48 protein-coding genes and 6 tRNA genes (1 of these 54 cut by a window edge) are annotated in these 54,894 nt (G+C 19.3%); 14 read left to right on the forward strand and 40 right to left on the reverse strand.

Annotation, left to right across the window (positions count from 1 at the left end; genetic code table 11):
- The 3 genes from hisS to V9D86_RS01105 all read right to left on the reverse strand — a co-directional run.
- On the reverse strand, positions 1-876 hold the 5' portion of the coding sequence (hisS, locus tag V9D86_RS01095; protein WP_437439147.1) for a histidine--tRNA ligase. The gene continues 393 nt to the left of window position 1, outside the view; 876 of the gene's 1,269 nt are visible here — the first part of the coding sequence; it begins with the start codon at positions 874-876; the stop codon falls past the left edge of the window.
- A gap of 438 nt (positions 877-1,314) precedes the next feature.
- On the reverse strand, positions 1,315-1,530 hold the full coding sequence (gene rpsO / locus V9D86_RS01100; RefSeq protein ID WP_334330960.1) for a 30S ribosomal protein S15: 216 nt from the start codon (positions 1,528-1,530) through the stop codon (positions 1,315-1,317).
- 45 nt (positions 1,531-1,575) lie between these two features.
- Positions 1,576-1,911: a cyclic-di-AMP receptor gene (locus tag V9D86_RS01105; RefSeq protein ID WP_334330961.1), complete on the reverse strand. Its 336-nt coding sequence runs from the start codon at positions 1,909-1,911 to the stop codon at positions 1,576-1,578.
- Positions 1,912-2,720: 809 nt separating this feature from the next.
- Between V9D86_RS01105 and V9D86_RS01110 the strand changes: the two genes are divergently transcribed.
- Positions 2,721-3,143 (forward strand): hypothetical protein, encoded by a 423-nt coding sequence (locus V9D86_RS01110; protein ID WP_334330962.1) that lies wholly within the window; start codon positions 2,721-2,723, stop codon positions 3,141-3,143.
- A 102-nt stretch (positions 3,144-3,245) separates the two neighbouring features.
- Here the strand turns inward: V9D86_RS01110 and V9D86_RS01115 are convergent, their stop codons facing one another.
- From V9D86_RS01115 to V9D86_RS01125, 3 genes are all read right to left on the reverse strand, one after another.
- Positions 3,246-3,689 (reverse strand): hypothetical protein, encoded by a 444-nt coding sequence (locus V9D86_RS01115; protein WP_334330963.1) that lies wholly within the window; start codon positions 3,687-3,689, stop codon positions 3,246-3,248.
- A gap of 85 nt (positions 3,690-3,774) precedes the next feature.
- Complete coding sequence (locus V9D86_RS01120) at positions 3,775-5,769, reverse strand: S1 family peptidase (protein WP_334330964.1); 1,995 nt, start codon at positions 5,767-5,769, stop codon at positions 3,775-3,777.
- Entirely contained in the window at positions 5,709-6,557 is an 849-nt protein-coding gene (locus V9D86_RS01125; protein WP_334330965.1) for a hypothetical protein, read from the reverse strand. The genes V9D86_RS01120 and V9D86_RS01125 overlap by 61 nt, the downstream gene beginning before the upstream one ends.
- Positions 6,558-8,948: 2,391 nt before the next feature.
- Here V9D86_RS01125 and V9D86_RS01130 point away from each other — a divergent pair.
- On the forward strand, positions 8,949-10,649 hold the full coding sequence (locus V9D86_RS01130) for a DpnII family type II restriction endonuclease (RefSeq protein ID WP_334330966.1): 1,701 nt from the start codon (positions 8,949-8,951) through the stop codon (positions 10,647-10,649).
- A gap of 1,314 nt (positions 10,650-11,963) precedes the next feature.
- Here V9D86_RS01130 and V9D86_RS01135 read toward each other — a convergent pair.
- On the reverse strand, positions 11,964-12,536 hold the full coding sequence (locus tag V9D86_RS01135; RefSeq protein WP_334330967.1) for a lambda-exonuclease family protein: 573 nt from the start codon (positions 12,534-12,536) through the stop codon (positions 11,964-11,966).
- A 209-nt stretch (positions 12,537-12,745) separates the two neighbouring features.
- On the opposite strand from V9D86_RS01135, the gene alaS reads away from it, so the two are divergent.
- The 9 genes from alaS (at position 12,746) to V9D86_RS01180 (ending at position 19,164) form a co-directional block, all read left to right on the forward strand.
- Positions 12,746-15,340, forward strand: a complete 2,595-nt coding sequence (gene alaS / locus V9D86_RS01140) for an alanine--tRNA ligase (protein ID WP_334330968.1) — start codon at positions 12,746-12,748, stop codon at positions 15,338-15,340.
- Positions 15,337-15,777, forward strand: coding sequence for a Holliday junction resolvase RuvX (gene ruvX / locus V9D86_RS01145; protein WP_334330969.1), 441 nt, complete (start codon positions 15,337-15,339; stop codon positions 15,775-15,777). Before alaS ends, ruvX begins: the two co-directional genes overlap by 4 nt.
- A gap of 85 nt (positions 15,778-15,862) precedes the next feature.
- A complete protein-coding gene (gene greA / locus V9D86_RS01150) occupies positions 15,863-16,348 on the forward strand; it encodes a transcription elongation factor GreA (protein WP_334330970.1) in 486 nt (161 codons plus the stop codon).
- Entirely contained in the window at positions 16,338-16,895 is a 558-nt protein-coding gene (locus V9D86_RS01155; protein WP_334330971.1) for a YqeG family HAD IIIA-type phosphatase, read from the forward strand. Before greA ends, V9D86_RS01155 begins: the two co-directional genes overlap by 11 nt.
- A gap of 30 nt (positions 16,896-16,925) precedes the next feature.
- A complete protein-coding gene (gene yqeK / locus V9D86_RS01160; RefSeq protein WP_334330972.1) occupies positions 16,926-17,495 on the forward strand; it encodes a bis(5'-nucleosyl)-tetraphosphatase (symmetrical) YqeK in 570 nt (189 codons plus the stop codon).
- A 17-nt stretch (positions 17,496-17,512) separates the two neighbouring features.
- Entirely contained in the window at positions 17,513-18,073 is a 561-nt protein-coding gene (rsmD, locus tag V9D86_RS01165) for a 16S rRNA (guanine(966)-N(2))-methyltransferase RsmD (RefSeq protein WP_334330973.1), read from the forward strand.
- 35 nt (positions 18,074-18,108) lie between these two features.
- Entirely contained in the window at positions 18,109-18,306 is a 198-nt protein-coding gene (locus V9D86_RS01170; protein WP_334330974.1) for a YneF family protein, read from the forward strand.
- A gap of 22 nt (positions 18,307-18,328) precedes the next feature.
- The gene (locus V9D86_RS01175; protein WP_334330975.1) at positions 18,329-18,694 is read left to right on the forward strand and encodes a hypothetical protein; all 366 of its coding nucleotides are present in this window, start codon (positions 18,329-18,331) and stop codon (positions 18,692-18,694) included.
- A gap of 47 nt (positions 18,695-18,741) precedes the next feature.
- Positions 18,742-19,164 (forward strand): OsmC family protein, encoded by a 423-nt coding sequence (locus V9D86_RS01180; protein ID WP_334330976.1) that lies wholly within the window; start codon positions 18,742-18,744, stop codon positions 19,162-19,164.
- A 94-nt stretch (positions 19,165-19,258) separates the two neighbouring features.
- Here the strand turns inward: V9D86_RS01180 and V9D86_RS01185 are convergent, their stop codons facing one another.
- Together V9D86_RS01185 and V9D86_RS01190 are read right to left on the reverse strand one after the other, a co-directional pair.
- Complete coding sequence (locus V9D86_RS01185; protein WP_334330977.1) at positions 19,259-20,176, reverse strand: CMP-binding protein; 918 nt, start codon at positions 20,174-20,176, stop codon at positions 19,259-19,261.
- The gene (locus V9D86_RS01190; protein WP_334330978.1) at positions 20,169-21,344 is read right to left on the reverse strand and encodes a tRNA nucleotidyltransferase/poly(A) polymerase-related protein; all 1,176 of its coding nucleotides are present in this window, start codon (positions 21,342-21,344) and stop codon (positions 20,169-20,171) included. The genes V9D86_RS01185 and V9D86_RS01190 overlap by 8 nt, the downstream gene beginning before the upstream one ends.
- A gap of 211 nt (positions 21,345-21,555) precedes the next feature.
- Between V9D86_RS01190 and V9D86_RS01195 the strand changes: the two genes are divergently transcribed.
- Positions 21,556-22,068 carry a DJ-1/PfpI family protein gene (locus tag V9D86_RS01195; protein ID WP_334330979.1) on the forward strand — a complete coding sequence of 171 codons (513 nt, stop codon included), beginning with the start codon at positions 21,556-21,558 and terminating at the stop codon, positions 22,066-22,068.
- A 74-nt stretch (positions 22,069-22,142) separates the two neighbouring features.
- On the opposite strand, the gene V9D86_RS01200 is transcribed toward V9D86_RS01195, so the two are convergent.
- The 15 genes from V9D86_RS01200 to V9D86_RS01270 all read right to left on the reverse strand — a co-directional run bounded on the left by V9D86_RS01200 (position 22,143) and on the right by V9D86_RS01270 (position 37,603).
- Positions 22,143-23,051, reverse strand: a complete 909-nt coding sequence (locus V9D86_RS01200) for a phosphatidate cytidylyltransferase (protein ID WP_334330980.1) — start codon at positions 23,049-23,051, stop codon at positions 22,143-22,145.
- 40 nt (positions 23,052-23,091) lie between these two features.
- On the reverse strand, positions 23,092-23,670 hold the full coding sequence (locus V9D86_RS01205; protein ID WP_334330981.1) for a ribosome-recycling factor: 579 nt from the start codon (positions 23,668-23,670) through the stop codon (positions 23,092-23,094).
- A gap of 1 nt (position 23,671) precedes the next feature.
- Entirely contained in the window at positions 23,672-24,400 is a 729-nt protein-coding gene (gene pyrH, locus V9D86_RS01210) for a UMP kinase (RefSeq protein ID WP_334330982.1), read from the reverse strand.
- Positions 24,401-24,461: 61 nt separating this feature from the next.
- Positions 24,462-25,325: a translation elongation factor Ts gene (tsf, locus tag V9D86_RS01215; RefSeq protein WP_334330983.1), complete on the reverse strand. Its 864-nt coding sequence runs from the start codon at positions 25,323-25,325 to the stop codon at positions 24,462-24,464.
- Positions 25,326-25,384: 59 nt separating this feature from the next.
- Complete coding sequence (rpsB, locus tag V9D86_RS01220) at positions 25,385-26,110, reverse strand: 30S ribosomal protein S2 (RefSeq protein WP_334330984.1); 726 nt, start codon at positions 26,108-26,110, stop codon at positions 25,385-25,387.
- A 182-nt stretch (positions 26,111-26,292) separates the two neighbouring features.
- A complete protein-coding gene (gene dut / locus V9D86_RS01225; protein ID WP_334330985.1) occupies positions 26,293-26,754 on the reverse strand; it encodes a dUTP diphosphatase in 462 nt (153 codons plus the stop codon).
- A gap of 109 nt (positions 26,755-26,863) precedes the next feature.
- A complete protein-coding gene (locus tag V9D86_RS01230) occupies positions 26,864-27,505 on the reverse strand; it encodes a uracil-DNA glycosylase (RefSeq protein ID WP_334330986.1) in 642 nt (213 codons plus the stop codon).
- A 37-nt stretch (positions 27,506-27,542) separates the two neighbouring features.
- The gene (locus V9D86_RS01235) at positions 27,543-28,103 is read right to left on the reverse strand and encodes a S26 family signal peptidase (protein WP_334330987.1); all 561 of its coding nucleotides are present in this window, start codon (positions 28,101-28,103) and stop codon (positions 27,543-27,545) included.
- A gap of 137 nt (positions 28,104-28,240) precedes the next feature.
- Positions 28,241-30,259: a heavy metal translocating P-type ATPase gene (locus tag V9D86_RS01240; protein WP_334330988.1), complete on the reverse strand. Its 2,019-nt coding sequence runs from the start codon at positions 30,257-30,259 to the stop codon at positions 28,241-28,243.
- A 51-nt stretch (positions 30,260-30,310) separates the two neighbouring features.
- The gene (locus V9D86_RS01245) at positions 30,311-30,610 is read right to left on the reverse strand and encodes a SpoVG family protein (RefSeq protein ID WP_334330989.1); all 300 of its coding nucleotides are present in this window, start codon (positions 30,608-30,610) and stop codon (positions 30,311-30,313) included.
- Between the two features lie 110 nt (positions 30,611-30,720).
- Positions 30,721-31,530 (reverse strand): 16S rRNA (adenine(1518)-N(6)/adenine(1519)-N(6))-dimethyltransferase RsmA, encoded by an 810-nt coding sequence (gene rsmA / locus V9D86_RS01250; protein WP_334330990.1) that lies wholly within the window; start codon positions 31,528-31,530, stop codon positions 30,721-30,723.
- Between the two features lie 4 nt (positions 31,531-31,534).
- Positions 31,535-32,782 carry an HD domain-containing protein gene (locus V9D86_RS01255; RefSeq protein WP_334330991.1) on the reverse strand — a complete coding sequence of 416 codons (1,248 nt, stop codon included), beginning with the start codon at positions 32,780-32,782 and terminating at the stop codon, positions 31,535-31,537.
- A gap of 101 nt (positions 32,783-32,883) precedes the next feature.
- Complete coding sequence (gene pduL, locus V9D86_RS01260; protein WP_334330992.1) at positions 32,884-33,462, reverse strand: phosphate propanoyltransferase; 579 nt, start codon at positions 33,460-33,462, stop codon at positions 32,884-32,886.
- Positions 33,463-34,262: 800 nt separating this feature from the next.
- Positions 34,263-34,793 (reverse strand): aminoacyl-tRNA hydrolase, encoded by a 531-nt coding sequence (pth, locus tag V9D86_RS01265; RefSeq protein WP_334330993.1) that lies wholly within the window; start codon positions 34,791-34,793, stop codon positions 34,263-34,265.
- 59 nt (positions 34,794-34,852) lie between these two features.
- Positions 34,853-37,603 carry a cation-translocating P-type ATPase gene (locus V9D86_RS01270; RefSeq protein ID WP_334330994.1) on the reverse strand — a complete coding sequence of 917 codons (2,751 nt, stop codon included), beginning with the start codon at positions 37,601-37,603 and terminating at the stop codon, positions 34,853-34,855.
- Between the two features lie 513 nt (positions 37,604-38,116).
- Here V9D86_RS01270 and V9D86_RS01275 point away from each other — a divergent pair.
- Positions 38,117-40,849, forward strand: coding sequence for a cation-translocating P-type ATPase (locus tag V9D86_RS01275; protein WP_334330995.1), 2,733 nt, complete (start codon positions 38,117-38,119; stop codon positions 40,847-40,849).
- A 660-nt stretch (positions 40,850-41,509) separates the two neighbouring features.
- Here the strand turns inward: V9D86_RS01275 and V9D86_RS01280 are convergent.
- The 3 genes from V9D86_RS01280 to V9D86_RS01290 form a co-directional block, all read right to left on the reverse strand.
- Complete coding sequence (locus V9D86_RS01280; protein WP_334330996.1) at positions 41,510-42,226, reverse strand: TrmH family RNA methyltransferase; 717 nt, start codon at positions 42,224-42,226, stop codon at positions 41,510-41,512.
- A gap of 78 nt (positions 42,227-42,304) precedes the next feature.
- On the reverse strand, positions 42,305-43,999 hold the full coding sequence (locus V9D86_RS01285; RefSeq protein ID WP_334330997.1) for a ribonuclease J: 1,695 nt from the start codon (positions 43,997-43,999) through the stop codon (positions 42,305-42,307).
- A gap of 66 nt (positions 44,000-44,065) precedes the next feature.
- Positions 44,066-45,748 (reverse strand): ribonuclease J, encoded by a 1,683-nt coding sequence (locus V9D86_RS01290; protein WP_334330998.1) that lies wholly within the window; start codon positions 45,746-45,748, stop codon positions 44,066-44,068.
- Positions 45,749-45,848: 100 nt separating this feature from the next.
- Between V9D86_RS01290 and recU the strand changes: the two genes are divergently transcribed.
- The gene (gene recU, locus V9D86_RS01295; protein ID WP_334330999.1) at positions 45,849-46,412 is read left to right on the forward strand and encodes a Holliday junction resolvase RecU; all 564 of its coding nucleotides are present in this window, start codon (positions 45,849-45,851) and stop codon (positions 46,410-46,412) included.
- Between the two features lie 10 nt (positions 46,413-46,422).
- Here recU and V9D86_RS01300 read toward each other — a convergent pair whose 3' ends face one another.
- The 13 genes from V9D86_RS01300 to V9D86_RS01360 form a co-directional block, all read right to left on the reverse strand.
- Positions 46,423-47,070, reverse strand: coding sequence for a hypothetical protein (locus V9D86_RS01300; protein ID WP_334331000.1), 648 nt, complete (start codon positions 47,068-47,070; stop codon positions 46,423-46,425).
- Positions 47,071-47,302: 232 nt separating this feature from the next.
- On the reverse strand, positions 47,303-48,322 hold the full coding sequence (gene lplA, locus V9D86_RS01305) for a lipoate--protein ligase (RefSeq protein ID WP_334331001.1): 1,020 nt from the start codon (positions 48,320-48,322) through the stop codon (positions 47,303-47,305).
- Between the two features lie 102 nt (positions 48,323-48,424).
- Positions 48,425-49,531 (reverse strand): molecular chaperone DnaJ, encoded by a 1,107-nt coding sequence (gene dnaJ, locus V9D86_RS01310; protein WP_334331002.1) that lies wholly within the window; start codon positions 49,529-49,531, stop codon positions 48,425-48,427.
- 109 nt (positions 49,532-49,640) lie between these two features.
- Positions 49,641-51,491: a molecular chaperone DnaK gene (dnaK, locus tag V9D86_RS01315; protein ID WP_334331003.1), complete on the reverse strand. Its 1,851-nt coding sequence runs from the start codon at positions 51,489-51,491 to the stop codon at positions 49,641-49,643.
- Positions 51,475-52,200 carry a nucleotide exchange factor GrpE gene (locus tag V9D86_RS01320; protein ID WP_334331004.1) on the reverse strand — a complete coding sequence of 242 codons (726 nt, stop codon included), beginning with the start codon at positions 52,198-52,200 and terminating at the stop codon, positions 51,475-51,477. The genes dnaK and V9D86_RS01320 overlap by 17 nt, the downstream gene beginning before the upstream one ends.
- Positions 52,201-52,228: 28 nt before the next feature.
- The gene (gene hrcA / locus V9D86_RS01325; RefSeq protein WP_334331005.1) at positions 52,229-53,251 is read right to left on the reverse strand and encodes a heat-inducible transcriptional repressor HrcA; all 1,023 of its coding nucleotides are present in this window, start codon (positions 53,249-53,251) and stop codon (positions 52,229-52,231) included.
- Between the two features lie 92 nt (positions 53,252-53,343).
- Positions 53,344-54,036 (reverse strand): YitT family protein, encoded by a 693-nt coding sequence (locus V9D86_RS01330; protein WP_334331006.1) that lies wholly within the window; start codon positions 54,034-54,036, stop codon positions 53,344-53,346.
- Between the two features lie 227 nt (positions 54,037-54,263).
- A tRNA-Phe gene (locus V9D86_RS01335) sits at positions 54,264-54,339 on the reverse strand.
- A gap of 29 nt (positions 54,340-54,368) precedes the next feature.
- Positions 54,369-54,444, reverse strand: a tRNA-Asp gene (locus V9D86_RS01340).
- A 5-nt stretch (positions 54,445-54,449) separates the two neighbouring features.
- Positions 54,450-54,526, reverse strand: a tRNA-Met gene (locus V9D86_RS01345).
- Positions 54,527-54,584: 58 nt separating this feature from the next.
- Positions 54,585-54,675: transfer RNA gene (locus V9D86_RS01350), tRNA-Ser, on the reverse strand.
- A gap of 12 nt (positions 54,676-54,687) precedes the next feature.
- Positions 54,688-54,764, reverse strand: a tRNA-Ile gene (locus V9D86_RS01355).
- Between the two features lie 5 nt (positions 54,765-54,769).
- Positions 54,770-54,846 (reverse strand) — tRNA-Met (locus tag V9D86_RS01360).
- Positions 54,847-54,894 lie beyond the last annotated feature (48 nt).

The raw sequence follows: 54,894 nt of genomic DNA on the forward strand, positions 1-54,894 counted from the left end.
AATTTCAACTAATTGATCATAACAACCGCCTCCGCCTAAACTATTTTGTCTTTCGATAGAATCTGAATTTAAAATAATTTCAAAAACAGTATGGTTATAATAATCCAATCCTCTTACTAAATTAGGACATATTTCAAAATTAATTTTCATAAATTTTAAACCTTTAATTACAATATCAAAACGTTGTTGGGAAAAATCATTTAAATAATCCGTAATTAATGGTGCTGATTTTAAAAAATTTTTTTGCGAACAATTTTTACATTCTAAAATTCTCAAAGAATTTTTTTTTAATCTTTCTTTACATAAAGAACATAAAAAATTATATTGATTTTTTATATAATTATTAAAAACTTGAATATAGCTTTTATAAGAACTTTCATCGCCTAAAGTATTAATAATAATTTTAAAATCCTTTAATCCTAAAAAAAATAACATTTCTGAAATCATTACAATAACTTCTAAATCTAAAAAAGGCGTGTTTTCACCTAAAACTTCCACTCCTATTTGATGAAATTGACGATAACGACCTTTTTGTGGCCTTTCATAACGAAAAAAAGAACCTAAATAATAAAATTTATTTAAATTTTTATTAAAGTCTAATTTATTTTCAATATAACTGCGAACAACACCTGCTGTACCTTCCGGTCTTAAAGCAATAAATCTACCTTTTTTATCATAAAAATTATAAATTTCTTTATTAACCATATCAGAATAAGTTGCTGTTCGATGAAAAATTTCGTTATATTCTATTATTGGAGTTCTTATTTCTCGATAATTATAATTTTCAAAAAAAAATTTAACTTTTTTTTCTAATTCTTGCCATTGCGACATTTCATCAAATAATAAATCATATGTGCCTTTAGGTTTTTTTATAATCATAAATTCATTAAAGTCCTTTGAATGCATTAAATAATAAATTTTAATTATATTTAAAATTGTATAATTTTATCTTACTTTTGAAATTTTTAATCGAAATATAAACTCTCTTTAAATAAATAATTTAATTATTAAAAAATTATATAAAATTATAATATTTAAAATAATAAAAAATTATAGTATTTAATACTATAATATATATGATTAAAATTATTTTTAATTATAATATAAAAAATATAATTTTATTTAAGTATGTTTGTATTTAAAAAATAATTAATTTAATTTGATTTTAAAATAAAAAATTTTTAAGTTAAATAAATAATAAAAAAACAAATAAATCAAAATTTAATCTTTTTATTAAATATAAATATTTTAAATTTTAATTATTTGTTTTTTAAATTATTTTTTTAATAATAATGATTATAAAAAATTTTATTTTTATGATTTCAAATATTTTAATAATTTTTGTTTTTTTCTACTTTTTATAAACAAACCTCTTTTGGAATGATAATCATGCGGGTGTTCTTTTAAATGATTACTATTTTTAATATCCTCATCTAAAAGAGCTATTTGTACTTCAGTTGAACCAGTATCTCCTTTAAAACGTTGGTTTTTTTCTATAATTATTTTTTTTTGTTCTTTACTTAATGCCATTCGATAAAATCCTTTCATTTTTAAAAAATTAATTTTAAAATATATTTATAATTTAACAAATTGTTCAATATCTAAAACAAAAGTAATCGAACCACCTGTGGTAATCTCATTAGATAAATTATAATAAGCACCAAATTGATTTATAATATTATTAGGGATCATTTGAGTTTTCTTTTTAGAATAATCCTTTATTATTTTTAATATTTGTTCTACTTGACTTTCTTTTGCTCCTATAACAAAAGTAGAATTATTTTCTTTTAAAAAACCTCCCTTAGTGGATAATCTAGTAATAAAAAAATTTTTTTTAATTAAATTATTTTGAATTTCACTAGCGTTTTCATAAGAAACAATTGATAAAATTAATTTCATTTTCTCTTGCATATGAATATTATACCTTAAATATAAATTTATTCATAATACTTATAAATATTAAAAATAATAAATTTTAATTATATTTAAAAAAAGGAGATATAAAAATTTTAAAATATTATTTTATTACTTTTTATTTAATTTTTTGTTTTTTTATTGAATATTTTTATAATAAAAAAGATAATAATCATAAAAATTTTTTAAATGATAAAAACAACAAAGAAAAAATAATCATTTTAAATAATAAAAAAAAATTATCTAATTATTATTTTAATAACAATAAAATATGGCAAAAAATTCAAAAAGAAATCCAATATTTAAAAAATAAATTACAATTATTTTTATCAAAATACGAAAAAAATGTTAATATTTTTCCCAATAAGTTAAAAAACGAAATAGATCAAATATTTCTTCAAAACTGGCATAAAATAGAAAAAATACATGTATTTTTAAATACTGAAGAATTATATACATTAAAAAATATAATAATAAAATTAAATTTTGAATTAAAAGAACTATTAGAAAAACAATATAAAGAAGGTAATTTAATAGAATTAAAATTTAATTTTATAAATTTTAATAATATTTATGAAAAAATTTTAGAAAACAAAATAGAAAAGACAAAAAAAGAAGCATGGGAAATAATTAATAAAATTGAAAAAAAAATAAAAATAAAAAATAATGAAATCACTAAAGATGAAAAACAAAAAGCTAATATTTTAATTCAAAATTTAAAAAACATATTAGAAACATCAAATATTCATAAAATTAAACTTAAAATTAATCATTTATGGATTTTTGAAGAAGAAATATTGATATTATTGCAAGAAATTGAAGAAGCCAAAAATACGGCTATTTTAACTATTAAAAATAGTAATAAATATTTAAAATTATTTGAAAATGAATTTTCTTCATATCAAAAAAATTTAATTAAAAATCAAATAAAAGAATTAGAATATATCATAAAACAAAAAAGAATAAAACCACTAACAATAGATCAAAAAACACTTAAATTAGTTCAAATATTAGAACAAGCAATCAATAATCAAAATATTAATATATTAAAAAAAAATAAAAAAACATTAAACATAAAAAAACAATATTTTTACAAAAATAATAAAAAAATAGATAAAAAATCAAAGAAAAATTATTTTTATTTTTTTACTATTTTGGTTATTATTAATATTATCTTAATTATTATAATTAAAAAAATGGGCATCATTAAATTTATAAAAAAAACATAATAAATGGCTACTCAAAATGTAGCCATTTGTTATGTTTAATATAATTATTATATAATTAAAAAAAATTACAAAATCTAAATATTTATTATTTTATATTTATAACTATAATAATTTTATTATAATATTATTAATTATAGATAAAATAATAGGTTTAAATAGTTTAATAACATAACCAAATATAAAAGATTTATTTTCTACAAATTCTATTAATTTATCTGACAAATCATTAATGAAATTAATTATTGATTGTTTAACTGTTACATCGAAATCAATCACTTGTGGTGTTAATTTTGAAGTTGATTTTGATGATTTATTTACTTCTTCAAATTCAATAAATTTATTTATATCTTCTTTTTGATATTTAAAATTATTATTATTATATTGTTTATTAACAAATGGAACTATAATTTTTAAATTTTCTTTATCTTTAAAACAACTTTTAGCTTTAATATAAACTTGAGATATAGAAAAACAAATTAAAATAAATATAAATAAAATTTTAAATAAATTAATTATTAAAAAATTTTTTTTGGATGAAACATTCATCATATATTTCACCTCCTTCTTTACTAATCACCATAATTATAACATTTATTATATACAAAAAAAAATATTTTTTAAAATTATTTTATTAAATCTTAAAAACAAAAAAAGTACATAAATAATTCTTTTGTAAATAAAAAATTAAAAAATTTAAAAACAAATATAGCAATAAAAATAAATTTTGTTTTAATATTTTATTTTGTTCAAATTTCAAAATTATATTTTTAAATGAAAAATTAACTTTTGTAAAAAAAGGTAATTTATCAGACAAAAAATTTAAATCATTATTAATACTAATTAATCTTCCTTTATGATCAAAAAAAAACAAAAAATTATTTAATTTAGTTTCAAAAAAATGTTTCATTTTAGGTTGTTCAAAAGGCAAATCTATAACAAAAATATTATTTTGTTCAACTTTATCATTTAAATTATAAAAAGATAAATTACTTTTTATTAAATATGAAGAAAGATTTTTATTATCAAAATTATTAACTAAATATATATTTTCACCTAACATTAATTCATTTTCATTAATAGAAACATGAGGATAGTTATTTTTAGAATTAAATTTAATTAAACCTAAAAAAATATTATTATTTTGGTTAAAAAAATAACTATCGAGATAACTTGATTCTTCAAAAAAATCATTATTAATTTTTAATTTTAATTTTAATTTAGAAGATAAAAAATATTTAATTTTTTGTAAATTTTTTTCAAATTCAGAATAAATATTTTTTTTAATTAAAACAGAATAAACAAAATAAGTTTCTTTAGTCAATGTATTTATTTTCTTTTTATCAATAATAATACCTACACTATCATCATAATTTTCAATTAAAACTAAACTATTAATAATATTTTGACTGATTTTTTTTTGCGAAACTTCTTGTAAATGCTTATTATCAACAATATCATTTTTAATATTTGTAGATAAATTTAAATTATTTTTATTAAATTTATTTTCTAAAATAAAAAATACTTTATCTTCGGCATTATCATTTGATAAAAAAATATGTGTGTTTCTAGAAATAAATGAATTTTTAAAATTAGTTTTTTCTGTGATAATTTTATATTTCAATTCTTCTTTATTTTTACTATCGAAAAAAATAGCTAATTCTTCTATTTTCGGATCATATTCAATAAAATTAGACGATTCATTAAAACCTTGAATAGTAAATTTAACTAAATTATTATCATAATTCAAAATATTATTACTTCGAGGTAAAACAAACTCTTTTATATTAGCTGCAACAATATTTTCTAAAGAAATCAATAATTTATCTTCAATGTTGTTTGATATATTATTTTTAAAATTCATAATTTTTTTTTTAGTATCTAAAATTATATCAGGATCTCTAGGATTTAAAAATGATATTTTATCATTATTATGAGATTTTAAATCCATAATATTTTTAATTTGTGATTTAACATAATTTATATTAATAGCTTGCGATAAATTATTTGGTTTACTAGAAGATTTATTAATGCCAATCAAAGAACCTTTATAATCAAAAAGAGGACTTCCACTATTTCCAGGTTCTATAGTTATATCAAAAATAATCTCCTTTTCAAAAAAAGAAGAAATAACTCCTTTTTTTAATAAGTTAAAAAAAATTCTATATTCATCATAATTAATTTCTTTCATTTGTGAACAAAGAACATAAACAGGACTACCTATAATAAAATCATTGGATAAATTTTTATCAAAATCAAGATTATCAATAATTTTATTAATATCTGTTAATGTTTTTACAAAATTATTTCGATATCTAAACTTTAAAACTGCTAAATCATCATATTCATGATTATTATCAATATAAAAATGTATATTAGCTTCTATTTCGGGAGAAAAAAATTCATTTTTTATATGAAAGATTTTATTTTTAACATTTTGTTCATTTTCATTATTCATATCAATAACAACATGTCGATTTGTTAAAACATAATATTCATATTCTGTATCTTTTATTTTTCGATATTTAAAAATAATACCAGTTCCTAATACGCTAATTTGATCATCATTCAAAATATTTGTATAATTAACAGAAACAGTAATCTTAGATAAATCAGATTCTTTAGACAAAAAAAAATCTTTTTTTTTATAAAAAAATTATTTGAATTATTGTTTGTGTCGTTAATTTTAATATCTGAAGATTTATCAATATTTAAAAGTATTTCCTGAGGTAAAAAAAGCAAAATGAAATCTACATTAAAAACTAAATTTAAAAATTTAAAATTTTTGTTATCTCTTTCTAAAAGTGTTTGTTTTTTATTAAAACCAACAAATTCACCTTTTTCATTAAAAAAAAATTTATTTTCTTTACCTTTTGTATAAACATAAAAACCAATTTGTTCCATCAAACAACTAATTATTCCTTCTTTATATAAAATATTTTTCGAAAAATTATCTTTCGAAAAAGAATACAATATGTCACCTTTTTCATAAGTATTTTTTTTAAAATAAAAACAATTATATTTTTCTTGAGAAACAAAAGAATAAAAATAAATTCCAAAGTGATTTAACTTAGATGTTATTTCTTTAAAATTTTCATCATTAATTATATTCAATGAAATTAAATAATATTCAAATTTATCTATTTTATTTTTAGATTCTAATTTTTTTTTACCAAAAATTAAACTTAAAGGATATTTATCAATACTTAATAAATCTTTTTTTATATTTTCTAATTTATCAGATTTTTGTTTATTAAAATTTAAATAATTTTGATCTATATAATTTTTTTTTTCATCATTTTCTTTTATTACTGAAAAAACATAATATTTCGCAATAATAACATAAAAAAATAATAAAAATAATAAATTAATAAAAAATAAATAATTTAAATTAATTTTTTTATAATTTTGTTTCATCTGAAAAACTTTCTATTTTAAATTTATAAACAATAATATTATCAAAAATATTAAAAATCTAACTTATTTAAAATTAATTTTTAAAATAAAATTATAAAATTAAATAATTAAAAATATTTTTATTAACAAAATATAATAAATTATAATCAAAAAAATATTTTTATTATAACATTATTATAGCATTAAATATTTATTAAAAATATTTTTTAAAAATTTCTAATAAATAATAAAAAATAATATCAAAAATAATTTAAAAAACTTAATTTATAATAATTATATCAATAAAAAATTTCAAAAATATTAAAAAATAAAGAAATTTTATTTAAATATTATAAAATTAAAAAAATATAAATAAAAAAATAATCAACTACAAACAAAAAATAAATAAAAAATAAAAAATTTAATTTTAATAATTAACTTTATTTAATTAATTACTAATAAAAATTAAATAAAATATATTTAAAATAGTAATTATTATATATAAAAAAAATAAGTATAATAATGATAACTCTAATTTCTGTTTTTTTTCTTGAATCCAATTACCCTGTATAATTTTTTTTGTAGTGGGCCAGAAAAATGAAACCGTTAAAAACAAAAATAAAATAAAAATCGTTTATTAAATTTAATTGAATAATAACTAAAAAAAATATTTTGTAAAATTTTTATTAAAACTAAATTAATTATTTTTTTTAGAAAGTTATTTTTCTTTGCTGGAATTTTTAAATTTAATTTCTTATGGATTAATAAACCAGAAAAAAATCAAAGTCAAATTAATTGATTTTTTAAAAAATTAAAAAAAAATATAATTTTTAAAACACTTAAAATTGACATAGGTAAAATTTTATTAAAGAATTTTTAAAGTTTAAAAATTAGCGATAATAAAGTTGAAGTTGTTTAAAAAAAATGACTCTCAGTTTACGAGTTATTTAATATTTTTTATTAATCCTTTTTAATTGATTGTGGTTTTTGAGTTTTTTCTTTTGATTTTTCAGAATACCTTATACTAATCGGAAAATATTTATGAGAATTAATAGTTTTATTAAAATCATTTTCTAAAAAACGAAAAATTCCTAATAATTGAAATAATTTTACATAGTAACACTAAAAACAGCCAAAAATTTCACAAAAAATATATATTATCGCTAAACATAACCATAATAACTGCAAAATGAATTAATATATAATTAATTTTATTATAAATCGGGTTTTGATTTATAGAGGGATGAAAAATTGAAATTAATAACTTTATAATTATAGCTAAAACAGTAAACCCAAATAAATTAAAAAATTTTCTTAAAAAATAATTTTTTTTTTAATTCTAGTAAAACAATAAAAAAAATAAAACTTAAAATAAAAAAAGCGATTGTATTTTTAATTATTTGTTTGTATTGAATAATAATCGCCTCCTTTCTTGATATTTTTTTATAATTTAAAAATATTTTTTTAAAATAAGCAACAGGAAAGTTTAAAAATAGTGTCTTTAGTACCGTAACCAATATATTTAACTGTATTAAATGTTGCTTTACCAATACTTTCAAAAGTTAATGCGGTACCTTTACCAATATTTTCAGCTACATCGAAAGGATTTTCTACTTCTTTATAATTATTTTGATTAAAAACATTTTTACCTAATTCATTAAAAACATTAACAGGATAACTAGTTGTTTTTCCGAAAGTTTCTCAAACTTCTAAACCTCCTCTTGCTAAATCACGAACTACTGAAATATCATCAACTATATCAGTAATAACAATAATTTTATTTTCTACCCAGTTAATTACTTGACTGGCTTCCTCTAAGGCATCCAGTTTTTTGTTCTAAAATATCAACTACTACATCCACTAATTTTTCAGTTGCAACCCCAGCAACACCAGTAATTACAAAAATAAATTTCTTGACAGTTTGTTTAAAACTTTTTAACTTTTTTCACCTAAATATATAGTAATAAGACTCAAATATTTAAAAAAATATCTTTCGAAACTAAAGAATTATCATAAAAAGTTTAGACACTTATTAGTACGAAAAAAATATTTTCTGAGTTTGAAAAGATAGAAAATTATTAATTTAATTTTGAGTTTTAAAGAATAATTTTAACATGAAAGTTGTATTAAAAAACAGAAAATCCCAAAAAAATACTTAGAACTTTTAACAAAATTCAAAGAATAATTAGAAAAAAACACTTATTTAAAAAAATTAAGTAAAATCAAATAATTGATTTATAGACATTTAAAACAAATATTTTTTTAATAAAAATAACAAAAATAGAAAAATAAAATATCAATATTAATCCAAAAATACCAAAATTATCAATATATTTTAACTATTTATGATATAAAATATTTATGATATCATTTAATGAATAATCAAAACTATGATAGTAGGAATTAAATAAAATGAAAAAAACAGCGAGCATCAAACCTTTTGTTAAATGGGCAGGAGGAAAAAAACAATTATTACCGTTTTTAAATATTATTATGAATATCGAATATGAAACATATTTTGAACCATTTTTAGGTGGTGGCAGTGTTTTTTTAAATTTATTACCTCAAAAAGCTATGATATCGGATATTAATGAAGAATTAATCACCGCTTGGAAAACTTTAAAAGATCAATCGGTCCAGGTGATTAAGTTATTGAAAAAATATGTTAAAGCTTTAAATACCGAAAAAAAAGCTTTTTATTATCATTTACGTCAACAAGATATTAATTTATTCGATGATATTAATAAAACCGCGCGGTTTATTTTCCTTAATAAAACTTGTTTTAATGGACTTTATCGCGTTAATTCTAAAAATCAATTCAATACGCCTTTCAATGGCCAAGATCAGATCACCTTGGGGAATATTATTAATGCTACTAATCTTCAAGCCCTGATTGCTTTTTTAAAAAATAATGACATTGAAATTTTAAAGCAAGATTATCAAAAGATCATTTCGCAAACTCAAAAAAATGATTTGCTTTTTTGTGATCCGCCTTATGATTCCGATACTAAAACCTTTAATAGTTATAACGCCGAAGGTTTTAATAAAACCCAGCAAGTAGAATTAGCTAAATGTTTACAAGAAGCCCATTTAAAGGGGGTTAAATGGGTTTTAACTAATCATGATACCCAATTAATTAATCAATTATATCAAGCTTTTTATTTTGTAAAAATACCGGTTAATAGATTTATTAATTCTCAAAGTGACAATCGGAAAAATAATACTGATGAATTAATTATCACCAATTATGAATTAAGCCATAATCAAAAAAAACAAATCGATCATTTATTATTTTTTAAAGAATTAAAAAATACTTCTTATGATTTAAAAGATTATGTCCCTTGGGAAAAAGTTAATAATTTTATAGTTAAAAATCAAGAAATTATTAAAAAATGGAATAACCTTAAATCTTTAACAGAACAAGAATTTTTTAATAAATTAAATTTATGTTGGGAGAAAAACCCAGCCACTTTCGAGTTTTTACCTATATTAATCGCTAATAATTGTTTTTGGAGAAAAGAAAAGTTTATTTATTTTAATAATCGAAATCAAGAAATTGTTTTCGATCACCAAAATAAAAATATTGTTATAAATTTTATAAAAGAATCAAATCTTTTATCTAAAATTTTTTTGAATTCTCAATATCAACAAAATATTGAAAGTTATATTTTAGGCATTTTAATCGGATTAAGTTCCAACTCAAGAAAAAACAAATCTGGATTATTTTTACCTAAATTAATTGAAGATATTTTAAAAAAAAATAAAATTGAATTTAAAAAAGAAATAAATTTAAAAGATATCTTAAAAGAAGCAGAATTAACCGAAACTAAAAGAATAGATTTTATTTTCAAAAAAAATGAAACTATTTATTTTTTGGAATGTAGTTTTTTCAATGTTTCAGGTTCTAAAATTAATAGTGAATTAAATCGTATGTTAGAATTTAGCAGAACTATTAATAAATTTAAAAAATATAAATTTATTTATATTATTGATGGTCCAGGACTAAAAAAAACAAATATTTTAGTTAATCAAATATTAAATGAAACTAATAATTTTTTTAATATTCATCGTTTTCAAAAATTTTTAAAAAATAATTCAAATTTTGTTTTATAAATAATTTATAAAAATAAAGTTTACTCTTAAATTATTCAATTTAAAGATTTTTTTATTTTTAAAAAAAACAAAAATTAACCCAAAAAATTAATTTTAATCAAAACATTCAAGACTCTTATTTCAAGATTCTTTTTTTTATCCCAAAAGGAAGTTCAAAAGAATACCGAAATTAATTATAAAATAACCATTTACAATTGTATTGATAATGAGAATACATCAAATATTCTCGGTCTTAAAAATGAAAAGCTTTAAGATTACAACAGAGATTTAAAGCGGATTGAGGAGAAACTATTGAATCAAGATGATTTCGCAAAATGAAAATATTAAGGCATATAAAAATTCGAAAATGAACTTAAGACCTAAAAATCAGATAATATCTTAACTTAAAGATACAATAGGAAAAATCTTTAATCAGAAGTATTTAAATATTTTTTTTAGAATATTTAAAATTATCAATTTAATTAACAATTAAGTTACCAATTTTTTCTGATTTCACCAAGCTAAACTGTATTTACCTAAGCCAGGAATCAGATCGCTTAAAAATATTAGGTAGTAATTTTGAGTAACTTTGATTTTTATAAAAATCACTGCCTTTCGGTAGTTAAAACATTATTACAGTAATAGATTCAAGGAGAAAGAAGAATCATAGTAATCGTAGGAATAAAAATTAATTTGGAATAATTAAGTTAATATTCCCACCCAGGAAATAAGGGTAACTACTTTTACAGGGTGAAAGAGGAACTAAATTTAGCGTTTTAAATTTCAGATGATGAAAGAAAGCGGATGTGATATCTGCAATTGAATTAAATAACTATTCTTAAACTTTCATCGAAATTAAAACAACTTAATAAAATAGAAATTTAAAATCGCCGTATGATTAGAAACTTGCTTATACGGAAGTATCTAGAACTCATAGTAAATAGGGATAAAATCCAAAAAATCTTAATCTATCACAATTTTTTTAAAGTTTTATTTCAAATGAAATAAACTTATTGGAATAAATATGCAAATTCGAACATTCTAGGTATTTTAAATTTTTTAGTAATAATAAGCAATTAGTTTTTCACAAAATATCAAAATTTCATGATATAAATTTTTATTTTTTGGATTTAATAAAAATGCTGGAACTTTAATTTCAATTTTATTATTTAATTCATTTAACATTTTTATTTTTTTGTTTTTTTTAAAAAGTTTAAAGTTTTGAAACAATACAAGTTTAAAATAATATGAACAAATTAAGATAAATAATATAAAAAAATATTTTAAAAAAATAATTAATTTAAAAATGAAAAAAACTCATTAAATTTATTTTTTTTAAAATTTATTTTGATATTTATTCAACAATTGTTTAAATTTTTGTCCTTCTTGAATAATATTTTTTATAAATTTTACATCTGGTTTAATAGTTATAAATTGAAATTTTTCAGAATTAATAAATGCTAAAAAATAACCTAAGTTACTTTCTGAAATATATAATTGACATTGTATTTGAGCCCAGTAGTAAGGTTGAATTATTTTTTTTTTAAAAAAATTTTCCCATTCTAAATTTTCTGGTCTAAACGGACATTTAATGCCTAATAAATTTTTTTTTGATTCATCATAACCATCTAAAGTTGTGAAAAAAATATCCTTAACTAAAGTTATTGGTTTATAATTTGTTTTCATTTTGATACTAAAAAATAAATTTGCTTTAGGTTTCATTTTTCGACCGTGTTCGATTGCTTCATTTTGAATAAATTTAGAAGTCAATAATCTTTTTTTAATTAATTCTTCTTTAGTTTCATATGGATTTAAACCCATAATAGTTGATATTTCTGAAGCATTAATATAATTTTTGCGATAATGATAAAATTCTTTAGTATTTTTTTGAATTTCTTTTTTATCCATCTTTTTTACCTTTTTTTATTTTATATTCTTTATTAATAATTCTAACATTAATTTTAAAATAAAAATCAATTATAAATAAAAATATATAATACAAAATATAATTATTAAAAATATTTAAAGTTGATAACATAAATAAAAAATGATAAAATTAAATTCTAATAGATATATAAAATATAAATAAAATTAAAAAAAATAAGGCAAAAAATTAAATGAAAAAAATGACTTCTTTAGAAATTAAAAATATGTGGTTAAAATTTTTTATCAATAAAGGACATTATCCAGAAAATTCTTTTTCATTGATACCAGAAAACGATCCAACTTTATTATGGGTTAATGCAGGAGTTACTCCTTTAAAAAAATATTTTAATGGTTCTTTACCTATTATTAATTCTCGTATCGTCAATATTCAAAAATGTTTAAGAACAAACGATATTGAAAATGTTGGAAAAACGTCTACACATCATACATTTTTCGAAATGTTGGGTAATTTTTCAATCGGTGATTATTTTAAAAAAGAAGTTATCGATTTTGCTTATGAACTTTTAATGTCAAAACAATGGTTTGCGTTGGATTCTAATAAAATTTATATTACTTATTATCATAAAGATACGGAAACATTAGATTTATGGTTAAAAAAAAATATTAAACCCGAAAATTTGATTTCTTTAGAAAGCAATTTTTGGAATATAGGTGAAGGCCCTTGTGGTCCTTGTACAGAAATATTTTTTGATCGAGGTCCAAAATATCACTCAAAAGGTAAAGAATTAATAGAAAAAGATATAAAAAATAATCGTTTTGTTGAAATTTGGAATATTGTTTTTTCACAATATAATTTTAACCCTAAGAACAAAAAAAATATTTATCAAGAATTACCAAGTAAAAATATTGATACTGGTGCAGGTTTAGAAAGATTAACTTGTATATCTCAAGATGTTGAAAATAATTTTGAAACAGATATTTTTTTACCAATTATTCAAAAAATATCATCTTTAAGTTCTATTAAATATCAAAATCAAGAAAATTTTAAAATTATCTCCGATCATATCCGAACTTTAGTTTTTGCTATTGGAGATGGAGTTATTTTCGCCAATGATGGAAGAGGATATGTGTTAAAAAAAATTTTAAGAAGAGCAATTCAAAAAGGAAAAAATCTAAATTTTAAAGAACCTTTTTTATATAAATTAATATCTACAGTTATAAAACAAAATCATTTTTTTTATCCTAAATTAAAAGAATATCAAAGTATTTTAGAAAAAATAATTTATAAAGAAGAAAAAAAATTTTTCGATATGCTTGAAAATTCTGAAGAAAAAATTTTCAATTTAATAAAAAATAATTTTTTAAGCGGAGATAAATATTTTAAATTATACGATACTTATGGAATTCCAAAAGAAATTATTTTAAATTATTGTAACAAAAAAGGTTTTATTGTAGATAATGATGGTTTTATTAAAAAACTAGAATCACATAAAAACTTATCAAAATTAAATCAAAATTTTAAATTAAATATTAAAAAACAAAATGATAAATTCTTAAATTTTACAGATAAAAGCGATTTTATTGGTTATAATATTACAGAAATTAAAACTAAAGTTATTAAAATTTTTGAAGAAGGTATTATTTTAGAACAAACACCTTTTTATCCTAATATGGGAGGTCAGATTAATGATATAGGTTTTATTAACAATATACCAGTAAAAAAAATCATTCGTTTACATCATGGACAATTATTACATCAAATCCAAAGTAACTTATTTTATGAAGGTCAAAAGGTAATTGCTAAAATTGATGTTAATATAAGAAAACAAATATCTTTGCATCATACTGCCACTCATTTATTACATGATGCTATTATATTAATTTTAGGCAAGCATGTTGAACAAAAAGGTTCTTTCATAGGAAATAATTTATTAAGATGGGATTTTAATCATTATGAAAAAATTAAACCCAAAGACATTATTAAATTAGAAACTCAAGTTAATAAATGGATTAAAAAAAAAACAAATATTATAATTAAAGAGATATTATTTTCTGATGCTAAAAAAATACCCAATATAAAGTATTTTAAATATAAAAAATATCCTAAAATAGTAAGAGTTGTTCAAATGGATGATTATTCTATAACATTATGCGCCGGTACACATGCAAAAAATACTCAAGATTTAAAAAAAATAATTATTTTATCTTGTAATTTAATAAGTTCAGGAATTTATAGAATAGAAGCTTCTGTAGGTTTGAATGCAATAAATATTTTAAATAAAAAAATTAATTATTACTTAGATGAAAAAAAAAATATTATTAAAAAAGCAAAAAAAATGTCTGTACCTAATTTTAAATTGTTAATACCGAAAGATATCATTATAACAGAAAGTTTTCAAGATATTTTAAATTATAAATTATATTTAAAAAATCTACAACAAAATTTTATTTTTTTTAAAAAAGAATTATTAGAACATCAAAAAAAATATGTTTTATCTAATATAAAAAAATTTATTCCATTAAAAATTACTTCTAAAATGTTTTTAAAAATAAAAGATAAGATGGAAATGGAAGTAATTAAATATTTATTAGAACATCTATTTATTAAATTTAAAATGGAAATATTATTAATTTGTTATTTACAAGATGATAAAATTTTTTTTCTTTGCAAAAGTAAAACTTTAAACGCCGAGCAAATAATAAAAAAAATATCTCAAATAACAGAAGGTTTTGGTGGTGGTAATAATAAATTTGCTCAAGGAAGTACTAAACATACAAATAAATTAAACTCAGTTTTAAAATATTGGAATAATAATTTATCATGATTTATTTTCCTCCTTTTTTAGGTCTTGATTTAGGTCAAAAAACTTTAGGTATTTCTATTTCTGAAAAAGGCATTTTTTCTATTAATTTTAAAACTTTAAATTTCCCTAATCACCAATATAATTATTTATTAAAACCTTTAAAAATATTGATTATTCAAAAAAATATCAAAACAATTATTCTAGGATTTCCTAAGCATATGAATAACGATTTAGGAGTTAAGGGATTAATAAGCATTAATTTTAAAAAAAGATTAGAAGATTATTTAAAATTTGATATAAAAATAATTTTATGGGATGAACGTTTATCTACAAAACAATCTTTAATATTTTTAAAAAATAATAACAAAAATAAAAAAAAAATAAAACAACTAAAAGATGAAATTGCCGCTATGTTTATTTTGCAAAATTTTTTAGATTATCAAAATAATAATATTTAAAATAATAATAAATATTAAAATAAATATAATTTGTTATATAAAAAATCATATTTATAATTTAGAATTTAAAAAAAGGATTTAAAAAATGGAAGATAAAAAAATTTATGAATTAACACAATCTGGAGCATTAAAATTAAAAGAAAAATTAAAATATTTAAAAGAAATTAAAAGAATTGAAAATTTAAAAGCCTTAAAAGAAGCTAGAGAACAAGGTGATTTATCTGAAAATGCCGATTATGATGCTGCTAGAAACGAACAAGCTTTAATTGAAAATAATATTTTAGAAATTCAAACTATTTTAAAAAATGTTAAAATTATTAAAAGTTTAAAAAATAAAGAAGTTAATATTGGTAAAATAGTAGAATTAAATTTTTTAGAAAACAATATAAAAAAAAGTTTTCACCTAGTTGGTATTTTAGAAACAGATCCTTCTTTGAATAAAATTTCTATTGACTGTCCTTTAGGTAAAGGTATCAGAGGACATCAAGTTGGAGAAAAAATTACAATTCAATCAGAAACTGGTAAAAATTTTCAAGTAGAAATTTTGAAAGTAGAACAGAATGAATTGTAAATTATCTCAATATATTCCTGATTTTTACTTTGATAATATATTTAAAATTCCTTATGATTTATTTTTAAGTCAAGGTTTTAAAGGTATATTTTTTGATTTGGATAACACTTTAATGTCTTATTCAGATAATAATTTAAACAACTTTACTAAAAAATTTTTAAAAAAAATTAAAAAAAATTTTCAAATTGTTATTCTTTCTAATGCTTCTAAAAAAAAATTAAAAAAAATTTGTAATAATGATTTTTTGTATGTTTATTTAAATTTTTTTTATAAAAAACCTTCTGTATTTGGATTTAAACGTGCACTAGAATTAATTAATTTACCATTTAATAAAGTTTTAATGGTTGGAGATCAATTAGTAACTGATGTTTTGGGTGCTAGCAAAATGAAAATTAAAACAATTTTGGTTAAGCCTATAAATAGAGAAAAAGAATTTTTATTCACAAAATTTAAACGTTTTTGGATAGAAAGAATAATTTTAAAAAAAATAAAAAAAAAAAAAAATGAAATATATGAAAATAAATTGAAAAAATTTGCCAATTATTGAAAATTTTAAAAGTAAGGTAAATGTTTTTTTATGTTAATAGAAAAAATTATTAAAAAAGTTAAGATAAAATTTCAAAATGATCAAAAAAGATTAAACCATATTTTAGGTGTTCATCGCATTTCTATTAAATTATCACGTTTTTATAAAGAAAATATGTTTCAAACTCAAGTGGCCGCTTTATGGCATGATTATACTAAAAACGAACCTTTAGAATTTCATATATCTCACTTAACGCCTAAAATAATTAAAAAATATCAATTTACTCCACATATATACCACGCCTTTAGTACAGCAGTTATTTTACAAGAAGAATTTAAAATAGATGATATTAAAATTTTAAATGCTTTAAGAAAACATGTTTGGGGACATAAAATTATGAACAAATTAGATAAAATAATTTTATTAAGTGATAAAATAGAACCTCAGAGAAATTATACACAAGTTGATTATTTTAGAAAGTTAGCTTTTATTGATTTAAATCAAGCAGTTTATGAACTTTTAGATTTTAATTATAATTTTCATAAAAAAAAAGGGAAAATTATACATAAAGAACAACAAGAAATTTTATCAACTTTAAAAAATAAAATTAGAAAAAAATAAAATTATGAAATACTATTATGTATATTATTAGCGGAAAATATAAAGGTTTTAAATTAAAATTAGTTCCTTCTGTAAAAACTAAGTCAACTACTCATTTAATTAGAAAAGTTATTTTTGATACTTTAGGATCTTGGTTAAAAAATAAATATGTTTTAGATTTATTTTCTGGTAGTGGAGCATGTGGTTTCGAAGCTTTAAGCAGAAATGCTAAAAAAATTTATTTAGTTGATAATTCTGTTTCCGCTATAAAAACTATTTATAAAAATAAAATTAAACTTAATTTAACATCTTCCAATTTTAAATTATTTTTTGGTGATTATTCCAGAATTTTAAAAATTTTTTTAAAAAATAAAAAAATTTTTGATTTAATTATAATTGATCCTCCATATAATTTTAAATTTTATTTATCTTTACTAAAAAATTTAAATTTAATTATAAAAGATAATGGTTTTATTGTTTGTGAAATTGATAAAAGAATTATTTTGCCTGATAAAATTGATCAAATAAATTTAATTAAAGATAAAAAACAAGGTAATAAAAAAATAAAATTTTATCAAAAAAAAAAAATTAAAGTATAATTAAGCTATTAAAAATAGAAAGGTGAAATAAAAAAATGTGGACTGAAATTACATGTTTATCTTTAGGCATTATAATTGGAGCTGCTTTGATGTTTTTTGGATTCAAAAAATATTTAATAAAAAATCCTCTTGTTAATGAAAAACAAATTAGAGAAATGTTTAAACAAATGGGAAGAACACCTTCAGAAAAACAAATTAAACAAATTGTCGAAAGTATGAAAAAAACAAAATGATTAATTTGTATTTAATAATATAATGGAATTTACATCATTTTTAATTTTATTTTTTTTAGTTATATTAATCATAATATTAATGGATTTTTGTGATAAAAAAATATGGTTTTATAAGTTAAAAAAATATTTATTAACATGTTCTTCACTAGAAAAAGAAATTTTAAAAACTTTATGTAAAGAACCAAATATAATCCATAAATTAAATGATAATCATAAAATTACTCATATTTTAAGTAATTTATTTATTGTCATTAAATATAATAATAATAATGATGATGATAAAAACATTAATAATAAATCAAAACAAAGTTTTTATTATATAAATCCTAAAGTATATAAATTAATTAAAAAATATCGAGAATTTAAAAAAATTTATTTTATTGATTAATATATTTTTATTATTTTGAAAATAACTTCCCGGGGAAATATAAATATATGGCTTTTCAAGTAACTGTTTTTTATGAAAAAAAATTAAATGATTTTATTTTTATTAAAGATAATATTAAAAATAAATTAACTTCTGCTTTAACACCAAATAATCAAAACCAAAGCGATCCTCAAGAATTATTTTGTTTATCTTGGATAATTTGTTTTTATAAAACATCTAAAAAAATTCTTTTACAAAAAGGATTTAATGATTTAGATATAAAAATTAATTTAGTTTCCAATGTACACAAAGATAAACAAGGTTTTTATTTTGAATTAATTTTGAAAATAGGAATAGAAAGTTTTTCTTTAAAAGATAGTAAAGTTATTTTAGAAGCAACACATCAAAAATGCCCAATTTCTAGAATAATTAATAATTATAATCATTTAAAAATTTTTCCTGTTGATTATAAAGATATTTCAATTAATTAGCAATATTTTTTTAATTTAATTTTATAAACACAAAAAAACCATTAAAAAATGGTTTTTTAATTTAAATATTTAAATTAAAATCATATCAATTATTTTATATATTAGGTTTATAAAAAAAATTTTTATTTAAAACTGATATTGACTCTGTAAAATTACCCTTTTCAATTTTTTTTAAATTTTCTCCCAAAACAGAAAACTGACTGTCTATGGTATCCAAATACCAAATTAAAAGAGCCTCTCCTATTTTAGGTTTTTGTAAAGCACCAAAATTTAATAATCCATGATGAGAAATTATAATGTGTTTTAAAATCAAAACTTCTTCTTTATTTTGATAATTTAACAAAAGAGCTTCTTCTGTAATATCATTATTCATCATTACTAAATGACCTAATAATACACCTTCTTTAGTGTATGTTCTACTTAAATCATTTAATTCTCTAATTTTTGCCATATCATGCAAAATAATACCGGCATATATCAAATCTACATTTAAATAAGGGAATAATTCAATAAAAATATCTGATGTTTTTAAAATATTAACAGTATGAATACTTAAACCACCATAATAAGTATGGTGCATTTTCAAAGCTGCAGGATGTATTAAAAAAGATTTTTTATTTTTTTCATATAAATTTTTAGTAATATTAAAAATTATAGTATTTTTTATTTTATATAAATAATTTTCTATAATTTTTTGTGTAACAGTAAAATTAACTTTAGTACATGGAAAAAAATGAGAAAATAATCGATATAATTCGTGTACTGTTAAAATATTTTCCACTAAATCAAATTCTTTATTTATTAAAATTTTTCTTTCTTTTTTTAAAATACAAATAACTTTAAATTGATATATTTTATTTATAATTGGTTGTTTTTCATTTGTATTTAATTTAATATTAATATCTTTATTATTAGTTAATTTTAATGTTAAATTATAAAAATTTTCTCCTTGATTAATACTTATTACTTTTCCTACTAAAATATATTCTTGATTTATTTCTTTTTCAAACATTATTTTTAATCATTTCTTTTTTAATTTTTATGACATAATTTAATAAATTTTTTTTATCATTTATAATTTTTCCATCTAAAACTAATTTAATAATTTTTTTTTTTAAATTATTTAACCATAAACCAGGTGGAATTTTGATTATTTTTAAAATTTCTATAGATGAAATTCTTAAATCTAAATTTTTTTTAATAATTAAATTTTTATAAATTATTTTTATTTTTTGAGTTTTATTTTTTTCTTTTTTAAATAAATAATTAATTTTATTAATTAATAAGCATATTTCTAAGTCATATTTAAATAATAACCATTTTATATCTAATTTTTTTTTATTAAATAAAAATTCAACAGTTTTATATAATTTTTGATCTTTTTTAGAAAAATTAAAATAATTAAACATTTTTTTATCCAATATTAAAGATAAAATAAAAAAAACATCTTTGTTTATTTTTTTTATTTTATTTTCAATACAAAAATTAATACCTTTTTGTAAACCTTTTAAAACATTTATTATATTAGTTTCCTTTAGGGTTATAAAAGCTTTATGAAAATTTTTTTGAGAAATAATTTTTATAAATTCTTGTAAAATTCTATCTTTAGAAATTTTTTTTAATAAATAACTTTTATTTTTTAAAGCTTTTTTTGTATTTATTTCTATTTCAAAACATAATTTTGCTTGAAAATAACAAGCTCTTAACATTCTAATGCTATCTTCTTGAAATTTTTTTTCAGGTTCTTTTATTGTTTTAATAATAGAATTTTTAATATCAGATAATACATCCAAATGATCAATGATATTTTTTTGATCGTCCATTAAAAGACTGTTAATAGTAAAATCTCTTCTTAAAAGATCTTTTGTTACATCATTAGTAAAAATTATTTTTTCAGGATATCTATTATTTTTATATTTTTCTTCAATTCGATAAGTAGTTATATCAAATTTGTTATTTTTAAAATAAATATTACAAGAACCATATTTTATATTATTAGAATTAATTTTAAAAATTTTAATTAAATCTAAGGTTAAAGCGTTAGTAATGATATCTACATCAAAAAATGGTAAATTTAAATAATAATCTCTAACCGCTCCACCTACAATAAAGGCTTCAAATCCGTTTTTATTTAATATTTTTAAAATATCTCGAGCTAAATTTAATTTTTTTATTTTCATTTTTATATTTTTCTTTTTTTTAATAAATAATTATTTAAATTTATCTATTTTTTTATCATTTAATAAAAATTTTTTAAATTAATATTAAATTTTTTAAAAAATAATTTGCATAATAATTATATATTTATGTATAATTAAAAAAAATGATGATTAAATTTATATTAACAATTATTGATTATTATTTTTAAAAAATATGAATAAAGAGGTACTTATGAAAGGTTTATTAATTTTGTATAATGGTTTTGAAGATTGTGAAGCTTTAGTTACACGAGCTATTTTAAAAAAAAATAATTTTGATATAGTAACTACAACTAATAATAAAAATTTAAATGTTTTTTCTGCTACAAGATTAAATTTAAAAGCAGATTGTTATCTAGAAAATATAAATTATAATGATTATAAATTTTTAATTATTCCCGGAGGACCTTATGTTAAATCAGTGATAAATAAAAATGATTATGATTTAGATAAAATTTTAGATATTATTAATCACTTTTATAAAAATAATAAAATAATTGGTGCTATATGTGCTGCCCCAGTGTTTTTAGGTAAATTAGGTTTATTAAAAGAACATAAATTTTCTTGTTATCCAGGATGTGAAACATTAATAGAAGGAAACTATTGTCCTAATATTTCAACAGTAATTAGTGATAATTTAATTACTTCTCGTTCTCCTGAAACTGTTTTTGATTTTGCTTTTACATTAATAAAAAAATTAAATTAATTACATAAAATAATCCAAAAAATATTATACCAAATTTTTTTATATTATTTGTTATATTAATATTTTTGGATTTTTTAATTATTAATATTATTAAATGTAAATATGTTTAATTGAAAAATAAAATTTATAAATAAAGAAATAAATAATAAAGAATCAAAACGATCTAATAATCCACCATGACCAGGAAGTAATTTTCCAAAATCCTTAATATTATAATTTCTTTTAAATTTAGAATTTATTAAATCACCTATTTGCGCCATAATAGAATTAAAAAAAGTAAATATAATAAAAAAATAAATGTTTATTATTTTATATGTTGTTATAAAAAAAATTTTTTTATAATAGACAAAAAAAATTGAACAAACAATAAAAGTAGATAATATGCTACCATATATATATCCTTCTAAAGTTTTATTAGGACTTATATTTGGAAATATTTTTTTTTTGCCAAATAAAGAACCAGTTAAAAAAGAAAAAATATCTGTTAAAACAGTAATTAAAATAATATACCAAAAAAAAATTTTATTGTTTATAAAAAATGATAAAAAACTTGATGTTCCGATACTAATATAAAATATGATAATAAAATTTATTCCTAAATCTTTGGCTGTAAAATTATCATAAATAACAAAAAATATTAACAATAATAAAATTATAAATAAAAAAAATATTGATAAACATTGTATGATTGAATTTTTTTGATTACTAATATTAGTATCATTATTTAGCCATCGCAATAAAGAAAATAAAAAAACTATTATACTTAATATTAAAATAAATATTTTATGATTTAATTTTATTTTTTTTTCTTTTTCAAACATAGTAAAAATTTCTTTATTAGATAAAACAATAAAAAAAAATCCTAATAAAATTAATAAATTTTGTTTTGTCGTTTGTGCTATTTCTATTATAGAAAATAAAAAAATTAAAAAAAATAAAAATAAAAATAAAAATATTCCAGTAATTATTCTTTGCTTCAACATATAATTCCTTTTATAATTTATATTATAATTAAAAATATTTTTATTTTATATTCTTGAAATTTTTTATAATTTTTAATTCTTTATTTTTATCGTCAGTTTGTTTTTCTATTAATCCAATATATTTATCAGTTAAAATTTTAATTTTTTTAAAAAAAATTAACTCTAAATCTTTTGTTAATTTAATTTTTTTAATTTTATCATTACATTCACGACGAATATTTCTAATTACAATTTTAGTATTTTCAGAAATTTTTCCAACTTCTTTAGTTAATTCTTTTCTTCTTTCCTCTGTTAATGGTGGAAAATTTAATTGAATAAATGAATTATTAATTACTTCTGGATTTATTCCTAAATCTGAAACTAAAATAGCTTTTTTAATTTGTTGTGTTAATTTAATGTCGTATGGTTTTATGTTCAATTGGTTTCCTTTAATAACACTAATAGAACTTAATTGTTTTAAAGATATATTTTCTCCATAATAATTAATTTTAATTTTATCTAAAATATTAGGATTAGATACATCCGTTCTAATACTAGATAATTTTTTTAACATTTCATTACTTGATTTTTGCATTTTTTTTTGAATATTGTCTAAAATTTCATTAGCTTGTTCTTGCATTTTATTTATCCTTATTTTTAGAAGTAATAATTGTTCCGATTTGTTCTTTTAAAAAAGATTTTTTTATATTACCTTTAATACTCATATTAAACACTAAAATATCTATATTGTTTTCCCAGCATAAAGAAACTGCTGTTACATCCATTATATCTGATTTTTTTGAAATTAATTGCTCATGAGTTATTTTTGATAATAAAACAGCATCTTTAAATTTCCTAGGATCTTTATCATAAACACCTTCTACACCAAATTTAGCCATACAAAAAACATCAGCTTTTAATTCAATAACCCTTAAAGCAGCAGCCGTGTCTGTAGAAAAATAGGGAGAACCTAAACCAGCACCCAATATAACTACTCTACCTTTATCTAAATGACGTAAAGCTCTTCTTCTTATATAAGGTTCCGCTACTGTTGGTACAGAAAAAGCCGTCATTACTCTAGTTTGAATATTTATTTTTTCTAAAACATCTTGTAAAATTAAAGAGTTCATAATTGTACCTAACATACCTATATAATCAGCTTGTACTCTATCTATTCCAAATTTTTGTTGTCCATTAAATCCGCGCCAAATATTACCTGCACCAACTACAATAATTATTTCAGTTCCTAATTTTTTAATTTCTTTAATTTCCTCAACTATTTTACGTATTTCATAAATATCCACTATACCGTAATTTTTATTACCTTTTAACGCTTCACCACTCAATTTTAAAAGAATTCTTTTATACATAAAATAATATTTTCCCTATTCCAAAAATAATTTTTAAAAAAATATAAATATTTTTATTTTTTTATATTTTTTTAAGACCTTCTCCAACTTCTAAACGCCAATAATTGATAATTTTAATTTTTTTTTCTTTTAAATAATCTCTTACTTTTTGTTCAGGATTTTTTACAAAAGGTTGTTCCATGAAACAAATATTTTGAATAAATTTATTTAAACGACCTTCTATAATTTTTTCTTTTATATTAACTTTTTTTTCTTTTATTAATTCTTTATTTACTTGTGCTTCAATAATTAATTTTTCTTGATTTAATATTTCTGAATCTATTTGTTCTTTATTTAAAAATCTTGGCTTTTTTGCTGCTATATGCATACATATATCTTCTAAAATATCTTTTTTACTATTTTTATTACTATTTTGAGCAATTACTAAAACAGAAATAAAACCATTTTGATGTTTATACATTTCAAAATTTTCGTCATCTTTTTTAATAACCTTGATAACTTTTCTCAAACAAATTTTTTCTTGAATTATAGAAGTTGTTTCAAATAATAAATCTTTAATTTTTTTATCTTTAATATTTAAATTTAAAATTTCATCTATATTCATATTTGGTTTAACTTCTTTTAATAAAATTTTTCCTAATAAATTTAATAAATCTAAAAAAATTTTATTTTTTGCAACAAAATCTGTTTCAGAATTTAATTCATATAAAACTGCTTCATTATTATCTATAATTACATTAGTTAAACCTTCACCTAATGTTTTTTTTCCAGTTATTTCAGATGCTCTTTTAATACCTTGTTTTCTTAAAAAAACAATAGCTTGTTCGATATCACCTTTAGAATTAATTAATGCTGTTTGACAATCCATAATTCCTGCTTGAGTTTCGTTTCTTAAAAATTTTATTTTTTCTACATCAAATTGCATTTTATTTTTTATCCTTTTTTTAAAATTGATTAATTAAAAAATAATAATAAATTAAATTATTATTTTATAAATTTATTATTTTTTTCATCAATATTATTATTCTTTATTTCTGTTGTTTTATTCATTGCTTTAGCTATAATTGAAGTAATTAATTTTACTCCTCTGATAGCATCATCATTAGCTGGAATAATATAATCTACTAAATCTGGATCACAATTAGTATCCACAATTCCAAAAATTTTAATCCCTAATTTAGCAGCTTCATAAACTGCAATAATTTCTTTTTGTGGATCGACAATAAAAATTGCTTGTGGTAATGTTTTCATATTTTTAATTCCACCTAAAAATTTTTCTAATTTTTCTCTTTTTTGTGTTAATTTTGATACTTCTTTTTTAGGTAATTTTTTCCATAAACCATCTTTTTCTTGTTTATATAATTGATGCAATAAATTAATTCTTTGTGTAATAGTTTTAAAATTAGTAAAAGTACCACCTAACCATCTCTGAACCACATAATATTGTTGTGAAGCTTGTGCTTCTTCTTTTACTATATTTTTAATTTGTTTTTTTGTAGCTAAAAATAATATTTTACCTCCAACAGCAGCTATTTTTTGTAATTCTTGGTAAGCTTTTTCAATTTTTTCTACTGTTTTTTTTAAATCAATAATATGAATACCATTTCTTGAAGTAAAAATATATTGTTTCATTTTGGGATTCCATTTTCTTGTAATATGTCCAAAATGTATTCCTGATTCTAATAATTGTTTAATTGTAACAACAGCCATTTTTTTTAGTTCCTCTTTTTGTTTTTATCTTCTAAATAACTTAAAAATATCCACTTTTTTAATTTAAAAGCACTAGGATATTCGAACATTATTTATGTATTTTAATCATATTATTTTTTCAATTATACATATCTAAAATTTTAACATAATTTTTATATTTTTTTAAATTTAATAATAAGATATTAATAATTAGTACTACCAAAACCACCTTTTCTTTGATTATTCAAAATATGATTATCTATTTTTTCTTCAACTATATAATATTTTTGAAAAATTCCTTGAGCAATTCTTTCACCTTTATTAATTTTTACAATTTCATTTGTAAAATTATACAAACTAATAAAAATATGACCTTCATTTTCTTTATTATTATAATAATCATGATCAATTATTCCAACACCATTAGATAATATTAATTTTTTTTTAATAGGAACAGAAGATCTAATACAAATCATTAAAAATTCTGTTGGTTCAAAATAAACTTTAACTCCAGTAGGTAATAATTTAATTTCTTTTGGTTGAAAAATAACATCTTCAGCAGATGCCAAATCATAACCTGCACTAAATTTAGTTTGTCTTTTAGGTATTTTAATATTATTATTTATATAATTACTAATAATTTCAAAATAACGTTTTTTTTTCATATCATTTCTCTTTTTTATTTATTTTATTACTTAATTTTAAAATTTATTTTTTTATTATTTTTATTAAATAATATATTATTTAAAAATCTTTTATATTAAAATATTTTAATTATGTTTTCCAATTAATAATTTTTATATTTCGAAGAGATAAAAAATCATTTGTTTTAGAAAAAGGTTTTGAATTAAAAAAACCACGATAAGATGATAAAGGAGAGGGATGGGAACTTTTAATAATATAATTTTTTTCTTTAATAATATATTTTTCGTAATTTTGAGCAAATTTACCCCATAAAATATAAACAATATTTTGTCTTTGTTGTAAAAATTTAAAAATATTTTTAGTAAACTTTTGCCAACCAATATTATTATGACTAAAAGATTTAAATCTTTCGACAGTTAAAATAGAATTTAACATTAAAACACCTTCTAAAGCCCATGATTTTAAATTACTTTTATTATTTATAATCCCTAAATCATTTTTTAATTCTTTAAAAATATTATTCAAACTAGGAGGTGTTTTATTATTTTTAACACTAAAAGATAAACCGTGTGCTTGATTATCTCCAGAATAAGGATCTTGACCTAAAATAACTACTTTTACTTTTTCATAAGGCGTTAATTTAAAAGCTAAAAAAATTTTTTTGGTTTCAGGAAGAATAATTTTACCTTTTTGTATTTCTTTTTTTAAAAAATAAACCATACTTTTAAAGTATGGTTTATTTTTTTCTTTATTTATAAATTTATACCACATTTTTTAAATTCCTATTTTTTTATTTTTTTTAAATATATCAAAAAACAAAAAATAATATAAATAAAATTAAAAATGTTAATATAAATAAATATATTTTATTAAATTTAAAAATATATTTTCCAACAACTTGATCATAATCAATATCTTTATCAGAATGATTATAACCTATATTATTATCCCCTAAAGTAGTTATTTTCTTATTTTTTTTGTCATTTACAACAACTCTATGAATAATCATTTCTTTAGGATTATGTTTATTTTGAAAAACTATAATATCTCCATTATCATTATTTTTATCAAATTTACTGTTTGTTTTTAATGTATTATCATTCGGTTTAATATGAGGATTTATAGATTCTTTTAATTCTTCAACTTTATTTATCCTAAAGACAACGACTGCATCCCCTTCTTTTATAGTTGGTTGCATGCTACCACTACTTACTATATATTTATTTAAAAAAAGATGTCTTACTGTTGTTTTAGGATCTATAAAATCATGTATCAATATTGCTAACATATAAATTAGTATTAATGAATACAAAATTATTTTTATTTTTATTAGAAAAGAAAATATTTTTTTAAATTTTATTTTAATCATTTTTTTAAATTAACATCTCTCTATTATTATGTTTTTTGATTTAATATTGTTATTATTTTTTTATTTTATAATATGTTTATTGTTTCAAAATATAATAATATTTATATTGAATAATGTTTTATATTTTAAAAAATTTTTTATATTGAAATATTTTTAATTTTTTTTAACATTCTTAATCCATTTAAAATTACTAAAATAGTACTTAATTCATGACATAATACAGCTATAGTTAAATTTAAACCTTTACATAAAAAATAAAACGGACAAAAATTTATAAAAATTAATAAACAAATTATCGTTATTGAAAATATAATATTTTGCCATAAAATTTTTTTTAATTTAATAGATATCTTATGTAAATAAATAATTTGTTTTAAATTATTTTGCATTAAAATAACATCAGAAACATCAACAGCAACATCAGTTCCTTCTTTTAATGTAATACCAATATCAGCATTAACTAAAGCAGGAGTATCATTTACGCCATCACCTACCATAGCTATCATTCCATATTTATTTTTTAATTTTGTAATAATTTCTGATTTTTCATGTGGTAAAACATTATGAAATATTTTTTTTATAAAAATTTTTTTTTTCAAAGATAAAGCTGTTTGATAATTATCTCCAGTAATCATAAAAGTATTAATTTTGCAATCATTAAAATATTTAATTACTTCTTTTGATTCTTCTCTTAATTTATCTAAAATAGTTATTAAAATAATTATTTCATTATTGCAACTTAAACCAATAACTGTTTTTCCCTCTGATAAAAATTTTTTTGTTTTTAATGCAATATAATCCGAAACATTTGTAAATTTATCAATTTTAGCAACTTTATAAAATTGTTTTTTATAAAAAGTTTCAACACCAACGCCAAGTAAATTTTTAATTTCTATTTCTAAATCATTATCAATATTTTTATTTTTTTCTAAAAAATTTTTTATTGCAAAAGCAACTGGATGATTAGATTTTTTTTCCATAGCAAATAAAATATCTAAATATTTTTTTTTATCTTTTTCTAATATATTATTTTTAAATATAAAATTTTCTACTACAGGTTTTCCTTTAGTTAAAGTACCTGTTTTATCGAAAGCAATATTTTTTATATCAGAAAATATTTCTAATGTTCTTCCGCCTTTTGATAATATTTTTTTATTAGCTAAATTAGAAATAGCCGATAATGTAGCAGGAATATCTGCAACAGCCAAAGCACAAGGTGATGCAACTGTTAGAAATATTATAATTCTATAAAATAAATCTTGAGTATTTGTATACTTTAAATTACCTATTATTACAATTATAAAAACAATAATCAATATTAATTTAACATAAATAGGTTCTATTTTTTTAATAAAACTAGCTTTTTTAGAAATATTATTTTTATTCTGATGTACTAATTTAATTATTTTAGAAAAAATTGTTTCATCGCTTTTAGATGTTATTTCCATAATAAATGAATTTGTTATATTGATAGTACTACAAAATACACTATCTCCTTCTTTTTTATCAATAGGAAAACTTTCGCCCGTAATATTTGACTCATTAATGGTTGAATTACCTGAAAAAATAAATCCATCTGTGGGTATTTGATCTCCATTTAAAATTACTATATGATCGCCAATTTTTAATTTTTTAACATCAACAATTTCTATATTGTTGTTTTCTTTCAATAAACGAGCTTCAGTGGGTGCCATTTTCAAAAGATTTTTTATTTCTTTCTGACTTTTTGATTCAGCATATTCTTCTAAAAAATTAGCCCCTGAAAAAATAATGATTAATATAATTGATTCGTTAAAATTTTTTATAAAAATAGAACCTAAAGCTCCTAATAACATCAAAATATGAATATTAGGAGTGAATTTTTTATTTTTAATTGTTTCTTTAAAAGTTTCTACAAAACCTTCGTATAATATATGATAACCAATTAATATTAAAATAATGAATGTTAAAATTATTTGAAAAATTATTTTTGTTAATAAACAAGAATTATCAGAAAAATATTCTTTTGAAAAAAATAAAAAAAATATATCATTGAAAAAATCAAAATAAAAAAAAGGTAAAAATATAAATAAATAAATGCTTATACCTAATAAAAATAAAATAAAAGGAGTTTTTAATATTTTATCTTTATTTTGTGGCAAAAAATCATGTAACAATTTTCTTTAAACTCCTTTATATAAATTTTTAAAAGATAATTTATTTTATTATTAATTTAATTCTTTTTTTTCTTGATTTTCATTTTCTAAATCTTGTTTTTTTAAATTATAAGCTTTATAAATTTCTATTTCTATCATTTTTCTTGTTTCAGCATTCAAAGGATGAGCTATATTTTTAATAATTCCTTTAACTGTTTTTTTACTAGGCATAGAAATAGACATACCTTTTTCATTTTCAATTATTCTAATATCACGTACTAAAAAAACATCATCAAATACAATAGAAGCAATTCCTTTTAATAAACTTTTTTGATTTTTCATTAATATAATTCTTACATTTGTTATTTGCATATAATTTAAAACTCTCCCATATTTATTATCAAAATCCAAATATTTAAATATAAATTTTATTAAAAAAATTATAATATAACAATATTCTAACACAATAAAACAAAAGATAATCAATTTATGTTTTTTAAAAATATAAACCAGAAATAACTAATTTCTTGAAAGAATTCAACACTTAATTGTTCTGCTCTAATACAATATTTAATATTATGAGTATCAAAAAAAATAATTATTTTTTTTTTACTAATTTTATAACCTTTTTCTAAATTATTAATTAGAGTTTTTCTTTTTTGACGAAAAGAAATTTTAACAAAAATAAAAAAATTGTTTTTAAAATTTATTGTTAAATTTTTTTGATTTTTTTTATCAAACTTTAAAACTATGCTATCTACTTTAGGTTTTGGTTTAAACATATTTTTGTTAACTTCTAAAATATTTTTTATTTTTGTTAAAAATTGTATAATAACTGATAAAGCATTGTAATTCTTTGTGTTTGGTTTCGCTAATAAACGTAAACCAACTTCTTTTTGTAACATAATCGTAAAAGAATTTATTTGTTTTTCTTCTAAAAATTTAAAAATTAATGGAGTTGTAATATAGTAAGGTAAATTACCAATTAAAGTTATTTTCTCTTCGCCAAAATAATTAAAAAAATCTTCTTTTAAATTTCTTTTTAAAAAATCATCATAAATAATTTTAAAATTATCATTTTTTTCAAAAATTAAAAATGGTTTTAATTTTTCATCAATTTCATAAGCTAAAAATTTTTTTGATTGTAAAATAATAAATTGTGTTAAAGCTCCTTTCCCAGGACCTATTTCTACAACATTTTTATTTTTTAAATTAGCCTCATTAACTATTTTTTTTAATAAATTAATATCACTTAAAAAATTTTGACCATATTTTTTTTTATTTTTGTACATAAATTTAAATTTTATTATTTTCAATATCTTCTTTTTTTAAAGGACGATAAAAAAATTTAGAGTCCTTTCTAATACCATATTTAATTATTTTACTAATCATATATGATTTTTCTTTGAAAGTTTGAATTTTATCTTCTAAATTATTTAAAATAAAAATTTGATCTCCGATATTTTTTTTTTTTTCATCATAAGCATTGTGATTTACATAATCAATCGAAGTATAATATTCATTATTTTTTTTATAATAATTTAAAATTTTTTTTATTTTTTTTTGATTATATTCATTATTTTCAAAAAAATTCCAAATTTTACGATTTAAAAAATCATTACATAAATTACTTAATATTTCATCTGAATTATTTTTTAAAGAAACAATCAAACCATTAATATAATAATCATCAATTTCCAAATATAAATTTAAATCATTTTTATTTTTGATAAAATATTTAATTATTTTAATATTTTCATTAATATAAATATTTTTTTTTATTAAATATTGTATACGAATATAAATTTTTTCTAAAATTATTAAAAAAGATCTAATTTTAGGATGATGATATACTTGCCAATACATATGATAACGATTTATTAAATAATTTTCTATAGCATAAATACTACTTTCTTTAAAAACAATTTTATTATTTTTGATAATCATACTACGCATTAAACGTTGTGTATCTACATGACCATAAACTGCTCCAGTAAAATAAGAATCTCTTTCTAAATAATCTAAACGATCAATATCAAGTTGACTTGTTAAAATTTGTTCTAATAAAGGAAATTTTTGCTCTTTTAATATAATAGAAGCAATTTCATATTTAAATTGAACATCAATTTCTGTATCCAATAAATGACTAATTTCTTTATCATGAATAATAATTTGAGCACTTTTTTTTTCATGTTTTATACGAAAACATTTTTCAAAAATATGCGAATATGAACCATGACCAATATCATGCATCAAAGAGGCAACCATTAATAATAATTTGTCTCTTTCAGAAAAATGATTTTTTATATTTTTAAAATCTAAAAAACGTCTAGCTAATTCATAAACTCCTAAACTATGAGTAAAACGTGAATGTTCAGCACTATGAAATACAATATTTGCACAACCCAATTGTCTTATTCTACGTAATCTTTGAAAGGCTTTAGTATCTATTAATTTTTCTAAAAAAACATAATCCAAATAAATATAACCATAAATAGGATCTCTAAAAACTTCAGTTCTGTTAAATTGTTTTATTTGTTTCATTTTATTATTTTTAGCCTTTAAATAATTTTATAAATATCCTTTTATGATTTAGAATAAAATTGATAATAATAATTATTTTTTTTATTTATATTTTAAAAAATTTATATAATTAGTTCAACTATATCATTATTTTGTAATAAAAAAGCACAAGCATCATCTGTATCCAAATGACATTCTAATATAAAATTTTTATCAACACGACATATTATATTTTCTAATATACCAGGTTTTATACCGTTTATTTTTATTTTAACTTTTTGTTTATCTTGGATTTGAAATTTTTCTGCATATTCTGTTGATAAATGAATATGTCTATCTGCTATTATCACTCCCTCTTCAATTTCTATTTGTCCTTTTGGACCTATTAAAATTGCAGATCCTGATTGTTTAATATCTCCTGAATTTCTAACTGGAGCAACGAAACTAAATCTTAAAGAATCACTTCTACTAATTTCTACTTGATTAAAATTTCTAGTTGGACCTAAAATTCTTACTCCTGTTAATGTTTTACCATTAGGACTTAATATATCTATTTTATCTGTCGAAGCATATTGACCTAATTGTTTTAAATCTTTAAATTTTTTTAATTGATAATTTTTTTCTCCAAATAAAATATCTAAAGTATTTTGAGATAGATGAACATGTCTTCCTGAAATCCCTACAGGTATTTTGTAATTCATTAAAATAACATCTCCTTGTAATTTTTATTTATTTAAATTATAAAAATTTAATATATTTAATATAAGGTGTTTATATGAGTTGTTGTTTATATTATCTTCTTATAATATAATGATACTGAAAAAATTTAAAAACTTTAAATATTAAAATTTAAATTATTTTTTTTAAAAGTTTTATAATATTTTTTTAAAACATTTTCAAATATTATTATATCTTATATTTTATTTATTTTATTAAAATTAATTAGATGATAATTATTTTTTAATTAAAAATTATATTTTTGTCTTTATAATTTTTTATTTTTTTAATTAATATTTTTAATATATATTAAAAATACTTCAAATATCAAAAAATATTAAAATAAAAAAATTAATAATAAAAAATAAAATAGTCGTCTTATATATTATGATAAAATTATTAATTTTTAATATTTCGTTTATTAAATAAAATAAAAAAACTAAATATCTATAAAAATTAAATTAAAATTAAAAAAATACAATAAACATTAGTTATTAAAATTAATTATAATTATGTATAAAATTTAAAAATAATTTTTTTAACTTTTACTTAATAAAAAATTTTAAATTGTTAAGTTTTTTAAAAAATGACAAATTTTAATAATTCATAAAAATAAAATTTATGAATACTAATAAATATATTTATTTTAAATTACATCTCTTGTAAAAATAATATATAACATAAAAAAAGCTAAATTGTGATTTTTTTAATAAACAATTTAGCTTTTTTTATGTTAATAATTTAAATTTTATTAAAAAAATTAAAATTAAACAATTTTGTATTCTTAAAAATCTTGAATAAAATTTTTAATAATATTTGTAATAATAGGAAATGATTTTTGTACCATTAATTTTTTTTTATCATCAATAGGAGTTAAAAGATAATCTTCTAAAGATATATTATGATCTTGATTAACCCCTATTTTTAATCTTTTAAATTTTTTTGTTTGCAAACAATCAATAATATTCTTTAATCCATTATGACCACCATGGCTTCCTTGTAATTTCAATTTAAAATTACCTTCAGGTAAATAAATATCATCTGATATAACTAATAAATCATTTAAAATAATTTTATATTCATTTAAAATTTTCTTTACAGCATGACCAGATAAATTCATATAAGTTTGAGGTTTTACCAATAAAAATAAGTTTGAACCAATATTAGATTTATATATATATGAATTATGTTTTTTCACAATTTTTTTATCTGTAATAATTGTATTTAATAAATAATCAACCATCATAAAACCTATATTATGCAAAGTAAATTGATAATTATTTCCTGGATTCCCTAATCCCACAATTAATTTCATGTTTTTAACCTTTATTATAATAACTCAAATATATTTTTTTAAATTAAAAATATAATAAATTATTTTTTTTTATAAATTAAAAATCTTTTCCAAATAGTATCAAATAACAACAAAATAAAAGGACAAGTTAACAAAATTAAATATTGATTAAAAGTAATTGATGTAGTGTTAAAAATTTCATTTAATAATTTTACATTTGTTATTAAAACAAATAAAATAAATTCACAGAAAATACCTAAATATAAAATTTTATTTTTTTTATTAAAAGTTTTCCAAAAATAAAACTTATCTGAACGACAACCAAAAACATTGCCAATTTGGGCAAAAATAACTCCTCCGAATGCCATAGTTGATGCTAATGGCAAATCTTTTGTTTTTCCTTGTCCATAAATATAGTAAAAATATAAAAATAAAATTAAAGCTATTAATCCTTCTATTAAACCTAAAAATAAATAAGCTCTTTTAAAAACTGTCTTATCTAATAAATTCTGTTCTTTAGTTCTTGGTTTATTTTCCAATAAAGAAGAATCTGGTTCTTCAGCTCCCAAAGCAATCGCAGGAATTAAATCCGTTAACAAATCAATAGCAAGTATTTGTAAAACAGTTAAATAAAGAGGTGTTGCAAAAATTGCCATTAAAATAATAGGAAAAATTTGTGGCACATTAGAAGCAAAAACATAAGTAATAAATTTTTTTATGTTTTCATAAATACCTCTGCCTTCTAATAATGCTTTAGGAATAGTAGAGAAATTGTCATCCAATAAAATCATATCAGCAGCATTAAATACAATATCTTTATTATTTTGACCCATAGCAATTCCAATATGAGCTGCTTTCATAGCTAAAATATCATTAACACCATCACCAGTAACACAAATAATTTCTCCATTATCTTTATATGCTTTAATAATTTGTAATTTATGTTTTGGTGTTGTTCTTGAAAAAATTACAGGTTTATCGGTTTTTAAAATATTTTTTAATTCTTCATTAGATAATTTATCTAATTCACAACCATTAATATTAATAAAATCTTCTTTAATAATGCCAACTTGTTTGCCTATTGCTATTGCTGTAATACCATAATCTCCAGTAATAATAGTAATTTTTAAACCTGCTTTAGTTAAATCATTAATAGCTTCTTTTACTCCTACTTTTGGAGGATCATAATTTATAACAAAACCTAAAAATACCATATCATTTTCTTTATTACAATCTTGTTCATTTTTTTTATATGCTATAGCTAAAATACGAAATCCTTCACTAGAAAAATCATTATTTTTTTTTAAAAATTCTTCTTTTTCAGAATCGCTTAAAATTATTACTTTTTGATTTTTATATTGCATACAACAATTTTCTAAAATAATATTTGGAGCGCCTTTGACAAATAAATATTTATTATTGATATCATAAATTGAATTACTATTATTATTTACTAAAACACTCATTTTTTTTCTTTCAGAAGTAAAAGAATTAACTTGAAGAATATCAAAATCATTTCTAGTTTCATTAATATCATAACCATGTTTAGAAGCAGCTATTAATAATGAACCTTCTGTAGGACTACCAATAATTTCAAATTCTTTTGAATTTTTTGAATTAATATTTAAATTAGCTTCAGAACATAAAATAGATGCTATTAAAAGTTTTTCTAGTCCTTTTTTATCTTTAATATTATTTAAACAAATTTTACCTTTTTTTTCATAACCAAAACCAGTCACATTAATTAAACTATCAGGTGTTAAAATTTTTCTAACTGTTAATTGATTTTTAGTTAAAGTTCCTGTTTTATCAGTACAAATAACAGTTGCAGAACTTAAAGTTTCCACTGAAGATAATTTTTTAATCAAAGCATTATGTTTAGCCATTCTTTGAGAACCAACAGCTAAACTTAAATTAACAGTAGGTAAAAGCCCTTCGGGAATATTAGCTACCAACATGCCTAAAGCTACCGTAATAGAAGTTTTAAATACTGATGAAAAATTATAATTTCCATTTCTAAATATTTCAGAGAATATATAAATAATAAATGCTGTGATAGCTAAAGTAGAAGCTATTAAACTAATTTTTTTAATAATTTTATGAATTTCACGATCTAAAGTTCCACTACCTTTATCAATACATTGTGCCAAAACAGAAACTTCGCCAATTTGAGTTTGATCTCCGATAGCATATACTACAGCTTTTGCACTCCCTTGTGAAACAATAGTACCTGCATAAACTAAATTAGGAATTTCCGAAATCACTTTAAATCCTTTATCATTTGGAAAATGAGTTCTATTTAAAGGAACAGTTTCTCCTGATAACATCGAATTATCAACAAAAAATTGATTAGAATCAATAATTCTAGCATCAGCTGGAATAGCAGTACCATTTTCAATAAAAATAATATCGCCAATAGTTAACTCAACAGTTGAAATCATTTGAATTTCACCATTACGATAAACTTGTATTTTTTTAGGAATCATATTTGCTAAAGAAGATAAAATTTTATCAGTTTTATATTCTTGAGAAAAAGAAAATAAACCATTAATAATAATAACCAAAAAAATAGCACTACCAATTTCAATTTCTTGAATAACAATTGCTAAAAAACCTGAAATCCACAATATAAAGGCTATTAAAGAAGTAAATTGTTTAATAAATTGTCTCCAAAAATTAAAATTTTTTGTTTGTTTCATTATATTTTTTCCATATAACAACTGCCTCTCAGCAACTTCTTGATTATTTAAACCTTTGGAACTTATTTTTAAATATTTTAAAACCTCTTCTGAGCTTAAACTACTTATATGTAAAATATCTTTATTAAACATAAAAAAAAATCTTATTCTCCTTCTTTTATGGTGATATACCAATAAATTACCCCCTTTCAATTTATACTTATTATATATGTATAAATAATTATATTCAAATATATACAATCGAAATAAATTAATTTTAAATCAAATATTTTTTATATTTATTTTGAAAATAAATATAATTAATTTCTGAAAATTCTTTAAAAATTAAATATTATTACAATTTATTATATATAAAATATTAAAAAAATAATAAGGGGATTATAAATAATTTTAATAAAAAATAAATATAATATTTTCTAAAATATTTCTTAAAGCATATTTAAGTATTATAACAAAATAAATAATAAAATAAAAATTTAATCATAAAAAATAAAAAAATTTTGATTATTTTTTGATTATTACTATTAATATTTTATGATATTCTATAATTATAATATGAAAAAAATAATTAATATTATATATTAAATTTTATAAAATATATATTATATGAAAACTATAGTACAAGGAAATTGAAAAAATTAAAATATGAAAATCTTATTTGCCCAAAAAAATATTCAAGAATTAGAAAAAATATTAGAAACAAATATCAAAAAAGGACTAAATTCTGTTAAAGCCAAAGAAAAACTTAATTTAGAAGGTAAAAATAAATTAAAAGATTTTATTAAAACTTCTTTTTGGTTTAAACTAAAAAAACAAATTAAAAACTTTTTAGTTTTCATTTTATTACTATCTTCATTTATTACATTAATTATTGGTTTTATAACACAAAATAAATATGAATTGTTTGAAGGAATATTAATTTTATTAATTGTTTTTTGTAATGCTTTATTAGGTGTTTTTTATGAAAATAAATCAGAAAAAGCCTCTTTATTTATAAACAAAAAAACATTAAGTTATATTAAAGTTTTAAGAGATAATAAAATTCAAATGGTTTCAATAGAATATTTAGTAAAAGGAGATATTATTTTTTTAGAAACAGGAAATTTAGTTCCAGCCGATTTAAGATTAATAGAAACTTATAACTTGCAAATAGAAGAATCTTTTTTAACGGGAGAAAATATACCAATAACAAAAAACAGTTTAACAACTTCAAATAAAGAAACAGAGATTTTAAATTGCAAAAATTTAGTATTTAAAAACACTTTAGTTACTTATGGAAAGGCTAAAGGTTTAGTTATTGCTACAGGTATGAAAACAGAAATAGGAAAGATTATTTCATTAATTCAAAACACTAAAAAAAAATCTACACCTTTAGAAAATAATATTAATAAATTAGGTAAATTTTTAACTATTGTAATTTTAATATTAATTATTATAAATACTTTTTTTATATTATCAAAACACTATTATTTAAAAGAAATTAATTTAGAAATTTTTAAAAATACATTTTTAACTTCTATTTCTTTAGCTGTTGCAGCTATTCCTGAAGGATTATTAACTATTATTACTATTATTTTAACATTAAGCATGAAAAAATTATTAGATAAAAAAACAATTATAAAAAATATTCGTTCTTTGGAATCTTTAGGAGCAACAAAAATTATTTGCACTGACAAAACAGGAACTTTAACAGAAAATAAATTAAAAATTACCAATATATACTTATATAAAAATAATTATATAATTAATAAAAAAACTATTTTAAATAAAAATTTAACAAAAATATTAAATTATGGTTTATTATGCAATAATGCCGACTATAACATTGAACAAAATAACAAAAAAAAAAAAATTCCATATGCTAATAATCCAATAGACAAATCATTTATAGATTTAGGTATTTTTTTTAAATATGATATTCCAAACTTAAGAAACCAAAATATTAAAATTTATGAATTATCTTTTGATTCCGAAAAAAAATTAATGACAACTGTACATCAAAATAAAGAAGGTTGTTTTGTAATAACAAAAGGAGCACCAGAAATTTTATTAAATATTTGTAAATATATAGACAATAAAGGTAACAAAATAATAAAAAACAATAATAATTTAAAATTATTTGAAAATTATTTAGAAAAAATGAGTAAAAAATCTTTAAGAATTTTAGGTTTAGCATATCAAAAATTAGATTATAATTTTGATTTAAAAAATAATCAAGAAATCCAACAAATTGAAAAAAATTTAATTTTTTTAGGTTTAATATCAATCAAAGATAATATCAAAAAAGAAGCTTTCGAAACTATTAAAATTTTTAAAAAAGCTCAAATTATCACCATTATGATTACCGGAGATAATATTAATACAGCAGAAACAATAGCAACAGAATTAAAAATCTTTGATAAAAAAAAAGATTTAATCATTACTGGAGATATTTTAAATAAAATGTCTGAAAAAGAGTTTAATGAAAAACTTCATTTAATTAAAGTTTATGCAAGAACAAATCCAGAAAATAAATTAAAAATTATAAATGCTTGGCAAAAAAAAGGTGTTATTGTTGCGATGATAGGCGATGGAGTTAATGATGCTCCTAGTATTAAAAAAGCTGACATAGGTATTTCTATGGGAAAAGCTGGTACTGAAATTTCTAAAACGGCTTCAGATATAATTATCACTGATGATAATCTTTTAAATATTGCTTATGCTATTGAAGAAAGTAGAAATATTTTCAATAGTATGCAAAAAAGCTTAATTTTTCTAATAAGTTGTAATACTGGCGAAATATTAGCTGTTTTACTAAATACTTGTTTTAATAGTTTTTTGTTTTCTTCTAATTTTTTATTATTAAACGCTGTACAAATTCTTTGGATTAATTTAATTACAGATTCATTAATAGCAATAGCTTTAGGAATAGATTCAAAAGAACATAATTTAATGAAAAAACCTCCAAGAAATATAAAAAATAATATTATAAATAAAAATTTAATATTAAAAATAATATTCGAAGGAATAATCATTGGTTCTTTAACTTTTATATCTGCTATAATTGGTTTTAATATTCATAAAAATGATACAATTAATAATTATAAATATGCTCAAACTTTTGCTTTTATGGTTTTAGCTTTATCTCAATTAGTTCACGTTTTTAATTTGATAAATTTTCGTAAATCTATTTTTGTTTTAAAACCCAGCAATTATTTAATAAAAATATTTATTTTTAGTTGTTTATTACAATTTTTAACTATATCTTTACCATTTTTAAAAAATATTTTAAATTTAGCAAATTTAGATTTAAAAGATTTTTTATTAATAATTTTTTTATCTATTATACCTTTATTTATAATAGAAATGTTTAAAAAAATAAAATTTTATAATAAATAGAATAATTTTTATTTAATTATTTAATTTATTTTAATTATTCTTATAATGTTAGATTTAAAGTTGAAATATTCCGTTTTTTAATAAAACTTTCATTTTAAAATTGTCTAAAAAAAGGGGACAGCGAATTCGAAAGTAATTGATTACATGTTTTTCGAATCAAGAACATTTCGTAATAAAATAAGTTAATCAAATATTATAAAAAATTCTCATTTTATAATTATAAATATATACAAAATTTTAATTAATTAATAACCTTTTTTACTATATTAACTAATTAAATAATATTTTCAAAATCAAGAATATAATGTATTTTTGAATATTTAAATTTTTTCAATTTTATAAAAATTTTAGTACATTTTTAATTATTTTAATTAAAAAACTCTTATGCATTTATTTAATATCAGTTATTTTTTAAAATAAAAAAATAAAAAATAAAAACACAATAAAGTAAGGAAAAATAAATCATTATGTTTTTTTACACAAAATAATTTATTTATTAATTATATGTTATAAAAATTAAAATATTTTTAAAATTTAGATAACATTAAAGCTAAACTGTTTATTTTTTTAATAAATAATTTAGCTTTATTTCATCTTATTTTATTTTTTATACTTGTATATTTTTTTTGATTAAAATTAAAATATAAACTAAAATATATATTATAAATAATGCATTAAAATACTACCTGCTACAGATACATTTAAACTTTCTACTTTATTAGTAGGAATATTTAAAAAATAATCAGTAATTAATTCAATATTATAAGAAATACCAACACCTTCATTTCCTAAAACTAATATTTTTTTCATATCTTTGGGAAATTTATTCAATTTATCAATACTTAAAGTTTGTTTATTTTTACGAACTAAAGAACTAAAAATTTTATAATTTTTATTTTTAAAATTTTTTAATAAATATTCTAAATTACCTCTTTGAAAATAAAGATTAAATATAGCACCTTGGCTTGCTCTAATGGTTTTTTCATTATAAAAACTAGCACTATTTTCGCTTAATAAAACTTGATTAAAACCAAAAGCTAAAGAACTCCTTAATAAAACACCTAAGTTTGAAGGATCTTGAATATCATCTAAAACTAAAACTTTATGACTAAAAATAGGATTATTATGATGTTTACAAATTGCTACTTGTTCAAATAAAGTTTTTGTTTGTTTTAAATTTTTCATTAAATTTTTAGATATTAAAATACCTTTTTTATTTAAAGAAGTAGTATAAATTTCTACAATAGATTTTGTTTTTTCTGCTTCTTCAATCAAATGATCTCCAAAAACTAAAAATTGTTGATATAAATCACAATATTTTTTATTTAATAATTTTTTCATTTTTTTAAAAATAATATTTTGTTTAGATGAAATCATATTTATAAAACCTTTATGAAAAAAATTTATTTAATAATAATGCTTAAATATAAAATTTATATTTAAGCATTTATTATATTAAATATTTAAAATAACAGGAACAATAATAGGATTACGTAATGTTAATTCATAAATATAAGAAGTTAAATAATCTATGATGATTTTTTTTAAAGATAATTTTATAATTTCTTGTTTTTGTATTGTTTCTTCAACTTTTTTTTTAATTTCCAAAGATATTTTACGAATTAATGTTTGATTTCCCTTCATATAAATAAAACCTCGAGAAATAATCATAGGAAAATTTAAAACTTTTTTTTTCTTATAATCAATAGTAATAATAACCGATAATAAACCTTCTTCACTTAAAGTTCGTCTTTCTTTTAAAATTAAATTACCTATATCATCACCAATACCAGAACCATCAATTTGAATATTTCCAGCCGGTATTTTTCCTAACAATTGAATTTTTTGAGAATTTAAACCAACTAATTGGCCATTATCTAAAACTAAAATATTTTCTGGTAATACATTACAATCAATAGCTAATTGTCTGTGTTTAGTCAACATACGATGTTCACCATGAACAGGAATAAAATATTTAGGTTTAATTAAACTTAACATTAATTTTAAATCATTTTGACTTCCGTGACCAGAAGTATGAGTATTAACCAAAGGTCCATGAGTAATAATATTAATATCTATTTTTAAAAGTAAATCAATTATTTTATTAATACTATCTTGGTTACCCGGAATAGGAGAAGAAGAAAAAATAACAGTATCTCCTTTATTAAGTTTAATTTGTTTATGAGTATTATTTGCGATACGACTTAAAGCTGCCAACGGTTCTCCTTGGGAACCTGTACAAAGTAAAGTAATATCATTATATTTATTTATATTATTATTATTAATAATTAAATCATTAGAAATTTTAAAATAACCATTCTTTTTTCCTGTTTCGATAGTTTTTTCCATACTACGACCAAAAACTGCTAATTTTCTTTTAGTAAAAATAGTGGATTCAATAATTTGTTTTATACGATAAAAATTAGATGCAAATGTAACAATAATAATTCTACTTGTTATTTGTGAAAAAAGATCATTAATAGATTCTCCAATTTTACTTTCTGATTGAATCAAATCTTCTTTTTCAGCATTTGTTGAATCAGAAAATAAACACAAAACACCTTCTTTTTGTAGTGCTGTTAATTTTTCATATTCTGCAACAGGGCCAACAGGAGTATGATCAATTTTAAAATCTCCAGTGTAAAAAATATTGCCGTTTTTAGTTTTAAAAATAATACCAAACATATCTGGAATAGAATGATTTAAACGAACAAAAGAAATTTCTGTATTACCAAATTTATATTTAGAATTATTATTATATTTTTCAATTTTAGTTAAATTATTAACAATATATTTATATTCTGATAATTTAACTTCAAGTAAATCATAAGCAATACCAGAAACAAAAATTTTAGGAATTTTAACTTTTTTTAATAAATAAGGAATACCACCAATATGATCTTCATGACCATGAGTTAAAAAAAGTCCTACAATTCTATTTTCATTTTCTAATAAATATTCATAATTAGGAATAACATAATTAACACCAAATAAAATATTTTCAGAAAATAAAATACCTGCATCCACAATAAAAATATTTTTTTCAATTTCAAAAATATACATATTTTTACCGACTTCGCCTAATCCGCCTAAAGCACAAAAAAAGATATCAAAATCTTGTAAATTAGCCTTTGGATGAATAATTTTCATTTATTTCATAATAACCTTTCTTATATTAATAAAAAAAATATAAAATTATAATATAATTTTTATCAATTAATAATTACTACCTATAGTAATCAAAATAGGAATAACAATAGGTTTTTTTCTAATTTCTTTAAAAATAAATTTTACTAATTCTTCTCTTAAATTTTTTTTAAAAACTAACCATTTTAAATTATTTTGTTTTAAAAAAAATTCAATTCTATTTTCAAAATTTTGTTTCAATTTAACAAAAAAAATATTATTTACTTCAGTAGAAGTTATAAAACCTTTACTTACTAATTCAGTTTTACCTAATATTTTTTTATTTTTAATACTAATATTAGCAATAAACATAATAACACCATCCATAGCTAAAAATTCACGATCTTTCATAATAAAATCATTGCCATCTTCTACAGGAGTACCATCTATTAAAATTTCTCCTAGTTTTTTGAAAGCTTTTTTTTTAACATAAGGTTCTTTTTTAAAATCATAGTGAAAAATGTCACCATTTTCTAATAAAAAAATATTTTTATCTAAATAATCTAATTCATTAGATATTTTTTTAACTTGATATTGATGACGATACTCACCAGAAATTGGAATTAAATATTTAGGTTTAAGTAAATTTAACATAAATTTTAAATTTTCACTAAAATTATATGAATAAGTTAATAAATCTTTAATTAAAATATCTATTGAAACATTATTGCGAGATAAAAAATCTAAAGTTTTAGAATAAATTCTAGCACTACCTGCAGATTCAATAGACATTAATAATACTTTATCTTCAGAAGTTAAATGTACTAAACGATCAGTTTTTTTACACATTCTTTGTAAACGATAAAAAGGTTCAAATTGTTTACCCACAACTATAATAACTAAATTTTTATAATTTAAATGATCTTCTATTTTTTTTAAATTAACAAAATTAGAATCAGGTATTTTTAAATATTTTTTTTGTAAAGCTACATCCATAATAATTTGACTTTTTCTTCCTAAAATTGCTATTTTTAAATTTCTTTTTATAGCAATATCAATAATTAATTGAATTTTTAATAAATCCGGAATTAAAAGAACAATAATAATATTTCTTTGAAGATTAATAAAATGAGTATTCAAACAATAATGAATATTTTGCAATTTTTCTTGTTCACCAGAAATAAAAGCACCTTGAGAAGTTGTAAAAAAAGCAAGAACTTTTTTTTTTGCAATTAATGTTAATTTAAAAAAATCAGTAAAAAAAGATTTATCTTTTTGTTGCAAAAGTTGAACTTCATTAGAATATACAATAAAACCTTTTTCAGTTTCAAAAGCTAAACCTAAAGTTTCAGGTAAACATTGTGTAATAAAAAAGAAAGAAACTTTTGTATCTGAAAATATAACTAATTGATCGTCTTTTAAAATATTTAATTCTAAATCTTGATAAATAATCTTGTGTTTTTTTAAATATTTTTTTAATACCTGCATAATAAAATAAGATGTATAAACTGGTTTTTTTAAATATTGAATTAAATAAGAAAAAGCACCTATATAAGTTTCTAAAGCTGAAGTCAAAAAAATTCCTTGAATTTGATCTTTAATTTTTTCTAAATGATTATAATCGGCAATAATACAATCAATACCATACATAATTTCATTAGGATATTTTAAACCTGCATCAATAATAAAATATGATTTTTTTATCTTTAATAAATAAAAATTTTTACCATTTTCATTCAGTCCTCCTAAAGCAAAAAATTGAATTTCTTTCATATGAATAAATATTCCTTTATTTAAAATGTCAATAAAATAAAAAATAAAATTTCGTTTATAATTAAATATATAAATTAAACAGAAAGATAAATAAAATATTATGAAATATCCAACAATTAATAAAAAAAACAAAATTCAAAAAAATAATAATAAAAGTAATTTAGGAATGTCATTAGAGAAAAACATCAATATTACTAATAAATTTTATTTAGATAATCAAATTGCTTTTATTTATAAAAATCCTATCCCTATTCAAATTGTAAAAGTTAATTATCCTTCTAGAAATAAAGCTAAAATAACTGAAGCTTACTTTCGTAAAGAAGCTCTACCGGATTATCACGGTTTATACAAAGGAAAATATATAACATTTGATGTAAAGGAAACTAATTGTGAAACTTCTTATGCATTTTCAAATATACCTCTTCATCAAATTAAACATCTACAACAAATAAATAATAATAAAGGATTAGCTTTTTTTATTGTTCATTTTAAAATTAATGATAAATACTTTTTAATTCCAATTAATTTAATCATAGAATATTTACAAAAAGGTTTTAAAAGCATTAAATATAAAATTTTATTACATAATAATTTAAATATATCTTTTCAATATAATAATCCACGCATAAATTATTTAAAAATAGTAGACCAATTATTAAAATAATTTTAAAATATTAAGATAATTTATATAAATTATCTTTTAATCGAGGAATAATCAAAATAATAAGTAAACAAATAATAAAATAATTAACTAAAACTGATATTAAATTATAAATTAAATAAAATGTTTCCAATGGGACATTTTTATTAAAAAAATATTTCAATAAACTATCATGTTTGTAATGATCAAAATGATGTTGTAATGAATTAGATAAAAATGGAATCATTAAAAAAACAGAAATAATATTTAATATAACTATAATAAAAAAAGTCAATATAATATTTGTTTTTTTATTTAAATATTGTAAATCTTTTCTATAAAATAAACCAGAAATAGAACAAAATATATAAGGTAAAAAAAATTTAAAAAAAAATAATTCAAAAGAAAATGATGTTTTTAATTCTACAGTTGAAGATATTGTATGTAAAACTAAAAATTCACATATATAATGAATTAATAAATATAATAAATTAGATATAAAACCATATTTAAAACCAAATAAAAAACCTATCAAAATTAATGGTAAAAATTCTATTTTAAAAAAAGAATTATGACAATTTGTAAAACTATTAATAGTATATTTAGAAAATATTTCAATTACAAAACCACTTATACATAATAATGTAATAATAATTAATTTTTTAAGTAAATTAATTTGCATTTTATAATATATTCCTTTTTAATTTAAATTTCATATTATTCATTTTTATATTATATTTTTTTAAATAAAATTTTTATCAAAAAAATTTTTATTTTATTTTATATTATATTTTTTTATATAATATTTTTATTAAATATAAAATATTTTTTGATAAAAATTTTATTTGATAATAACATAAAAAATTAGTAATGTTATTATCAAAAAAGTAAAAAATATTTAATTTGTAAATAATTTAATATTCATTATTATAATCCAATAATTTTTCTAAAATACCTTCTTTTAATAATAAAATAAAGTCTTTGTTTGAAGCATCTAAAATATATTCACTAATATCATTTTTAACTAAAATTTTTTCTAAAAAAGGTAAAGAATATAATGATCCTTCAAATTTTTCTACAAATAATTGTAAATTATCACTTTTATGAAAAAAATCACCAGCTAAATTCATTTTTATAATTTTACCATCTTTTAAAACTAATAAAATTTCTAAATATCCCCAAGAAAAACGTTTTTTTAAAATTTTTGAATATTCAGGATGTTGAAAATAAAGCCATTCTTTAGTCATATATTTTTTAGATAATAATTCTACTTCAAGAATCTGTTTAGAACTTAAAACATAATTTTTTTTAGTTAGTTTTTCTTCTAAAAATTGATGTAATTGCTTTTGTGAAATATTTTTAATATGATTTTTTAAATTCGTAATTCTAGATTTAACACTAGCAATACCTTTAGAAATAAGTTTTTCATCATTAGGATTCAAAGCTCTAACCATAGTTTCTACATCACAATCATAAAGTAATGTTCCATGCATTATCATACCATGTTTAGTTTGCATAAAAGCACTACCAGAAACTTTTTTTTCATTTAACAAAATATCATTTCTGCCACTAAAATGTAAATCAACACCTAAGTCTTTAAAAGAATTGATAATTTTTTGTAAATATATTTTAAAATTAAAGTTTTTATCTTTTTTTCTAACAACAATGCTAAATAAAGGTACTTGAGGATCATTATATACACAACCACCACCTGTAGGACGTCTAAAAATAGGAATATTATTTGTTTTCAAAAAATCTAAATTAACTTCATTTTCTATAATTTGATTTTTTCCTATAACAATTCCGTGAATTTGCCACATGAAAAAGAAAACTTCTTGTTCTTTATTTAATAAATTAGATGAAATATATTCTTCTAAAGCAAAATAAAAATAAGGTTTTAAATCATTTTTTCGTTTATATTTAATTAAAATCATTTTTAAAATATTCCTTTTTAAATATATTAATATTATTTATTAAATGAATTTTATAAAATTAACGATATTCAAATTTAATTATAACATTGATTAACTTTTTTATTATAAAAATTTTTTAAAAAAACTATTTTTTGTTTTATTTTTATAATAATTATTTTCTAATTTTCTTAAATCTTCAAAGATTTTTTTCTGTTCTTGTGTAAGATTCTTAGGTGTTTCTATATTAACAATAACATAATGATCACCCTTACGATAATTACTATTAACATCAACTATACCTTTATTTTTTAATCTCATTTTATTACCAGATTGTATTCCGGAAGGAATTTTTAAATCAACTTTACCATAAATAGTTTCTATTACGGTAACAGTTCCTAAAACAGCTTGAGAGAAAGTAATAAAAATTTCTGTATAAACATCCAACCCTTTTCTAGAAAAAATTTTACTTGTTTTAACTTTAAAAGTAATATACAAATCTCCTCTTAAATTATTATTACCATTTCTACCACCGTGTCCTTTTTGAGACATTTTTAAAGTCATTCCATTATCAATTCCAGCAGGAACATCTACAACTAAAGTTTTTTTATATTTTTGAGTTTTTTGACCTTTACAAAAAAAACATTTATTTTTTATTCTTTGTCCTTGACCATCGCAATAAGAACATATTTGTTGTGAACGAACATTGCCAAAAAAAATTCTTTGTTCTATATTAACATATCCTAAACCATCACAATGTTGACAAGTAACAACATCATTATTATTTTGAGCACCAGAACCATTGCACTTTTGACAATAATCTTCTAAAAATAACTGAATATTTTTTTTTGTTCCTAAAACAGCTTCTATAAAATCAATTTCCATTTCAATTCTTTCATCCAAATCGGATGATTTTCTTGTATTTCTACTATTTTTACTAAATAAATTATTAAAAATATCATCAAAGTCACCAAAATTACTACTAAAACCTTCAAATCCATCACTACCATTAACATTTTGATGACCAAAATTATCATAATTAGTTTTTTTATTAGGATCGCTTAAAACTTCATAAGCCTCTTGAACTTCTTTAAATTTTTTTTCAGAATCACGTTCTTTAGAAATATCAGGATGATATTGCTTTGCCATTTTTCTATAAGCTTTTCTAATGTCTTCATTATTTGCATCTCTTGATATGCCTAAAATCTCATAATAATCTCTTTTTTTTACCATATTTTTAACCCCAAATTTTATCAAATTCTAAATAACATTCAACAAATAAAAATAATAATATAAAAAGGAGACTTTGTAAGTCCCCCTTTTTTTTAAAAAAAATTTGAAACTATTTTTTTTCTTCAAAATCTGCATCTACAACATCATCATTTTTAACTTTTGAATCTTTTTCATCATTAGAAGAATTTTGTTCATTGTTTACTGTTTTATTTTGAGTTTTTTGATAAGCTTTAATAGCAATATTTTGTGCATCTTGAGATAAAGCATTGATTTTCTCTTTAATAACATTAACGTCATCTTTTAAAATAACTTCTTCAAGTTCTTTAATTTTGGATTCAATTTTTTCTTTTTCTTGAACTTCCACATCGTCTTTTAAATCAATTAAAGCTTTTTTAGTTTGAAAAATTAAAGTATCAGCTTCATTTTTAATATCAATCAATTCTTTTTTTAAACGATCGGTTTCGGCATTTTCTTCAGCTTCTTTAATCATTCTTTTAATTTCTTCTTCAGATAAAGTTCCTGAACCTGTAATAACTATTTTCTGTTCTTTATTAGTACCTAAGTCTTTAGCTTTAACTGATACAATACCATTAGCATCAATATCAAAGGTTACACTAATTTGTGGTGTTCCTCTTGGAGCTGGTGGAATATCAGTTAATTGAAAACGACCTAAAGTTTTATTATCTGTTGCTAATGCTCTTTCACCTTGCAATACATGAATATCTACTGCCGGTTGATTATCTGTTGCAGTAGAAAAAACTTGTGTTTTTGAAGTAGGAATAGTAGTGTTTCTTTCAATTAATTTAGTAAAAACATTACCTAAAGTTTCAATACCTAAAGAAAGAGGAGTTACATCTAATAATAAAATATCTTTAACATCACCAGATAAAATACCACCTTGAATAGCAGCACCCATCGCAACTACTTCATCAGGATTAATACCTTTATTAGGGGTTTTTTGAATCTCTTTTTTAACTAATTCTTGAACTGCAGGTATTCTAGTAGAACCACCAACCAAAAGAACTTGATCAATTTTATCACAATTTAATTTAGCATCACGTAAAGCAGATTTTACTGGTCCTAAACAACGTTGAACTAAATCAATAGTTAATTCATCAAATTTAGCTCTAGTTAAATTATTTTCTAAATGTAAAGGACCGGATGATTGACTCATAGTAATAAAAGGTAAAGATATTTGAGTAGAACTTACACCGCTTAATTCTTTTTTAGCTTTTTCTGCAGCATCTTTTAAACGTTGTAAAGCCATTTTATCTTTAGATAAATCTAATAAATTTTCTTTTTTAAATTCTTTAACTAAATAATCAACAATTCTTTGATCAAAGTCATCTCCGCCAAGTTTATTATCTCCAGATGTTGATAAAACTTCAAAAGTTCCATCCGCTAAATTCAGAATTGAAACATCAAAAGTACCTCCTCCTAAGTCAAATACTAAAACAATTTGTTCTTTTTTATTATTTTTATCAATACCATAAGCTAAAGCTGCAGCAGTTGGTTCATTAATAATTCTTTTAACCTCTAAACCAGCAATTTTACCTGCATCTTTAGTTGCTTGTCTTTGAGCATCACTAAAATAAGCCGGAACTGTAATAACAGCTTGAGTTACTTCTGCACCTAAATAATCTTCTGCTGTTTTTTTTAAATTTTGCAAAATCATAGCACTAATTTCTTGAGGAGTATATTTATTTTCATTAACAGAAACTTTATATTTTGTTTCACCCATATGTCTTTTAATAGAAATAATAGTGTTTGGATTTGTAATAGCTTGTCTTTTAGCAATTTCTCCAACCATGATATTGTTCCCTTTAAAAGCAACTACAGAAGGAGTAGTTCTCCCGCCTTCAGCATTAGCAATAACTTTTGCTTCTCCACCTTCCATAACTGCAACACAAGAATTTGTTGTTCCTAAATCAATACCAATAATTTTATTTGTCTTTTTCATCTTCTTCATTACTCCATTCATTTACTTTAACCATTGCTGGTTTTAATACTCTTTTTTTATATAAATAACCTTTTTGTAAAACATCAATATTAGAATTATTAGGTTGATTTTTATCAGATATTTTTTCCATTGCATAATGTAATTTAGGATCAAAAATTTTTCCTAAAGATTCGATCTCTTCTAAACCTTCTTCTTTAAAAATATTTTTCATTTGTTGATGAATCATTTGAAATCCAACTAAAAATTTTTTTAATATTTTATCTTCAACATTCATTTCTAAAACTTTTTCAAATTGATCAAAAGGAACTAAAATATTTTCTATAAAATTCATAGAAGCATATTTACGTTCTTGAATTCTTTCTTTATTAATTCTTTTAGTAAAATTTTCTAAATCTGATCTAAATCTTAATTTTTCATTTTCATGTGTTTTATTTAAATTTATAAAATCTTTTTCTAAATTTTTAATTTTTGTTTCTAAAGTTTTAACATAATCTTTAATATTTAATTCTTTATTTTGATCATTATTTTTTTGTTTACAAAAACATTTATCTTTATTAGAAAAATTATTATTTTCTATTTTTTCATTATTTTCTACTTTTGGAATTTGATTATTATCTGATGAATTTTTACTTTCAGAAGAAAAATTTTTTTCTTCATTAATAATTTCTTCATTTTTTTCAGAATCAAAAATCTTTTCTTTATTAGTCATAATAAACTCCTTTATTTTTAATTTGATTTCAATTATTTAAATTAGATAAATAAACTGATAAATATTCTAAAAGAGGAATAACTTTATGATAATTCATTCTATAAGGTCCTAAAATAGCTATTTTACCCTTTTCATATTGATTAATAGAATAAGGTATAGAAATAATATTAAAATTTTCTAATTGAATTAATTCTATATTATCAGAAAATTTAAAAGTAAGTTTTTTTTTAATAGTCATAATTTTGATTAATTCTTTTTTAGTTAAAAAATTAATCATTTTTTTAATAACTTCTATGTTATTAAATTCTGGTTGATTTAAAATATTTAAAACCCCAGATAAATAACAATTATTATCTACAAAATTAGCAAAAGTTTTAACAAAAGATTCAATTAATTGTTCTTTATAATTAATATATTTACCAATAGTTTTTTTTACAATATCACTTTGAATAATAAATGTTGCTTCGAACAAAAATTTTCCTTTTAACAAATCATTTAAAATTCTAATTACTTTTTTAATATCTAATATACTAACATCTTTTTTTGAATTTAAAACAATATTTTGATGTTGAACATGACCTTTATCTGTAACAATTAAAATAATTAATTGAAAATAATTTAAATAAATTAAATCAATTTTATTAATTTTGCTAGTTTTAAAAATATCAGATCCAATCGCTATCGCAGTATAGTTTGTTATTTCACTCAAAAGTTCTAAAACTTTTTTAATCAATTGTTCTTTAGTAAAACTTTTTTTTTGAATAATTTTATCAAACAAAGAAAAAATTTCTATAAATTCTTCATCTATCTTGATTAAATTATTTAAATAATAATTGTAACCCTTAAATGAAGGAATTCTACCACTAGAATTATAATTTTTTTTTAATAAATAACCTTTTTTTTCTAATTCAACCATATCATTTCGAATAGTAGCGCTAGAAACATTTAAATGAAGTTTATAAGTTAGTAATTTTGAACTAACAGGTTTTGCTTCTTTTGAATAATTTTCTATAATAGATTTTAAAATAATTTTTTTTCTATTAGACAACATCTCAGTTAAATACCTCATTAGCAATCATTTTAATGATTGCTAAAAATATTGTATTAATTTAAATATAAAATGTCAAGTGATAAAAATTATATTTATTTAATATATTTATTTAATATATTTATAATAAAACTAACTGTAAAAAAACATATATAAGAACAAATATATTTAACAAAAATAATTTTTTTATTATTAATTTTTCTGTAAAAATCTATTAAAAAAGAAATAATAATAATCAAACCATCTGTAAAAAATAAAATATAAAATAATTCAATTTTATATTCTAAATGTAATTTTAAAAAAATACAATCTGTTCCACCTGTACAAGCATTAACAGAAAAAATAAAACCACACCCAAAACCAACACTTAAAATAATGATAATAATAGATAAAAATAATTCATATATTTTATTATTTTTAATAAAATTAGGAAATTTATAAATAAAAAAATTTTGATCAATTTTAAAATAATCAAATAGTCTAAAACAAAAAGAAAAAAATAATGTAATAATTAAAGTTTTTAAAAAAAATAACCAACTATGCAAAAATAAACTTAAAAATAAAAATATAATTCTAATTATAACAATAACATTATTTTTAGTAAAAAAATAATTTTGTTTACCATTTTTATAAAAAAATATTTTATCTAAAAAAATTAAACTACTTTCTAATCCACCAATAATAAATTCTTTAGGTAAAATAAAAAAATAAATACCAAAAAATAAAAAAATAAAACCCAAAAAAAATTTTAAAAAAATAAATAAATTAATTAAATCAAAATATTCCAAAAAAAACACCACTTTACTAAATTTAATTTAATTTTTTTCAAATAGTAAAAATTAATTATAAATTAAAATAAAAATATTTAAAAATATAATAAATTAAATTCATCAAAAATAATATAATAAAAATAAAAAAAGTAATCTCTATTTTTAATAAAGATTACAATTTAAATTATTAAAAATAAAAAATTTTACACTTTGATATTCAAAAAATTTCTAATATTAATAAAATATGGTGGCTCCGGGCAGAATCGAACTGCCGACACGAGGCTCTTCAGGCCACTGCTCTACCGACTGAGCTACAGAGCCTTCTTCGAGCACATATATTAAAATAAATTTGGCGGTTCGGACGGGATTTGAACCCGCGATCTCCTGCGTGACAGGCAAGCATGTTAACCACTACACTACCGAACCATTTTTGGTTGCGGGAGAAGGATTCGAACCTACGACCTTCGGGTTATGAGCCCGACGAGCTACCAAACTGCTCTATCCCGCGATGTTATCAAAATAAAATTTATTAAAAATTAATTTAAATATAATTAAATACTTATAAATGGCGGAGGAAGAGGGATTCGAACCCCCGTGTCTTTTCAGACCTGTCAGTTTTCAAGACTGATCCCTTCAACCGGACTTGGGTATTCCTCCTAAAAAATGTTTTGGTGGACCCGGTAGGATTCGAACCTACGACCAACCGGTTATGAGCCGGTGGCTCTGACCAGCTGAGCTACAGGTCCTTATGTGGTAGCGGCAAAGGGATTTGAACCCTTGACCTCACGGGTATGAACCGTACGCTCTAGCCAACTGAGCTACACCGCCATTTAAAATATATTAATTAATTTTAAATTTTTAATATTAAAAATAAAT

The organism is Candidatus Phytoplasma prunorum, from assembly GCF_036924415.2.
Lineage (GTDB): Bacteria > Bacillota_I > Bacilli_A > Acholeplasmatales > Acholeplasmataceae > Phytoplasma > Phytoplasma prunorum.

Bases quoted from the DNA above. Each gene is read 5' to 3' on its own strand.
- pyrH (WP_334330982.1), bottom strand. From the start codon at position 24,400: ATGTATAAAAGAATTCTTTTAAAATTGAGTGGTGAAGCGTTAAAAGGT.
- V9D86_RS01255 (WP_334330991.1), bottom strand. From the start codon at position 32,782: ATGAAACAAATAAAACAATTTAACAGAACTGAAGTTTTTAGAGATCCT.
- V9D86_RS01270 (WP_334330994.1), bottom strand. From the start codon at position 37,603: ATGTTTAATAAAGATATTTTACATATAAGTAGTTTAAGCTCAGAAGAG.
- V9D86_RS01155 (WP_334330971.1), top strand. From the start codon at position 16,338: ATGAATTGTAAATTATCTCAATATATTCCTGATTTTTACTTTGATAAT.
- lplA (WP_334331001.1), bottom strand. From the start codon at position 48,322: ATGATTTTAATTAAATATAAACGAAAAAATGATTTAAAACCTTATTTT.
- V9D86_RS01115 (WP_334330963.1), bottom strand. From the start codon at position 3,689: ATGAATGTTTCATCCAAAAAAAATTTTTTAATAATTAATTTATTTAAA.
- V9D86_RS01105 (WP_334330961.1), bottom strand. From the start codon at position 1,911: ATGCAAGAGAAAATGAAATTAATTTTATCAATTGTTTCTTATGAAAAC.
- rsmA (WP_334330990.1), bottom strand. From the start codon at position 31,530: ATGTACAAAAATAAAAAAAAATATGGTCAAAATTTTTTAAGTGATATT.
- V9D86_RS01230 (WP_334330986.1), bottom strand. From the start codon at position 27,505: ATGTGGTATAAATTTATAAATAAAGAAAAAAATAAACCATACTTTAAA.
- V9D86_RS01245 (WP_334330989.1), bottom strand. From the start codon at position 30,610: ATGCAAATAACAAATGTAAGAATTATATTAATGAAAAATCAAAAAAGT.
- V9D86_RS01195 (WP_334330979.1), top strand. From the start codon at position 21,556: ATGAAAGGTTTATTAATTTTGTATAATGGTTTTGAAGATTGTGAAGCT.
- dut (WP_334330985.1), bottom strand. From the start codon at position 26,754: ATGAAAAAAAAACGTTATTTTGAAATTATTAGTAATTATATAAATAAT.
- V9D86_RS01235 (WP_334330987.1), bottom strand. From the start codon at position 28,103: ATGATTAAAATAAAATTTAAAAAAATATTTTCTTTTCTAATAAAAATA.
- V9D86_RS01130 (WP_334330966.1), top strand. From the start codon at position 8,949: ATGAAAAAAACAGCGAGCATCAAACCTTTTGTTAAATGGGCAGGAGGA.
- greA (WP_334330970.1), top strand. From the start codon at position 15,863: ATGGAAGATAAAAAAATTTATGAATTAACACAATCTGGAGCATTAAAA.
- V9D86_RS01185 (WP_334330977.1), bottom strand. From the start codon at position 20,176: ATGTTTGAAAAAGAAATAAATCAAGAATATATTTTAGTAGGAAAAGTA.
- rsmD (WP_334330973.1), top strand. From the start codon at position 17,513: ATGTATATTATTAGCGGAAAATATAAAGGTTTTAAATTAAAATTAGTT.
- V9D86_RS01125 (WP_334330965.1), bottom strand. From the start codon at position 6,557: ATGAAACAAAATTATAAAAAAATTAATTTAAATTATTTATTTTTTATT.
- yqeK (WP_334330972.1), top strand. From the start codon at position 16,926: ATGTTAATAGAAAAAATTATTAAAAAAGTTAAGATAAAATTTCAAAAT.
- V9D86_RS01190 (WP_334330978.1), bottom strand. From the start codon at position 21,344: ATGAAAATAAAAAAATTAAATTTAGCTCGAGATATTTTAAAAATATTA.
- V9D86_RS01200 (WP_334330980.1), bottom strand. From the start codon at position 23,051: ATGTTGAAGCAAAGAATAATTACTGGAATATTTTTATTTTTATTTTTA.
- V9D86_RS01135 (WP_334330967.1), bottom strand. From the start codon at position 12,536: ATGGATAAAAAAGAAATTCAAAAAAATACTAAAGAATTTTATCATTAT.
- V9D86_RS01280 (WP_334330996.1), bottom strand. From the start codon at position 42,226: ATGATTTCATCTAAACAAAATATTATTTTTAAAAAAATGAAAAAATTA.
- V9D86_RS01170 (WP_334330974.1), top strand. From the start codon at position 18,109: ATGTGGACTGAAATTACATGTTTATCTTTAGGCATTATAATTGGAGCT.
- V9D86_RS01320 (WP_334331004.1), bottom strand. From the start codon at position 52,200: ATGACTAATAAAGAAAAGATTTTTGATTCTGAAAAAAATGAAGAAATT.
- V9D86_RS01275 (WP_334330995.1), top strand. From the start codon at position 38,117: ATGAAAATCTTATTTGCCCAAAAAAATATTCAAGAATTAGAAAAAATA.
- V9D86_RS01205 (WP_334330981.1), bottom strand. From the start codon at position 23,670: ATGCAAGAACAAGCTAATGAAATTTTAGACAATATTCAAAAAAAAATG.
- ruvX (WP_334330969.1), top strand. From the start codon at position 15,337: ATGATTTATTTTCCTCCTTTTTTAGGTCTTGATTTAGGTCAAAAAACT.
- pth (WP_334330993.1), bottom strand. From the start codon at position 34,793: ATGAAATTAATTGTGGGATTAGGGAATCCAGGAAATAATTATCAATTT.
- tsf (WP_334330983.1), bottom strand. From the start codon at position 25,325: ATGCAATTTGATGTAGAAAAAATAAAATTTTTAAGAAACGAAACTCAA.
- pduL (WP_334330992.1), bottom strand. From the start codon at position 33,462: ATGAATTACAAAATACCTGTAGGGATTTCAGGAAGACATGTTCATCTA.
- V9D86_RS01290 (WP_334330998.1), bottom strand. From the start codon at position 45,748: ATGAAAGAAATTCAATTTTTTGCTTTAGGAGGACTGAATGAAAATGGT.
- hrcA (WP_334331005.1), bottom strand. From the start codon at position 53,251: ATGTTGTCTAATAGAAAAAAAATTATTTTAAAATCTATTATAGAAAAT.
- dnaK (WP_334331003.1), bottom strand. From the start codon at position 51,491: ATGAAAAAGACAAATAAAATTATTGGTATTGATTTAGGAACAACAAAT.
- V9D86_RS01300 (WP_334331000.1), bottom strand. From the start codon at position 47,070: ATGCAAATTAATTTACTTAAAAAATTAATTATTATTACATTATTATGT.
- V9D86_RS01175 (WP_334330975.1), top strand. From the start codon at position 18,329: ATGGAATTTACATCATTTTTAATTTTATTTTTTTTAGTTATATTAATC.
- alaS (WP_334330968.1), top strand. From the start codon at position 12,746: ATGAAAAAAATGACTTCTTTAGAAATTAAAAATATGTGGTTAAAATTT.
- V9D86_RS01285 (WP_334330997.1), bottom strand. From the start codon at position 43,999: ATGAAAATTATTCATCCAAAGGCTAATTTACAAGATTTTGATATCTTT.
- recU (WP_334330999.1), top strand. From the start codon at position 45,849: ATGAAATATCCAACAATTAATAAAAAAAACAAAATTCAAAAAAATAAT.
- dnaJ (WP_334331002.1), bottom strand. From the start codon at position 49,531: ATGGTAAAAAAAAGAGATTATTATGAGATTTTAGGCATATCAAGAGAT.
- V9D86_RS01180 (WP_334330976.1), top strand. From the start codon at position 18,742: ATGGCTTTTCAAGTAACTGTTTTTTATGAAAAAAAATTAAATGATTTT.
- rpsO (WP_334330960.1), bottom strand. From the start codon at position 1,530: ATGGCATTAAGTAAAGAACAAAAAAAAATAATTATAGAAAAAAACCAA.
- rpsB (WP_334330984.1), bottom strand. From the start codon at position 26,110: ATGGCTGTTGTTACAATTAAACAATTATTAGAATCAGGAATACATTTT.